51 protein-coding genes and 3 tRNA genes (2 of these 54 cut by a window edge) are annotated in these 57,671 nt (G+C 67.4%); 47 read left to right on the top strand and 7 right to left on the bottom strand.

Annotation, left to right across the window (positions count from 1 at the left end; all coding sequences use genetic code 11):
* The 3 genes from ppnP to WKW79_RS22380 all read right to left on the bottom strand — a co-directional run.
* Positions 1-112 carry the beginning of a pyrimidine/purine nucleoside phosphorylase gene (ppnP, locus tag WKW79_RS22390; protein ID WP_340337410.1) on the bottom strand. It extends 206 nt beyond the left edge of the window, so the window shows 112 of its 318 coding nt (coding positions 1-112); its start codon is at positions 110-112; the stop codon falls past the left edge of the window.
* A 27-nt stretch (positions 113-139) separates the two neighbouring features.
* Complete coding sequence (locus WKW79_RS22385; protein ID WP_340337409.1) at positions 140-688, bottom strand: hypothetical protein; 549 nt, start codon at positions 686-688, stop codon at positions 140-142.
* Between the two features lie 116 nt (positions 689-804).
* Entirely contained in the window at positions 805-1,170 is a 366-nt protein-coding gene (locus tag WKW79_RS22380) for an ArsC family reductase (RefSeq protein ID WP_340337408.1), read from the bottom strand.
* A 46-nt stretch (positions 1,171-1,216) separates the two neighbouring features.
* Here WKW79_RS22380 and folC point away from each other — a divergent pair, with 46 nt between their 5' ends.
* The 17 genes from folC to WKW79_RS22295 all read left to right on the top strand — a co-directional run bounded on the left by folC (position 1,217) and on the right by WKW79_RS22295 (position 21,715).
* Positions 1,217-2,512, top strand: a complete 1,296-nt coding sequence (gene folC, locus WKW79_RS22375; protein WP_340337407.1) for a bifunctional tetrahydrofolate synthase/dihydrofolate synthase — start codon at positions 1,217-1,219, stop codon at positions 2,510-2,512.
* A gap of 83 nt (positions 2,513-2,595) precedes the next feature.
* On the top strand, positions 2,596-3,519 hold the full coding sequence (locus tag WKW79_RS22370; protein ID WP_340337406.1) for an SPOR domain-containing protein: 924 nt from the start codon (positions 2,596-2,598) through the stop codon (positions 3,517-3,519).
* Positions 3,520-3,531: 12 nt separating this feature from the next.
* Positions 3,532-4,017: a CvpA family protein gene (locus WKW79_RS22365; RefSeq protein ID WP_340337405.1), complete on the top strand. Its 486-nt coding sequence runs from the start codon at positions 3,532-3,534 to the stop codon at positions 4,015-4,017.
* A 12-nt stretch (positions 4,018-4,029) separates the two neighbouring features.
* Entirely contained in the window at positions 4,030-5,547 is a 1,518-nt protein-coding gene (gene purF, locus WKW79_RS22360; RefSeq protein WP_340337404.1) for an amidophosphoribosyltransferase, read from the top strand.
* Positions 5,548-5,555: 8 nt separating this feature from the next.
* Positions 5,556-6,773: an O-succinylhomoserine sulfhydrylase gene (locus tag WKW79_RS22355; protein WP_340337403.1), complete on the top strand. Its 1,218-nt coding sequence runs from the start codon at positions 5,556-5,558 to the stop codon at positions 6,771-6,773.
* Between the two features lie 5 nt (positions 6,774-6,778).
* Positions 6,779-8,170, top strand: a complete 1,392-nt coding sequence (gltX, locus tag WKW79_RS22350; RefSeq protein ID WP_340337402.1) for a glutamate--tRNA ligase — start codon at positions 6,779-6,781, stop codon at positions 8,168-8,170.
* 77 nt (positions 8,171-8,247) lie between these two features.
* A tRNA-Ala gene (locus tag WKW79_RS22345) sits at positions 8,248-8,323 on the top strand.
* 37 nt (positions 8,324-8,360) lie between these two features.
* Positions 8,361-8,436 (top strand) — tRNA-Glu (locus tag WKW79_RS22340).
* A 70-nt stretch (positions 8,437-8,506) separates the two neighbouring features.
* Positions 8,507-8,583: transfer RNA gene (locus WKW79_RS22335), tRNA-Asp, on the top strand.
* Between the two features lie 425 nt (positions 8,584-9,008).
* Complete coding sequence (pgaA, locus tag WKW79_RS22330; RefSeq protein WP_340337401.1) at positions 9,009-11,117, top strand: poly-beta-1,6 N-acetyl-D-glucosamine export porin PgaA; 2,109 nt, start codon at positions 9,009-9,011, stop codon at positions 11,115-11,117.
* A 2-nt stretch (positions 11,118-11,119) separates the two neighbouring features.
* Complete coding sequence (pgaB, locus tag WKW79_RS22325) at positions 11,120-12,910, top strand: poly-beta-1,6-N-acetyl-D-glucosamine N-deacetylase PgaB (protein WP_340337400.1); 1,791 nt, start codon at positions 11,120-11,122, stop codon at positions 12,908-12,910.
* Between the two features lie 22 nt (positions 12,911-12,932).
* Positions 12,933-14,186 carry a poly-beta-1,6-N-acetyl-D-glucosamine synthase gene (pgaC, locus tag WKW79_RS22320; protein WP_340337399.1) on the top strand — a complete coding sequence of 418 codons (1,254 nt, stop codon included), beginning with the start codon at positions 12,933-12,935 and terminating at the stop codon, positions 14,184-14,186.
* Between the two features lie 17 nt (positions 14,187-14,203).
* The gene (gene pgaD, locus WKW79_RS22315) at positions 14,204-14,731 is read left to right on the top strand and encodes a poly-beta-1,6-N-acetyl-D-glucosamine biosynthesis protein PgaD (RefSeq protein WP_340337398.1); all 528 of its coding nucleotides are present in this window, start codon (positions 14,204-14,206) and stop codon (positions 14,729-14,731) included.
* A 202-nt stretch (positions 14,732-14,933) separates the two neighbouring features.
* Positions 14,934-16,631, top strand: a complete 1,698-nt coding sequence (locus WKW79_RS22310; protein ID WP_340337397.1) for a DUF1302 domain-containing protein — start codon at positions 14,934-14,936, stop codon at positions 16,629-16,631.
* A gap of 10 nt (positions 16,632-16,641) precedes the next feature.
* A complete protein-coding gene (locus tag WKW79_RS22305) occupies positions 16,642-17,991 on the top strand; it encodes a DUF1329 domain-containing protein (RefSeq protein WP_340337396.1) in 1,350 nt (449 codons plus the stop codon).
* Between the two features lie 157 nt (positions 17,992-18,148).
* Complete coding sequence (locus tag WKW79_RS22300; protein ID WP_340337395.1) at positions 18,149-19,231, top strand: WD40/YVTN/BNR-like repeat-containing protein; 1,083 nt, start codon at positions 18,149-18,151, stop codon at positions 19,229-19,231.
* Between the two features lie 21 nt (positions 19,232-19,252).
* The gene (locus WKW79_RS22295) at positions 19,253-21,715 is read left to right on the top strand and encodes an efflux RND transporter permease subunit (RefSeq protein WP_340337394.1); all 2,463 of its coding nucleotides are present in this window, start codon (positions 19,253-19,255) and stop codon (positions 21,713-21,715) included.
* A gap of 176 nt (positions 21,716-21,891) precedes the next feature.
* Here the strand turns inward: WKW79_RS22295 and WKW79_RS22290 are convergent, their stop codons facing one another.
* A complete protein-coding gene (locus WKW79_RS22290) occupies positions 21,892-22,752 on the bottom strand; it encodes a PDDEXK nuclease domain-containing protein (protein WP_340337502.1) in 861 nt (286 codons plus the stop codon).
* Positions 22,753-22,764: 12 nt separating this feature from the next.
* Complete coding sequence (locus WKW79_RS22285) at positions 22,765-22,947, bottom strand: DUF1016 N-terminal domain-containing protein (RefSeq protein ID WP_340337393.1); 183 nt, start codon at positions 22,945-22,947, stop codon at positions 22,765-22,767.
* 493 nt (positions 22,948-23,440) lie between these two features.
* Here WKW79_RS22285 and WKW79_RS22280 point away from each other — a divergent pair, with 493 nt between their 5' ends.
* The 15 genes from WKW79_RS22280 to WKW79_RS22210 all read left to right on the top strand — a co-directional run bounded on the left by WKW79_RS22280 (position 23,441) and on the right by WKW79_RS22210 (position 39,447).
* Complete coding sequence (locus WKW79_RS22280) at positions 23,441-24,157, top strand: lipid-binding SYLF domain-containing protein (protein WP_340337392.1); 717 nt, start codon at positions 23,441-23,443, stop codon at positions 24,155-24,157.
* Positions 24,158-24,176: 19 nt separating this feature from the next.
* Positions 24,177-25,916: a SulP family inorganic anion transporter gene (locus WKW79_RS22275; RefSeq protein WP_422823943.1), complete on the top strand. Its 1,740-nt coding sequence runs from the start codon at positions 24,177-24,179 to the stop codon at positions 25,914-25,916.
* A gap of 42 nt (positions 25,917-25,958) precedes the next feature.
* The gene (locus WKW79_RS22270) at positions 25,959-28,649 is read left to right on the top strand and encodes a winged helix-turn-helix domain-containing protein (protein ID WP_340337391.1); all 2,691 of its coding nucleotides are present in this window, start codon (positions 25,959-25,961) and stop codon (positions 28,647-28,649) included.
* Positions 28,650-28,930: 281 nt separating this feature from the next.
* Positions 28,931-29,779 (top strand): TauD/TfdA dioxygenase family protein, encoded by an 849-nt coding sequence (locus WKW79_RS22265; protein WP_340337500.1) that lies wholly within the window; start codon positions 28,931-28,933, stop codon positions 29,777-29,779.
* A 43-nt stretch (positions 29,780-29,822) separates the two neighbouring features.
* Positions 29,823-30,881 carry a beta-keto acid cleavage family enzyme gene (locus tag WKW79_RS22260; RefSeq protein ID WP_340337390.1) on the top strand — a complete coding sequence of 353 codons (1,059 nt, stop codon included), beginning with the start codon at positions 29,823-29,825 and terminating at the stop codon, positions 30,879-30,881.
* Between the two features lie 2 nt (positions 30,882-30,883).
* Entirely contained in the window at positions 30,884-31,528 is a 645-nt protein-coding gene (locus WKW79_RS22255; RefSeq protein WP_340337389.1) for an RBBP9/YdeN family alpha/beta hydrolase, read from the top strand.
* Positions 31,529-31,552: 24 nt separating this feature from the next.
* Positions 31,553-32,524 carry a quinone oxidoreductase family protein gene (locus WKW79_RS22250; RefSeq protein WP_340337388.1) on the top strand — a complete coding sequence of 324 codons (972 nt, stop codon included), beginning with the start codon at positions 31,553-31,555 and terminating at the stop codon, positions 32,522-32,524.
* Between the two features lie 15 nt (positions 32,525-32,539).
* A complete protein-coding gene (locus WKW79_RS22245; RefSeq protein ID WP_340337387.1) occupies positions 32,540-33,901 on the top strand; it encodes an MFS transporter in 1,362 nt (453 codons plus the stop codon).
* 50 nt (positions 33,902-33,951) lie between these two features.
* Positions 33,952-35,574, top strand: coding sequence for a 3-(methylthio)propionyl-CoA ligase (locus WKW79_RS22240; RefSeq protein ID WP_340337386.1), 1,623 nt, complete (start codon positions 33,952-33,954; stop codon positions 35,572-35,574).
* 26 nt (positions 35,575-35,600) lie between these two features.
* Positions 35,601-36,593, top strand: a complete 993-nt coding sequence (locus WKW79_RS22235; RefSeq protein ID WP_340337385.1) for a Bug family tripartite tricarboxylate transporter substrate binding protein — start codon at positions 35,601-35,603, stop codon at positions 36,591-36,593.
* 128 nt (positions 36,594-36,721) lie between these two features.
* Entirely contained in the window at positions 36,722-37,162 is a 441-nt protein-coding gene (locus WKW79_RS22230; protein WP_340337384.1) for a hypothetical protein, read from the top strand.
* A 189-nt stretch (positions 37,163-37,351) separates the two neighbouring features.
* Positions 37,352-38,086 (top strand): Crp/Fnr family transcriptional regulator, encoded by a 735-nt coding sequence (locus WKW79_RS22225; protein WP_340337383.1) that lies wholly within the window; start codon positions 37,352-37,354, stop codon positions 38,084-38,086.
* A 94-nt stretch (positions 38,087-38,180) separates the two neighbouring features.
* Positions 38,181-38,786 (top strand): hypothetical protein, encoded by a 606-nt coding sequence (locus tag WKW79_RS22220; RefSeq protein ID WP_340337382.1) that lies wholly within the window; start codon positions 38,181-38,183, stop codon positions 38,784-38,786.
* 41 nt (positions 38,787-38,827) lie between these two features.
* The gene (locus WKW79_RS22215; RefSeq protein WP_340337381.1) at positions 38,828-39,211 is read left to right on the top strand and encodes a hypothetical protein; all 384 of its coding nucleotides are present in this window, start codon (positions 38,828-38,830) and stop codon (positions 39,209-39,211) included.
* A gap of 11 nt (positions 39,212-39,222) precedes the next feature.
* Positions 39,223-39,447, top strand: a complete 225-nt coding sequence (locus WKW79_RS22210; protein WP_340337380.1) for a YMGG-like glycine zipper-containing protein — start codon at positions 39,223-39,225, stop codon at positions 39,445-39,447.
* A 16-nt stretch (positions 39,448-39,463) separates the two neighbouring features.
* Here WKW79_RS22210 and WKW79_RS22205 read toward each other — a convergent pair whose 3' ends face one another.
* On the bottom strand, positions 39,464-40,105 hold the full coding sequence (locus tag WKW79_RS22205; RefSeq protein WP_340337379.1) for a VIT1/CCC1 transporter family protein: 642 nt from the start codon (positions 40,103-40,105) through the stop codon (positions 39,464-39,466).
* Positions 40,106-40,270: 165 nt separating this feature from the next.
* Here WKW79_RS22205 and WKW79_RS22200 point away from each other — a divergent pair, with 165 nt between their 5' ends.
* The 15 genes from WKW79_RS22200 to WKW79_RS22130 all read left to right on the top strand — a co-directional run bounded on the left by WKW79_RS22200 (position 40,271) and on the right by WKW79_RS22130 (position 57,418).
* Entirely contained in the window at positions 40,271-42,622 is a 2,352-nt protein-coding gene (locus WKW79_RS22200; RefSeq protein WP_340337378.1) for a DUF3141 domain-containing protein, read from the top strand.
* Positions 42,619-43,557, top strand: a complete 939-nt coding sequence (locus WKW79_RS22195) for a phosphate acetyltransferase (RefSeq protein WP_340337377.1) — start codon at positions 42,619-42,621, stop codon at positions 43,555-43,557. The genes WKW79_RS22200 and WKW79_RS22195 overlap by 4 nt, the downstream gene beginning before the upstream one ends.
* Before the next feature lie 3 nt (positions 43,558-43,560).
* Positions 43,561-44,343, top strand: coding sequence for an enoyl-ACP reductase FabI (gene fabI, locus WKW79_RS22190; protein ID WP_340337376.1), 783 nt, complete (start codon positions 43,561-43,563; stop codon positions 44,341-44,343).
* A gap of 21 nt (positions 44,344-44,364) precedes the next feature.
* Entirely contained in the window at positions 44,365-44,619 is a 255-nt protein-coding gene (locus tag WKW79_RS22185; RefSeq protein WP_340337375.1) for an RNA-binding protein, read from the top strand.
* A 4-nt stretch (positions 44,620-44,623) separates the two neighbouring features.
* Complete coding sequence (locus WKW79_RS22180; protein ID WP_340337374.1) at positions 44,624-45,646, top strand: hypothetical protein; 1,023 nt, start codon at positions 44,624-44,626, stop codon at positions 45,644-45,646.
* 33 nt (positions 45,647-45,679) lie between these two features.
* A complete protein-coding gene (ppk2, locus tag WKW79_RS22175) occupies positions 45,680-46,564 on the top strand; it encodes a polyphosphate kinase 2 (RefSeq protein ID WP_340337373.1) in 885 nt (294 codons plus the stop codon).
* 3 nt (positions 46,565-46,567) lie between these two features.
* Positions 46,568-47,113: a GNAT family N-acetyltransferase gene (locus WKW79_RS22170; protein WP_340337372.1), complete on the top strand. Its 546-nt coding sequence runs from the start codon at positions 46,568-46,570 to the stop codon at positions 47,111-47,113.
* Positions 47,094-48,833: a SulP family inorganic anion transporter gene (locus WKW79_RS22165; RefSeq protein ID WP_340337371.1), complete on the top strand. Its 1,740-nt coding sequence runs from the start codon at positions 47,094-47,096 to the stop codon at positions 48,831-48,833. The genes WKW79_RS22170 and WKW79_RS22165 overlap by 20 nt, the downstream gene beginning before the upstream one ends.
* Positions 48,817-49,812, top strand: a complete 996-nt coding sequence (locus tag WKW79_RS22160; protein WP_340337370.1) for an SLAC1 anion channel family protein — start codon at positions 48,817-48,819, stop codon at positions 49,810-49,812. The genes WKW79_RS22165 and WKW79_RS22160 overlap by 17 nt, the downstream gene beginning before the upstream one ends.
* A 12-nt stretch (positions 49,813-49,824) precedes the next feature.
* On the top strand, positions 49,825-50,778 hold the full coding sequence (locus WKW79_RS22155; RefSeq protein ID WP_340337369.1) for an electron transfer flavoprotein subunit alpha/FixB family protein: 954 nt from the start codon (positions 49,825-49,827) through the stop codon (positions 50,776-50,778).
* Positions 50,779-50,927: 149 nt separating this feature from the next.
* A complete protein-coding gene (locus WKW79_RS22150) occupies positions 50,928-52,043 on the top strand; it encodes a porin (RefSeq protein ID WP_340337368.1) in 1,116 nt (371 codons plus the stop codon).
* A 28-nt stretch (positions 52,044-52,071) separates the two neighbouring features.
* Positions 52,072-52,443, top strand: coding sequence for a hypothetical protein (locus WKW79_RS22145; protein ID WP_340337367.1), 372 nt, complete (start codon positions 52,072-52,074; stop codon positions 52,441-52,443).
* Positions 52,444-52,670: 227 nt separating this feature from the next.
* Entirely contained in the window at positions 52,671-54,932 is a 2,262-nt protein-coding gene (pflB, locus tag WKW79_RS22140) for a formate C-acetyltransferase (RefSeq protein WP_422823942.1), read from the top strand.
* A 10-nt stretch (positions 54,933-54,942) separates the two neighbouring features.
* Positions 54,943-55,800 carry a pyruvate formate-lyase-activating protein gene (gene pflA, locus WKW79_RS22135; RefSeq protein WP_340337365.1) on the top strand — a complete coding sequence of 286 codons (858 nt, stop codon included), beginning with the start codon at positions 54,943-54,945 and terminating at the stop codon, positions 55,798-55,800.
* Between the two features lie 25 nt (positions 55,801-55,825).
* A complete protein-coding gene (locus tag WKW79_RS22130; RefSeq protein ID WP_340337364.1) occupies positions 55,826-57,418 on the top strand; it encodes an aspartate:alanine exchanger family transporter in 1,593 nt (530 codons plus the stop codon).
* A 24-nt stretch (positions 57,419-57,442) separates the two neighbouring features.
* Here WKW79_RS22130 and WKW79_RS22125 read toward each other — a convergent pair whose 3' ends face one another.
* A protein-coding gene (locus WKW79_RS22125; RefSeq protein ID WP_340337363.1) for a response regulator crosses the window boundary here: on the bottom strand, positions 57,443-57,671 show its end. 1,208 nt of this gene lie beyond the right edge of the window; the window shows 229 of its 1,437 coding nt (coding positions 1,209-1,437); the start codon falls outside the window, past its right edge — the gene reads right to left on this strand; the stop codon is at positions 57,443-57,445.

The following is a 57,671-nucleotide window of genomic DNA, read 5'->3' as shown; positions in this document are numbered from 1 at the left end:
CCACGGACTTGCGGGTGCCGTCGGCAAGGGTGAGGGAGTGGCTCACGCACTTGCCGTCGAAGTACACATTGGCCTTGGTGGCCACGGCCACGCTTTGGATGGTTTCAGTCATGGGCCGAGTTTACGAGCCCGGGTTGGCTCAATGCCAGCCGCGATGCCAGCCACCGCCCCAACCGCGCGCGTAGCCGAAGTTGAGCGACAGGCCGATCGGGGCGGCGATCCAGGGCGACGCATAGCCGTAGCCGTAGGCCGGCGCCACATAAACCGGCGGCGCATAGCCCGGGGCGTAGACGGGGGCGCCGTAGACCGGCGCTGCGCCATAGGCCGGCGGCGGCGCCGCGCCGGCTCCGACCACCACGCCCGGCTCCACCGCCACGTTGTCCCAGTTCTGCGGGTTCGGGTCGTTGTACGCGGCCTGCGGCGGCTGGTTGGGTACGGGCGAGGTGGCCACGCCCATCGGGCTCAATTGCAGCGCGATGGTCTGCCCGGGCGGGCTGTCGGTGCGCGTGGTGTAGCGCTGGCCGGCGTATTCGTAGACCACGCTGTAGCCCGTCTGGCCGTTCGCGTCACGGATCGGGGTGCTGGAAATGACGTGGGCGGAAACTTGCTGCGCCTGGGCCAGCGAGGCGGCGCCGCCGAGTGCGCTGGCGAGGGCAAGGCCGATGATGATTCGGGTAGGGGTGCGCATGAAATTTCTCCTCAAGAACGCAGCGCTTTCGCTTGTGCAGGTGGGTTGGACGCCGTTGGCTGCGCCGGGTTCACCGCTTCACATTTTTTTGCCTGGCTTTGCCGGCAGCTTTACCGTCAGGCCTTCCCGGCGGCATGGGTCGTCCAGGCGGCCGGGTCGAAGCCGACCGTCACAACGCGCGCGGGTTGCCATTCGACGACAGGGCGCTTAATCAGCGTCGGATGGGCGGCCAGCACCGCGCGCGCCGAAGCCGCGTCGACCACCGAGGCGCGCGTCGCCTCGTCCAGTTGCCGCCAGGTGGTGCCGCGCCGGTTGAGCAGCGCCTCCCAGCCGGGCGCCTGCAACCAGCGGTCCAGCGCCGCATCGGGCAGGCCGTTCTTGCGGAAATCGTGGAAGGTGTAGGGCACGCCTTGCGTGTCCATCCAGGTGCGCGCACGCTTGACTGTGTCGCAGTTGGGAATGCCGAAAAGGGTTGTTGTCATCCCGGGATGATGCCGCGTCGGCGGGTCGGCGACAATTCCGCCCGCCATGGAAACCCTCGCCGACTGGCTCGCCCACTGCGAGCAACTGCATGCCAAGAACATCGACCTCGGGCTGGACCGCGTGCGCGCGGTGGCCGACCGGCTCGGCCTGCGCTTCGACTGCCCCGTCATCACGGTGGCGGGCACCAACGGCAAGGGCTCGACCTGCGCCATGCTGGAGTCGATCCTGCGGCATGCCGGCTACCGCACCGGCGTCTACGGCTCGCCCCACCTGGTGCATTTCGAGGAGCGGCTGCGGCTGCGTGGCGAATCGGTGGAAGCCGCCGCGCTGCTGCCGCATTTCGCCGCCGTTGAAGTGGCGCGCGGATCGACCTCGCTGACGTATTTCGAATTCACCACGCTGGCGCTGCTGCACTGCATGGCGGCCAGCGGCGTCGAGGTCGCCATCCTCGAAGTCGGCCTGGGTGGCCGGCTGGACGCCGTCAACATCGTCGATGCCGACTGTGCCGTCATCACCAGCATCGACCTGGACCACATGGATTTCCTCGGGCCGGACCGCGAGAGTATCGGCTTCGAGAAGGCCGGGATCCTGCGCGCCGGTCGTCCGGCGATCGTGAGCGACCCGATGCCGCCGGACAGCGTCATCGCGCATGCGAACGCCATCGGCGCCGATCTCTGGCGTTTCGGCCACGATTTCAACGTGGCCGGCGACAAGCAGCAGTGGGGCTGGAGCGGTCGTGGCCGGCGTTACAGCGGACTGGCCTATCCGGCGCTGCGCGGCGCCAACCAGTTGATCAATGCAGCCGGCGTGCTGGCGGCGCTGGAAGCGCTGCGGCCGGTGCTGCCGATCACCGCCCAGGCCGTGCGCACCGGGCTGGCGATGGTCGAGCTGCCGGGCCGCTTCCAGATCGTGCCGGGCGAGCCTGCTTTGGTGCTCGACGTGGCCCACAACGGCCATGCCGTCGCGGCGCTGGCCGAGAACCTCGACGCGATGGGCTTCTACCCGACCACGCATGCCGTCTTCGGCGTGATGGCCGACAAGGACCTGGCGCCGATCTTCGCGCGCATCGGGCCGCTGATCGACCGCTGGTACTTCACCGACCTGCCCACGCCGCGCGCCGCGCCGGCCGCCGAGCTGCTGGCGCGCTGGCAGTCGCAGAACAGCCGCAAGGATGCGTCGGGCACGCTGTGCGCCAGCCCGATGGAGGCGCTCCAGGCGGCCATCGATCAGGCGGACCCCGCTGATAGAATCGTGGTCTTCGGATCGTTCTTTACCGTCGGCGGCGTGCTCCTCAATGGAACGCCCCGCCTGCAAGCCAAACACCTGTTGCGGGACGCTTGAAATGGGGCCTGAAGGGCCTGACAAGGCCTGATTTCCGCCGCATCATCACACCCACGCTGCTCTCCCACAGGAATCGAACTTTCATGGCGTTTTTCAAGTTCCGCGGACGCGGTTCGCAAGGCAACGAAGCCCGCAACGTGGCCGGTGCGGTGCCCGCGGAAAGCGTCGAGACCATGCGCCGTCGCGCCCGCCATCGCCTGCTCGGCGCGGCCGTGCTGGTGCTGCTGGGCGTGGTCGGATTCCCGCTGCTGTTCGACACGCAGCCGCGCCCCGTGGCGGTGGACATCCCGATCGAGATTCCGGACCGCAACAAGGTCAAGCCATTGCCCCTGCCGGCCGTTCCCGCGCCCACGACTTCCGCCACGCCGGGCAAGGACGCTTCGACCCGCGTCGCAGCGGTTGCGCCGGGCGGCGGCATGATCACCGAGGCCGCTGACGGCACGGAAATCGCGCCGTCGAAGCCGGTGGCCGATGCTGCACCCAAGCCAGAAGCGAAGCCGGAAGCCAAGGCCAAGCCGGAACCGAAGCCGGAGGCCAAGCCCGAAGCCAAGCCGGAGGTCAAGAAGGCCGAGGTGAAGCCGGAAGCCAAGCCCGAGGTCAAGAAGCCTGAGGCCAAGCCCGAAGCCAAGCCAAAGACCGAGACGAAAGAAGCCAAGGCGGACGCCAAGCCCGAGCCCAAGAAGCCGGCCGGCGATGACGAGGCACGCGCACGTGCCTTGCTCGACGGCCGCTCCGCCGACACCTCCGCCGCCAAGCCCGCTTCCGCAGCCGACGAGGCCGGCCGCTTCGTCGTGCAGGTCGGCGCCTTCGCCGATGCCGACAAGGCCCGCGAAGTCCGCCAGAAGCTGGAACGCGCCGGCCTGAAGACCTACACGCACGTCGCGAAGACGGCCGAAGGCGATCGCACCCGTGTGCGCGTCGGCCCCTTCGCCACGCGTGCCGATGCCGACAAGGCGGCTGCCCGCGTCAAGGGCCTGGCCTTGTCCGCCTCCGTGCTCACGCTGTAAGCAGCGCATTCCGTGGCGTTGCTGGATTGGGTTGTCGTCGCGCTGCTGTTGTTGTCGGTCCTGGTCGGCATGGTGCGCGGCCTGGTGTTCGAGTTGATGTCGCTGGCGGGTTGGGTCGTGGCCTTCATCTGCGCGCAGTTTTTTGCCGACCCTGTCGCGGCCTGGTTGCCGGTCGGTGCGCCTGATGCGGTGTGGCGATATGCGGTCGCTTTCGTGCTGGTGTTCGTGGCGGTGGCCTTCACGGCTGGATTGATCACGGCGCTGGTGCGCAAGATGATTGTGGCGGCCGGGCTAAGGCCGGTCGACCGTACCTTGGGTGCGGGTTTTGGTTTCGTGCGTGGGGCCGTCGCGTTGCTCGCGATGGCGGTAGGGATCCACCTTTTTTCGCTGAATGACAGCGCGTGGTGGCGCGAATCGCGCAGTGCCACTGTTCTGGATACGGCATTGCAGACCGTCAAGCCTGCGCTGCCCGAGAAATTGGCAAGCTACTTGCCCTGAGAGGATCGCTTCATGTGTGGAATCGTCGGCGTTGTCAGCAACGCCCCTGTCAATCAATTGATCTATGACGCCTTGCTGCTGCTGCAGCATCGCGGCCAGGATGCCGCCGGCATCGTGACCCTGCTCGACCGCAAGTTCTTCATGCACAAGGCCAAGGGCATGGTGAAGGACGTGTTCCGCACCCGCAACATGCGCGCGCTGCCCGGCAGCGTGGGCCTGGGCCAGGTGCGCTACCCGACGGCCGGCAACGCCTACAGCGAGGAAGAGGCGCAGCCCTTCTACGTGAACGCGCCCTTCGGCATCGTGCTGGTGCACAACGGCAACCTCACCAACGCGCACGCGCTGCGCGCCGAGCTGTTCTCCACCGACCACCGCCACACCAACACGGAGAGCGACTCCGAAGTGCTGCTCAACGTGCTCGCCAATGAGCTGGAGCGCGCCACGCGCGGCGTTCAGTTGCACACCGACCAACTCTTTGCTGCGGTGAAGAGCATGCACAAGCGCCTGCGCGGCTCCTACGCCGTGGTGTCGCTGATCTCGGGGCAGGGCCTGCTCGCTTTCCGCGACCCGTACGGCATCCGCCCCTTGTGCCTGGGCCGCAATGCGGAAGGCACCGCGATGGTGGCCAGCGAGTCGGTCGCGCTGGAAGGCCTGGGCTTCAAGTTCGAGCGCGACATTGCGCCAGGTGAAGCGGTCTTCATCGACATGCAGGGCCAGGTCCACGCGCACCAGTGCGCCGAGGCGCCCACGCTCAACCCCTGCATCTTCGAGTACGTCTACCTCGCGCGCCCGGACTCGACGATGGACGGCATCTCGGTCTACCAGGCGCGCCTGAATCTCGGCGAAACGCTGGCCAAGCGCGTCGTCTCCACGGTGCCGCCGAGCGACATCGACGTGATCATCCCGATCCCCGAGTCGAGCCGGCCCAGCGCAACCCAGCTCGCGCATCTGCTCGGCATTCCCTACCGCGAAGGCTTCGTCAAGAACCGCTACGTCGGCCGCACCTTCATCATGCCGGGGCAGGGCGAGCGCAAGAAGTCGGTGCGCCAGAAGCTCAACGCGATCGCCAGCGAATTCAAGGGCCGCAACGTGCTGCTGGTCGACGACTCGATCGTGCGCGGCACCACCAGCCGCGAGATCGTGCAGATGGCGCGCGACGCCGGCGCCCGCAAGGTCTACCTGGCCAGCGCCGCGCCGCCGGTGCGCTACCCCAACGTCTACGGCATCGACATGCCGACCAAGGGCGAACTGGTGGCGCATGACCGCACCATCGAGGAGATCCGTGCCCTCATCGGCTGCGATGCGCTGATCTACCAGGACGTCGACGCGATGAAGCGCGCGGTGATGAAGGCCGCACCCGCGACCGCCGGCGCATCGAAGTTCGCGGGCCTCGAGGCCTCCTGCTTCGACGGCTACTACGTGACCGGCGACATCGACACCGATGCGATCAACCGCATGAACAACAACCGCCCGCGTGTCGAAGAGACCGAGGAAGACGCCTCCCGCCTGGCGCTGCCCAACCTGAACTGAAAGCCGTCGTGACCGATCGATCCCTGCCCGCGGGCCTGCACCGCGACACGCTGGCGGTGCGCACGGCCCTGGAGCCGAGCCAGTACGGCGAGAACTCCGAGGCGCTGTTCCTCACGAGCAGCTTCGTGCAGCCCGATGCCGAGACCTCGGCGCGACGCTTCGCGGGCACGGAGGAGGGCTTTACCTACACCCGCACCTCCAACCCGACGGTGACCAGCTTCGAGCGCCGCCTGGCTGCACTGGAAGGCACCGAGGCGGCGATCGGCGCATCGAGCGGCATGGGCGCGATCCTCATGATGTGCATGGGCCTGCTGAAGGCCGGCGACCATGTGGTGAGCTCGCGTTCGCTGTTCGGCTCGACCTTCAACCTGCTGGGCCGCGAGTTCGCGAAGTTCGGCGTCGAGACCACCTTCGTCTCGCAGTCCGATGTGGCCGAATGGCGCGCCGCCGTGCGGCCCAACACGAAGCTGTTGTTCGCCGAGACGCCGACCAATCCGCTGACCGAAGTCTGCGACATCCGCGCGCTGGCCGACATCGCACACGGCGTGGGCGCATTGCTGGCCGTGGACAACTGCTTCTGCTCACCGGCGTTGCAGCGCCCGACAGAGTTCGGCGCCGACCTCGTGCTGCATTCCGGCACCAAGTACCTCGACGGCCAGGGCCGCGTCCTGGCCGGCGCCATCTGCACCAGCGCGAAGCTCGTCAACGAAGTCTTCGGCCCCGTGGTGCGCACCGCCGGCATGGCGCTGTCGCCCTTCAATGCCTGGGTCGTGCTCAAGGGCCTCGAGACATTGAGCCTGCGCATGAAGGCGCATTGCGACAACGCGCTCGCGTTGGCCCGATGGCTGGAGACGCAGCCCGCGGTCAAGCGCGTCTACTACCCCGGGCTCGCATCGCACCCGCAGCATGCGCTCGTGATGCAGCAGCAGTCGGGGCAGGGCGGCGCCGTGGTGTCCTTCGACGTGCTCGGCGACACGCCAGAAGATGCGCGCGCGAATGCCTTCCACGTGATAGACAGCACCCGTGTGCTGAGCATCACTGCCAACCTCGGCGACACGAAGACCACCATCACCCATCCGGCCACCACATCGCATGGCCGCCTCTCCGAGCCGCAGCGGCAAGCCGCCGGCATCAGCCAGGGCCTGATCCGCATCGCGGCCGGCCTCGACCACATCGACGACATCCAGGCCGACCTGCTGCGCGGCCTCGGCACGCTCGCCATTTGAATCCCATGACCCGAAAAATCAGAACCCGCATCGCCCCGTCGCCCACCGGCTTCCTGCACCTGGGCACCGCCCGCACCGCCCTCTACTCGTGGGCCTATGCGCGCCATCACGGCGGCGAATTCGTGCTGCGCATCGAGGACACCGACGTGGCCCGCTCGACGCAGGAATCGACCGACCAGATCCTCGCCTCCATGCACTGGCTCGGCCTCGAATACGACGAAGGCCCGATCTACCAGATGCAGCGACTTGCGCGCTACCAGGAAGTCATCGCGCAGATGATTGCCGAAGGCAAGGCCTACCACTGCTACTGCACGCCGGAAGACCTCGAAGCCATGCGCGAAGCGCAACGCGCGCGCGGCGAGAAGACGCTCTACGACCGCCGCTGGCGCCCCGAGCCAGGCAAGGTGTTGCCGCCGGTGCCGCAAGGCGTGCCGCCCGTGGTGCGCTTCTGCAACCCGGTCGAAGGCGACGTGACCTGGGACGACCTGGTCAAGGGCCCGATCACCATCAACAACCGCGAGATCGACGACCTGATCATCCAGCGGCCCGACGGTGTGCCCACCTACAACTTCGCCGTGGTGGTGGACGACTGGGACATGGCGATCAGCCACGTCTTCCGTGGCGACGAGCACATCAACAACACGCCGTGGCAGATCAACATCTTCAATGCGCTTGGCGCACCGCTGCCGCAGTTCGGCCATGTGCCGGTGATCCTGGGCGATGACGGCCAGAAGCTCTCCAAGCGCCGCGGCGCCGTGAGCGTGACCGCCTACGAAGAGAACGGCTACCTTCCCGAAGCGATGCTGAACTACCTCGCGCGCCTGGGCTGGAGCCATGGCGACGACGAACTGTTCTCGCGCGAGCAACTGGTGCAATGGTTCGACGGCACGCACCTGTCGAAGAGCCCGGCGCAATGGGACGCGGCCAAGCTGAGCTGGGTCAACGCGCACTACATCAAGCAGATGGACAACGCCGCGCTGGCTCAACTGGTGAGCGCGCAACTGAAGAAGCGCGGCATCGAGAGCGATGCGCGCCTGCCGGACATCTGCGCCTTGTTCAAGGACCGTTGCGATACGACGGTCGCACTCGCCAATTGGGCGGCCGGCTTCTATGCCGACGTGGCGGCGAGCGACGCCGATCGTGCGCAGCATCTGACCGAAAGTATTCGTCCTGCGGTGGCTGCGCTGGCCGACAAGCTTTCCGCCGTTGCAAATTGGGACAAAGTGTCCATCGCAGCGGCCATCAAGGAAGTTTTGGCTTCGCAGGGCCTTAAAATGCCGGCTCTCGCCATGCCGGTGCGCGTGTTGGTCCTCGGAACACCACAGACACCTTCGCTCGATGCGGTGCTCGCACTCTTTTCTCGCGAAACTATTTTGGCAAGGTTGAGTAAGAGCTGATTTTCGGTATATAATTTGAGGCTCGACACGCAGTGAGCAGGGGCTCAGCGAAAAGACGAAAGTCTTGTTGGAAACTTGGGGGTATAGCTCAGCTGGGAGAGCGCTTGCATGGCATGCAAGAGGTCATCGGTTCGATCCCGTTTACCTCCACCAAAGTTTCTTGTCGAGTCGGAAGATGTTCCAAGGTTTTGACCCTATCGTCTAGAGGCCTAGGACACCACCCTTTCACGGTGGCTACCGGGGTTCGAATCCCCGTAGGGTCGCCAAATTGACTTAGGTCAGCGAGGCACAAGTGGCAACACTTGGCTCTGTTTTCAGAGCGAACGTTGTCTACCAGGAGTGGTAGTTCAGTTGGTTAGAATACCGGCCTGTCACGCCGGGGGTCGCGGGTTCGAGTCCCGTCCACTCCGCCACTATTGCGGCTTTGCCGCAGAAACGCCCACTATCAAGTGGGCGTTTCTTTTTCCGGATCGCCTTTGCGCATCCAAGCTCGAAGCCAGGCGCCCAGCTTCGGCCGGAACAGCTCCTCTCCTCAGCATTCACTGTTCGCGTGAGCGGACTGCCGCTCGCGAATTTGCGCCAGAACAAGCCAGCCCGTGCCAATTGCCGGCATGCTCGGCCCCGGCGCCATCCAGGATGGCGCTCCACACCAGATCGCGATGCAGCCCATCGACCATCGGACCATGCCCTCGGCCGTCTCTGCAGGCTCCGTGCAGGGATGGCGGTCGGCTGCTGCTTCGGCGGTGCGTCACGACGACGTGCTTGATGCGTTCCCATGACGCGGCACCCCCTCCCGTCGGGTCCGCGGTCGATTCGGGTGTGCATTGGCATCGGCGGCATGCTCGTCTGGGGTCTTGCCGGAGCACAGGCGACGATGGCGCCGGATGCTTCGACGGTCCGCGCGACACGCGCCAGTGAACCGGTGCAGCACGCGCAGGCCGTGTCCGGCAAGCGCCCGGACGCGCCGGCGGACGTGAGCGATCTGGTCGAGCGAGGGCGCTTGGCATGGCGTGCCGGCGATCGCTATGCGGCGCTCGCAGCCTTCGGCCAGGCCCGCCGCCTTCAACCCGACAACCCCGAGATTGCACAGGCACTGGCCGATGTGCTGGTGGAACTGGGTGCGCCGAGCGGCGCTGCGTATTCCATCGGCCCACGCGCCGACCCCGGGCTGCGCAGTCGTCTGGCCGCGCAGCGCCTGCGGTGGGCGATGGACCTGCACCCGCTCTCACCCGATCCGCGGCGTCGCTTCGACGACATCGATCCCGCGCTGGCTGGCCTGGACGCATTGCTGGCGGAAGCACGCGCCGCGACGCCGCCCGATGCGGGCCTGGTCACCCGCCTGCAGCGCGACCGGGCAGTGGCCCTGCGCCAACGCGAGCGTTGGCAGGACGCGCTCGACCAGGTGGCGTCCTTGCGAGCCGCCGGGGATGCTGTCCCCGCCTATGTGCTGCAGGCCGAGGCGGATGCGCTGCTGGCGTTGCGGCGTCCGGCCGATGCACGACGCGTCTACAACGAAGCGCTGCAAGGCCTGACGCCGGCCCAGAAAGCGGACGACGAAGGCCCGTGGCGCTCGCTCATGACCAGCCGCGCTTATGCGGAGGAAGAAAGCGAAGACTTCGATGCCGCCTTTGCCACGGTCGCCGCGCTGGTCGCCGAGGCCGGCCCGCCGTGGCGCGGCGCGAGCGCATCGCAGACGCCGCGCGAGAACGACGCCTGGCTTTCCGCGCAGGCCTTCGACGCCGCCATGTACAGCTATGCCGGGATGCCGGCCGCCTCGTGGGAACGCATCGCGCCACTCGAAAGCGGCGCGCCGGCACTGGCGTGGTTGCGCGCGCAGGCCGCCGGCGTGGCGGCGCAGCAGGGCTGGCCGCGCCAGGCGGAAGATGGCATCGACACGGCCGCGTCCCTCGCGCCCGAGGACTTCGGCATCCGCCTGCAGCAGGTCGAATCGGACACGCGACGGCACCGCCTGCCAAGGGCCGATGAGCGACTGGCGCCGCTGCTGGAACAGGGGGGCGACCTGCCGCAGGTGCAGAACGTCCGGCGCGAACTGGACGCGGAGTCAGGGCCGAGCGTTCGCATGGAACTGGGTGGCAGGGACACTTCGAGCCAGGCCTTGCGCGGGCCCGGCAATGGCTGGAACGCCAATCTCCAGGTCGAGTCCTCGACCATCGGCGGCACATGGCGCCTCGTCGGCTTGGCCGACGGCCTCGCCGAATCGCTGCAGGAGGGCCGTGCCGAACGCCAGCGCCTGGGCGGCGGCGTGCAGGGACGCTGGCCCGACTGGAAGCTCGCCCTGCTGGCATGGTCCCAGACCGGCTCGTTGAACACCACCGGCGGCTCGGTGGCCGCGCAATGGGAGCCCACCGACCACTGGACCTTCCTGGCCGACGCCGCCAAGCATTCGCCCGACACGCCGCTGCGCGCGGACTTCCATGGCATCAGCGCCGATTCCGTGGGCGCCGGGGTTCGCTACGCGTGGACTGCCGCAAACGAGATGGGCGTGCGCGTGCAGTACATGGACTTCACGGACGGCAACCGGCGCGAGCAGGTCACGCTCGACGGCAGCTTCAACGTCTACGCCCGCCCGCACCTGAACATCACGCTGCGACCCCGCCTCGAATGGCAGCGCAACAGCCTGGCGGCCACGCCGTACTTCAATCCGATCGAGGGATGGCTCCCGTCGATCGAGGCCGAGGTGGAACACATCCTGTGGCGCGCCTACGAGCGCGCCTTCGTGCATCGGCTGCGGCTGAACGTGGGCGCCTACGACCAGCGCAGCTTCGGCACCCACGGGGTGGGCAGTGCCGCCTACGAGCAGGGCTGGCGCCACGACCCCTGGACGGAGCTCACCTGGGGCGTCGAATGGGCGAGCAGGGTGTACGACGGCCAGCGCGAGCGTACCCTGCGCGCCTATCTGGTCCTTCAGCACAAGTTCGGAAGATGAGCATGAAGCCTTCGACCTGGATCACGGCGACCCGTGTCATGGTGCGCGTGCTGGGCCTCGTGTGGCTGTGCATCGCCGCTAACCCTTCGCTCGCGCAGCCATCGGCACCGGCCCCGACCTTCGTCAGCATCGCTTTCCACGACGTGGTCGATGCCCGAAACGAACTGGACGACAACTCACTCAGCACTGATCGCCTGCTGAGCTTCTTCGACTGGCTGCGCGGCAACGGCTGGACCGCGGTGTCGCTCGATGACATCGCGCGTGCGCGTCGCGGCGAGAAGGCCCTGCCGGCCAAGGCGGTGCTGCTGACCTTCGACGATGGCTACCGCAGCCTCTACACCCGTGTCTATCCGCTGGCCCTGGCCTACGGCTATCCGGTCGTCGCGGCGCTGGTGACCGAATGGATGGACGCGCCCGCGGGTTCGATGGTTCGGTATGACGATGAGTCGATGCCGCGCGAGCGCTTCATCACCTGGGACCAGGCGCGGGAGATGCAGCGCTCGGGCCTGGTCGAGTTCGCGCTGCACACCCAGTCTCTGCACGATGAAGTCGTCGGCAATCCGCAGGGCAACACGATGCCTTCGGCGGTGACGCGCAGGTTCACGCCCGGTGCCGGTTACCAGAGTGAGGCGGAGTTTGCGGCGGGCCTTCGGGCCGACTTTGCAGGCGGTCGTGCCACCTTGCAGCGTGAACTGGGCAAGGCGCCGCGTGCGCTGGTGTGGCCCTACGGCCGCTACAGCGCCATCGGCATTAGCGTGGCGCAGGAGTTCGGCTTCGAGTTCACGCTGAGTCTCGACGGCGGACCAGCCAAGGTGCGCGAGCACTTGAACATCGCGCGCTTCCTGCCGTCGTACAACACGCCGCTGCCGGACCTGGTGCGCAACCTGCGGCCCGATCCGAACGACTGGAGCGTGGACCGTCTTGCCTGCCTCGACCCTGCCTCGTTGTGGACCGGCGTCGCGGACAGCAGCAATGAGCGACTGGGCCGCGCGATCGAGCGCGTGCGGGTGCTGGGCGTGTCGGGGCTGGTGGTCGATGCGGTACGCCGCGACACGCAGGGACGGATCACCGGCGCCTGGTTCCCGACGCGGGAGTTGCCGCTTGCGGGCGACTGGCTGTCACGCGTGTCGTGGCAGATGCGCACGCGTGCCAGCGTCAAGGTGTATGTGCGTCTGCCGCATCGCGACGCGCTCGCGGCACTGGGGGATGAAGCACGCGTGCAGCGCCTGTACGAAGACCTGGGCGCGATGGTGCCCATCGACGGATGGCTGTTCGAGGATGCGGTGGCGCCGGCCCGGCCGATGCGCTTTGACGACCCGCCGCCGCTGTACGCGCATCGCGCCGGGTTGCCTGTGCGCTGGTCCGCATGGGTGTTGCGCGAGCGTCGGGAGTCGATGCGCGAGACCCTGCTTCGTGCCGACAACGCGGATGCGTTGGGATGGCGCGCATTCGCCACACTCGATGCCGCGCGACCGGCCCTCGAGTTGCTGTGGCTGATGCCGGCAGGCGCTCCGGCTGCGCCGCATCCGCTGGCCGACATCACGCTGGTGCCCACGGCCCTGGGCGCACCGGCGGCGAGCGACCGCCTCGCGTCGGTCGATCCGGCCGTCGTGCCCTGGTTCACGGGCGCCATGCCGCCGGATGCCCGCTTGCTGGCCCGCAGCGCGGTCGACTTCCAGCGCCACGGCGGCGTCTCGCTGGGCTGGTGCCCCGACGATCCGGTGGCCGACCAACCGGCGGCCGCCATCGCAGCGCCGGCGGTGTCCGGGTCGCTTTTCCCGAAACGACGATGAGCGCCACAGAGGAACTCACACCATGAGCTTTCAGGACCTCGTCGTCACCCTCTGCTGCGGCTATCCCTTCATCATGGCCATCTACTGGATCTGCGGCGGCCTGCTGTACGTCTTCCTGCGCGGGCGCCATGAGCCGCGGCCGGAGGACCCGCCAACGCTGCCGGACTACCCGGGCGTGTCGGTTCTGGTGCCCTGCCACAACGAGGCGCGCCAACTGGCAGAGACCTTCGGGGCACTGTCGCGCATCAAGTACCCGAACTTCGAGGTCATTGCGATCAACGATGGCTCCACCGACCAGACGGGCGCCTGGCTCGAAGCGCTGATCCCGCAGATGTCCAACCTGCGCGTGGTGCAACTGCAAAGCAACCAGGGCAAGTCCACCGCGCTGAACACCGGGGCCTTGGCGGCGCGCCACGAGTTGCTGGTCTGCATCGATGGCGACGCGTTGCTGGAACCGCACGCGCTGACCTGGCTGGTGCGCCGCTTCCAGACCGATGCGCGCATCGGCGGTCTCACCGGCAACCCGCGCATTCGCAACCATGCGACGCTGCTGGGTCGGCTGCAGGTCGGCGAGTTCTCGTCCATCGTGGGGCTGATCAAGCGCGCGCAGACCGTGTATGGCTCGCTCTTCACCGTGTCCGGCGTCATCTGCGCCTTTCGCAAGCGCGCGCTGCAGGACGCGGGCTGGTGGTCGCGCGAGGCCTTGACGGACGATGTCGACGTGAGCTGGCGCATGCAGCTCGCCGGCTGGCGCCTCGCCTTCGAGCCCAAGGCCATTTGCTGGATCCTGATGCCGGAAACCTTGCGCGGCCTGTGGCGCCAGCGCGTGCGATGGGCCGAGGGTGGGGCGGCCGTCATGCTCAAGGTGCTGCCCTTGCTGCCGCGCCAGCCGCGCATGCTGCCGGCCTGGATCAACTTCGTGATCTCCACGCTGTGGGCCTATGCGATGTTGATCGGCTTCCTGCTCTGGGTGGTGATTCCATCGCTCATGCATTTCGGGCTCAGCCTGGAGGCATTGCCGCCCGGCTTCATTACCTATCCGCGGGACTGGGGGCAGATCCTTGCGTTCACCTACCTCGCCCAGGCGCTGACCAGTGCATGGATCGACGAACGCTTCGAGCACGGCATCTTCCGCTCGCTGTTCTGGCTGGTCTGGTATCCGATCGCGTTCTGGGCCGCGCAGGCGCTCACCTCGATCGTCGGCGTGCCGCGGGCGCTGTGGCACATGGGCAGCATGCGCGGCACCTGGGTGAGCCCGGACCGGGGCATCCGCTGAACCGGGGGAGCAAGCACATGCAGCAAGAGACCCAGCCTGCCGATCGCGGCGAGACGCAGCCACCGATCCTGCTGGCGGCGCCAGCGCTGTGGCCGCCGCGCATTCCACGGACGCAGGCCCGGTGGTGGATGCGCCTGCGCGACATGGTGCTGACCTTGCTCGCGTGGATGGCCTACTTGTGGATCCTGCGCCGGTTCCTCGTCGCCGGCATCGCGTGGCTGAGCCCGGCGGCCGGGGAGTATCTCCGGGGTGTCATCGACGTCTCGTACGTCGTGCACCTGCAGCCGTATCTGTGGGTCGCGGCGGGCCTCGTGATCTGGCTGGCCCTCGCCGGGCTGGGCCATCGGCGGCATCTGCGCAGCCAGGGCGGCACCGGCCAGGAAGTGCCGCCCTTGTCGCCCGAGGCGCACTTCGCCGCGCGGGGTGTGCAAGCATCGGCGTCGACCGCCTGGCGCGAGGCGCGCTGCCTGCAGGTGGCCTTCGACGCCGAAGGCCGCATCACCGGCGTGGCGCCATGCAGCGCGCCCGCGAGCCCTCGAAGCTGATCCCCGGACGCTCGTCTGCAGCGCCCTGAAGGCGTCCGACAAGGCGCCGCGCCGGGGGCATTCCCCGCCCCGCCCCCCCTCCGCGAAGGAGGGGGTTGCACGGAGGGGCGCCGCCCAGAATTCCTGCGCCCCCAAACCACCCGGCCACCCTCGCAGCGCCGGGCATTCAAACCAGAACGTGTATCCAGAAATGAGGAGAAAAGTGCAACATCGCCCCTTCCCGGTCCGGCCCGCTGCGAGCCAGCCGACCTTCCCACTCGCCGCCACGGCGCTCGCCGTCGCCCTCCTGTCGATCTCATCCGGGGCGCAGGCATTCGAGCTGGACACCGGCAACCCCGACCTGACCCTGCGCTGGGACAACACGCTGCGCTACAACTACGCGAGCCGCGTGGAGGAGCGCGACTCGAAGATCGGCAACTCGGCCGTGTCGGACGAGGGGACGTACAGCTTCAACAAGGGCCAGGCCGTCGCGAACCGCGTCGACCTGCTCAGCGAGATCGACCTGACCTGGAAGAAGCGCTACGGCGCGCGCGTGAGCGGCGCCGGCTGGTATGACGATGCCTACAGCTCGGTGAGCCATACCAACCCGAACCCGCCGCTGACCAACATCCCCAGCTACATCGGCAAGCGCTACAGCGACTACACCCAGCGCTACTACCACGGGCCTTCGGGCGAACTGCTCGATGCCTTCGTGTTCGGCGGCGTGGACCTCGGCGAGGTGCCGGTCAATGTGAAGCTCGGCCGCCACTCGCTCTACTGGGGCGAGTCGCTGTTCCTGGCCGGCAACCTCAACAGCGTGGCCTATGCGCAGAACCCGCTGGACTTGCAGAAGGGCTTTGCCACGCCCGGCGTGGAAGCCAAGGAACTGTTCCGTCCGCTGAACCAGTTGTCCTTCCAGTCCCAGGTGACCGACACCCTGTCGATCGCCGGCCAGTACATGCTGGAGTGGGATTCCTTCCGCTATCCCGAAGGCGGCACCTACCTCGGCCCGGTGGACTTCGCCTTCAACGGCCCGGACCGCCAGTTCATCTCGCAGGCGCTCGGCTTCGCGCGCCGGGGCGATCCGTCCGAGCCCAAGCAACGTGGCGAAGGCGGCCTTTCGGCGCGCTGGAGCCCGGCATGGCTCGACGGCACCATGGGCTTCTACTGGCGCAATTTCGCCGACAAGCTGCCGCAGACCTTCCTCACGCAGGTCGGCCCCGGCACCAGCCGCTACAACCTGATCTACGCCGACAACATCAACCTGTACGGCATCAGCCTGGCCAAGAACATCGGCGGCATCAGCTTCGGCAGCGAACTCTCGTACCGCCAGAACACGCCGCTCAACAGCACGGTGCTGGGCATCTCCCCCGGTCTGCCGACGCCGGGCGACACCAAGGGCCCGCGCGGCGACACGTACCACGGGCTCATCAACGCCGTCGGCGTGATCAACAAGACCCCCCTGTTCGACACCGCCACCTGGGCGGCCGAACTGGTGTGGTCGCAATGGGCCAAGGTGCGCAGCGGCGGCAACCTGTTCTTTGCCGAGGGCTTCGCGCCTTGCGTCGGCAAGGACAAGTGGGACGGCTGCACGACGAAGAACTACCTCGGTGCCGGCTTGGCGTTCACGCCCACCTGGTTCCAGGTGTTCCCCGGCGTCGATCTTTCGATGCCAATGACCTACGCGGTGGGCCTCAGCGGCAACGCGGCCACGATCTTCGGCGGCAACCAGGGCAACGGCAACTACAGCGTCGGCCTGGGTGTGGACGTCCAGCAGAAGTACCGCTTCGACCTCAAGTACATCGATTACCTCGGCAAGTACCGCAGCACCAACGGTACCGCCGTCACCAGCCAGAACGGCTTCACGACGCTGCTCAAGGATCGCGGCTTCGTGAGCCTCACCTTCAAGACCACTTTCTAAAGACACCACCATGAAATACGCACTCAAGCTCCTCGCCGGGCTCATCGCGGCGCAGTCCGCCTTCGTCGCGCAGGCGGCCATCAGCGCCGACGAGGCCAAGGCCCTCGGCAGCACGCTCACGCCCGTCGGCGCTGAAAAGGCCGGCAACAAGGACGGCACCATTCCCGCCTGGACCGGCGGCCTCACCAAGGCCCCGGCCGATTTCAAGGCCGGCGACGGCGTGCGCCCCAACCCCTTCGCGGGCGAGAAGCCGCGCCTCGTGATCGATGCCAAGAACATGGCCGAATATGCGGACAAGCTGACCGACGGCGCCAAGACCCTGTTGCAGAAGAACCCGGGCTTCCGCATCGATGTCTACCCGACGCACCGCACCGTCGCCTTCCCCAAGTACGTGACCGACAACACGGCGAAGAGCGCCATCACGGCCAAGACCACCAATGACGGCCGCTCGATCGAGGGCGTGCACGCAGGCTTCCCCTTCCCGATCCCGAAGACCGGCTACGAGGCGATGTGGAACCACCTGGTGCGCTTCAACGGCCAGAGCTACGAAGCCAAGTACCGCAACCTCAACGTCGATGCCAGTGGCCGCCCGGCCCTGGCCACCGAAGGCGTGAGCGTGCAGGACTTCCCCTTCTGGGACCCGAGCAAGACGGACGCCGACACCTACTGGCGCATCAAGCTGACCTACTCCGGCCCCGCACGCCGCGCCGGCGAAGCGCTGATGATCATCGACCCGCTGGACACCGGCAGCAAGGACCGTCGCGCCTGGAGCTACCTGCCCGGCCAGCGCCGCGTGAAGGTCGCACCGGACCTGTCCTTCGACACGCCCAACCCCGGCACCGCCGGCGCCACGGTGTTCGACGACACCTTCATCTTCAACGGCTCGATGGACCGCTTCGACTTCAAGCTGGTCGGCAAGAAGGAAATGATCGTTCCTTACAACGCCTACGGTGCGGTCTACCAGGCGAAGCAGGACGACCTGGTCAAGCCGAACAACCTGAACCCGGACCTGGTGCGCTGGGAACTGCACCGCGTGTGGGTGGTGGAAGCGACGCTGCGTGAAGGCAAGCGCCACGCCTATGCCAAGCGCACCTTCTACCTCGACGAGGATTCGTGGGCGGCCCTGGCTTCCGACAACTACGACGCACGCGGGCAGCTCTACCGCGCCGGCTTTGCCTACATGGCGCCGAGCTACGACCTGCCGGCACCGTACACCGACATGTTCGGCCACTACGACTTCGTGTCGCGCGTCTACTCGCTGACCGGCTTCATCGCCGAGACCGGCGGCCTGCGCCACACCAAGGCGCTGCCTGACCGCGAGTGGACTGCCGACTCGCTGGCCGGTTCCGGCGTGCGCTGAACTGGACCCACCCCCGAATGCGCCTTCGGCGCTCCCCCTCAAGGGGGCGCACCCAGCGGCCCGGCGAAGCCGGTTCTGCGGGTGCCCACGAATGGGCCGCGCCTTGCTCCCCTGGGTTGAAGCATGGCGGAACGCGCCACCGTCAAGGAAGACTGAAATGAAATCGAAACGAGCCGCGACGGCCGTGGCGCTCGTCGCCTGCACGATGGTGTGGGCGGCACAGGGCGCGGACGACAAGGGCTGGCGCGACGTGCTGGACACACCTGCGATCAAGAGCGCCTATGCGGCGCGTACGCTGCTCAATGGGATGGCCAATGCCGGCGCGCGCACTGTCGCCGTCGGCCAGCGCGGCCAGATCGTCACCACCGACGACGCGGGCAAGAGCTGGCGCCAGGCCGAGGTGCCGGTCAGCTCGGACCTCGTGGCCGTGAGCTTCCCCACGCCTACCACCGGCTGGGCCGTGGGCCACGATGGCGTGGTGCTGCGAAGCACCGACGCGGGCCTCACCTGGACCCTGCAACTCGATGGCCGGCGCCTGGGCGCGGTGATGGTCGACTACTACACCCGCGAAGCCAATGCCTCGCTGGCGAGCGATCCGAAGCGTGCTGCGGCCTTGCTCGAAGAAGCCAAGCGCTTCGAGGCACAAGGCGCGGAGAACCCCTTCCTCGACGTCTGGTTCCGCGACGCTTCCAACGGCTATGTCGTCGGCGCCTTCGGCCTGGCGCTGCGCACCAGCGATGGCGGCGCGCACTGGGAGCCGATGCTGCATGCGATCGACAACCCCAAGGGCCAACATCTCTATGCCGTGCGCGGCATCGGCCCCGACGTCTACATGACCGGCGAGCAGGGCCTGCTGCTCAAGCAGGCGCAGGGCGACGAGCGCTTCCGCGCGCTCGAGATTCCCTACAAGGGCACCTTGTTCGGCCTGGCCGGCAATCCCCGGTCGCTGGTCGCCTACGGCCTGCGCGGCACGGTGCTGCGCAGCACCGACGGTGGCCGCAACTGGGAGCCGATCAAGACGGGCTTGCAGGCCGGCCTCACCGCCAGCACGCAGGACGCCGACGGTCGTCTCCTCATCGTGAGCCAGGTCGGCCACGTGCTCATGAGCCGCGATGACGGCGCGAGCTTCACACCCATTCCCTTCGAACGGTCCGCGCCCGCCGCGGCAGTGGCGATGCCTGCGAAGGGCACGCTCCTGATCGCCGGGCCGCGCGGCGCACAGGCGCTACCGCTGCCCTGAACACGCAGCCGGAGACACGACATGCACACCCCCACGACACCCGTCGAGGGAGCCGCCCCCGGCTCGCTCGAACAGTTCGACACCCGCTCAGGCTCCCGCCTGGAGCGGCTGGTCTTCAACAACCGCCTCGCGGTCATCATCATCTGCGCGCTCGTCACGCTGGTGCTGGGCTTCATCGCGACGACGAAGCTGAGCCTCAACGCCAGCTTCGAGAAGATGATGCCGCGCAGCCACCCGTACATCCAGAACTACCTGGACAACCGCACCGAACTGCGCGGCTTGGGCAACTCGCTGCGCATCGTGGTCGAGAGCACCGACGGTGACATCTACGGCCCGAAGTACCTCGAGGCGCTCAAGCGCATCCAGGACGAGATCTTCCTGACGCCCGGCGTGGACCGTGCCTGGATGAAGTCGCTGTGGGCGCCCGGCGTGCGCTGGACCGAGATCACGGAAGAAGGCTTCCGCGGCGGCCCGGTGATGCCGGACAACTACGACGGCTCGGCACGCACCATCGAGCAGCTGCGCGGCAACATCGCGCGCGCCGGCCTCGTCGGCAGCCTGGTCGGCAACGACTTCAAGTCGAGCATGATCGTCGTGCCGCTGATGGACCAGGACCCCACCACCGGCCAACGCATCGACTACCGCGCGCTGTCGCATGCGCTGGACCATTTGCGCGAACGTCATGAAGTGACAGCTTCCGGCCAACCTTCAGGCATCCGCGTGCATTCGGTCGGCTTTGCCAAGCTGGTCGGTGACCTGATCGACGGGCTCTACCAGGTGGCGCTGTACTTCGGCCTCGCGGCGCTGGTCGCGACGATCATCATTTACCTCTACACGCGCTGCACGCGCAGCACGGGGCTGGTGGTGGCCTGCTCGCTGGTGGCCGTGGTGTGGCAACTGGGCCTGGTGGCCGGGCTCGGTTTCGAGCTTGACCCCTATTCGATCCTGGTGCCCTTCCTCGTGTTCGCGATCGGCGTCTCGCATGGCGCGCAGAAGATGAACGGGATCATGCAGGACATCGGCCGCGGCGCGCACCGGCTGGTCGCGGCCCGCTTCACCTTCCGCCGCCTGTTCCTCGCGGGGCTGACGGCGCTGGTGGCCGACGTGGTGGGCTTTGCCGTGCTGATGGTGATCGACATCCCCGTCATCCAGGACCTGGCGCTCACCGCGAGCATCGGCGTCGGCGTGCTGATCTTCACCAACCTGATCCTGCTGCCAGTGCTGCTGTCGTACCTGGGCGTGAGCCCGGCCGCGGCCCAGCGCAGCCTGCGCGCGGACAACGCGTCCGGCGGACAGGCCCGCGTCTACGCCTGGCTCGGGCGCTTCACCGAGCGGCGCTGGGCGCTGGGCGCGGTGGTCTCGGCAGCGGTCCTGCTGGTGGGCGGCTTTGTGGTGAGCACGCACCTGAAGATCGGCGACCTCGACCCCGGCGCGCCGGAGCTTCGCCCCCAGTCCCGCTACAACCGCGACAACGCCTACGTGACGGCCAACTACTCGCTGTCCAGCGACACCTTCGCGGTGATCGTCAAGACCGCGAAGGAAGGCTGCCTCAAGTACGCGACACTGGTGGAGGCCGACCGTCTCGCCTGGGCGTTGCAACAGGTGCCGGGCGTGCAGACCACCGTGTCGCTCACCAATGCCGTGCGCCAGATCACCGCGGGCAGCAACGAAGGCAGTCCCAAGTGGCTGACCATCGCGCGCAACCAGGACGTGCTGAACTACGGCGCGCAACAGGCCAGCGTGAACAACCCGGAACTGTTCAACACCGACTGCTCGGTGATGCCGGTGATCGCCTACCTGTCCGACCACCGAGCCGAGACGCTGGACCGCGTCGTCGCGGCCGCCGCAGGCTTCGCGCAGGCGCACAGCAACGATGAACGCCAGTTCCTGCTCGCCGCCGGCGGCGCCGGCATCGAGGCCGCGACCAACATCGTGGTGCACAAGGCCTGGACGCAGATGCTGGTGCTGGTCTACCTGGCCGTGACGGTGCTGTGCTTCGTCACCTTCCGCAGCTGGCGCGCGGTGATCGTGGCCCTGGTGCCGCTGGTCATCACCTCGGTGATGTGCGAGGCGCTGATGGTCTGGCTCGGCATCGGCGTGAAGGTGGCGACGCTGCCGGTGATCGCGCTGGGCGTGGGCATCGGCGTGGACTATGCGCTGTACCTGCTGAGCGTGCAGCTGGCGGAGCAACGGACCGGCAAGTCGCTCGCCGAAGCCTATGGCTCGGCCCTGCGCTTCACTGGCAAGGTGGTCGCGCTGGTGGGCGTCACGCTGGCCGCGGGCGTGCTGACCTGGGCGCTGTCGCCGATCAAGTTCCAGGCGGACATGGGCATCCTGCTGGCTTTCATGTTCATCTGGAACATGGTGGGGGCGGTGCTGCTGATCCCGGCGCTGTCGCACTTCCTGCTGCGGCCCAAGGCGGCGGCGCAGCAGGCGATTGCTGAAGCGCCGGCGCTCGTGTCGACTGCCGCGTCGCAAGCGTGATGCCGAAGGTTTTTTGCTGCTATCGGGTCTCGTTGGGTGGGCTGCCACGGTGGGGTGCGTGGCTCCCGGTGGCTGGGGTTCTTGAACTGCGCTGATGATCAGCAATGCGTGCCAGCAGGACGGTGGCCGGTGCATCGGCGGGGGGCCTGGGACACGTCGCCCAACTTGAGGCCCGGTCACTCATCGCCTCGCCCCTCCAACAAGACGCCTCGCCGCGCCAACCGTTCCCGCGCTTCCAACAGCGCCGCATGCAGTTGTCGCTCCAACTCCGCCTTGGGCGGCAACTCCGTCCAGTACTCGGCCACGGTGATTCCGTCCTTGTGCATCTGCAACAGTTCCACCTGCTCGCGGCTCGATTCCGCGCACAGGATCAGGCCGATGGGCGCTTCTTCACCCACCTGGCGTTCGTATTTGTCCAGCCACTTGAGGTACAGCTCCATCTGGCCCTTGTGAGCGGCCTTGAAGCGACCGAGCTTGAGTTCGATGGCCACCAGCCGGCGCAGCCGACGGTGGAAGAACAACAGGTCAAGGTAGAAGTCCTCGCCGTCGATCACCAGGCGCTTTTGCCGTTCGACGAAAGCGAAGCCGCGCCCCAGTTCCAGGATGAACGCCTCCAACTGGCGCAGGATGGCCGCCTCCAGATCGGCCTCGTCATGGCCTTGGCGCAAGCCCAGGAAGTCCAGAAAGTACGGGTCCTTGAAGACCTGCGCGGGCGTCGCATCGGCGGATGACGGCAACCCGGTTGCCTGGGCATTGGCAATCTCGCTGCGTTCGTAGGCCTTCCGTTCGATCTGGCGGTGCAACTCGCGTACGCTCCAGCGTGCTTCCACGCACTGCTGCGCGTAAAACCAGCGTGCAGCTTCGGCTTTGACCGGGATGAGCTGCAGGAAGTGCGTCCAGCTCAATTGACGCATCAGTGATGCGACTTTCTCCGCGTCGGGGAAGGCTTGGGTGAACTGCACCATGCGGCGAAGGTTCTTGGCCTCGAAACCACGTCCGAATTCTTCGGCCAAACGCTGTCCGAGCCTGGCCATGATCTGGCCGCCATATTACGCACGCTCGCCACCGAGCACCTCGGAGGCCAAACGCTGACCAACGGTCCAGTACAGGCGGGTCAGCTCGGCATTCACCGCGCCGGCCAAGCGCTGGCGGCTGGCCGCGATCAACGCTCTCAGCTCAGCATGAAGGTTATCCGGCGGAGTGCCCGCCTCGGACGTCGTCAACTCATTCATGCCTGGGTCTCGGCAAAGTACCGCTCGGCGAGCATCCCGAGGCGCACGGGCTGCTGATCGTGCGCCTTGAGATGTTCGAAGTTCGATGCGTTGGCGCCAAGCATTTGTGGTTGGTTCGAAGCTGGCGTCACTCGCGAGCAGATCGCAAATCTACCTCACTTCACCACGCGTGTTGACCACGATGACGCGAGTCAATGCGATGCGCCAGATCGCTGCGGGCAGCAACGAAGGCAGCCCCGAGCGACTGGTCATCGCGCGCAACCAGCATGTGCTGAACTTCGGCTCGCCGCGCCGGCATCGAGGCCGCGACCAACATCGTGGTGCACAAGGCCTGAACGCAGATGCTGGTGCTGGTCTATCTCGCCATGACGGTGCTGTACTTCGTCACATTTCTCAGCTGGCGCGCGGTCATCGCCCTTTGATGCAAATCAATGCACGATGCGCCTGGCCCGCGCACAATGCTTCGCAGCGCCTTTGGCGTGGAGGAGCGTCCATGGACAAGTCACGCAGGAACTTCATGCTGGCCACCGGGGCCGCCGGACTTGCCACGGTGAGCGGGCCTTCGCGGGCGGCCGTGCCGGAGGATGCGCAGGCTTTGGTCGCCCAGGCCCAGGCCACAGTCGACGCCTTCGCCCGTCGGCAGGACATCGACGGCTTCATCGCTGCCGTGGCCCAGAGCCGGGGCATCCTGGTCTTTCCGCGGATCATCAAGGCGGGCTTCGTGCTTGCCGGCGCCGGCGGCACCGGCGTGCTGCTGGTGCGCGACCAGAAGACCAACAACGAGTGGCGCGGGCCGGCGTTCTACACGCTCTCCACCGCGAGCCTGGGGCTTCAGCTCGGCGCGACATGGGGCGACCTGGTCGTGCTGATCAACACGCAAAACGCACTCAACGCGCTCTACAACAACCCGGCGGCGCTCAAGTTCGGCGGCGAGGCATCCTTCGCCTTCTGGAACCAGGGCATGAACGTCGGCGCGAACGGGACCACGGACTACCTCGCGTATTCCACGGACAAGGGCGCGTTCTTCGGGCTCGCCATCGATGGCTCCGTGCTCGCCGCGCGCCAGTCGCTCAACGACGCCTACTACGGCAAGCCGGCCACGCCATTGGCGATCCTGTTCGATCCCCAGGTCAGCAGTCCTGCCGCGCAGGGCTTGCAGGCCAGCGTGAAGCGGCTGCGCGCCAACGGCCTCAGCGAATGGGCGAGATGAAGTCCTGAACCCCATCGGCTTGACCTGGCTTCGATGGCTTCCCGGTCTGCGCACGCTGCGCGACTACGACCCTGCCTGGCTGCGCCATGACATCGTCGCGGGCCTGGTGCTCACCACGATGCTGGTGCCGGTGGGCATCGCCTATGCCGAGGCATCGGGCGTGGGCGGCATCTACGGGCTCTACGCGACCATCGTGCCGCTCTTGGTCTATGCGCTGTTCGGCCCGAGCCGCATCCTGGTGCTGGGGCCCGATTCCGCGCTCGCCGCGGTGATCCTGTCGGTGGTGCTGCCGCTTTCGGCGGGCGATCCGGCGCGTGCCATTGCACTGGCGAGCGCAATGGCCGTCGTCTCCGGACTCGTCTGCATTGCGGCTGGCCTTGCACGGCTCGGCTTCGTGACCGAACTGCTGTCCAAGCCGATCCGCTACGGCTACATGAACGGCATCGCGCTCACGGTACTGCTGAGCCAGTTGCCAAAGTTGTTCGGCTTCAAGGTGGAGGGCGAAGGTCCGCTGCGGCAGGCCTGGGCCTTGGGGGAGGGCGTGCTGGCCGGCAAGACCCACGGCCCGAGCCTGGCGATCGGCGGCGTGACGCTGGTGCTCATCCTGTTGCTGCAAAAGTTGCCGCGCGTGCCGGCCGTGCTGGTGGGTGTGGTGGCGGCGACGCTGGTGGTCGGCTTCTTCGGGCTGGAGCGCTTCGGCGTTGCGGTGCTCGGCCCGCTGCCGCAGGGCTTGCCGGCGCCTTCGTTGCCGCTCATCGGCATCAGCGACCTGGAGCCGGTGCTGCTCGGTGGCTTGGCGGTGGCGCTGGTGTCCTTCGCCGACACCAGCGTGCTCTCGCGCGTCTACGCGGCGCGGCTGAACACGCGCGTGGATCCCAACCAGGAGATGGTGGGCCTGGGCGCGGCAAACTTCGCGGCCGGCTTCTTCCAGGGCTTTCCGATCAGCAGCAGTTCCTCGCGCACCCCGGTGGCCGAGGCGGCCGGTTCACGGACGCAACTCACCGGCGTCGTCGGCGCCGTCGCCATCGCGGTGCTGCTGGTGGCGGCGCCGAACCTGCTGCGCCACCTGCCGAGCGCAGCGCTGGCGGCAGTGGTGATTGCGTCGGCGCTCGGGCTCATCGTGATCGCCGACCTGCGCCGCATCCATCGCATCCAGCCGTGGGAGTTCTGGCTCTCGCTGGTGTGCTTCGCTGGCGTGGCACTGTTCGGCGCGATTCCCGGCATCGGCATTGCCGTGGGCCTGGCGGTGATCGAGTTCCTGTGGGACGGCTGGCGCCCGCATTCGGCGGTGCTGGGGCGCGTGGATGGCCTCAAGGGCTACCACGATATCGGGCGGTATCCGCAGGCGCATCGCGTGCCGGGGCTGGTGCTGTTCCGCTGGGATGCGCCCCTCTTCTTCGCCAACGCGGAACTGTTCCGCGACCGGGTGCTGGCGGCGGTGGAGGATTCGCCCACGGCCGCGCAATGGGTGGTGGTCGCGGCAGAGCCCGTGACCAGCGTGGACGTGACGGCCGCCGACATCGTGGCGGAACTGGACGACAGCTTGCAGGCGCGCGGCATTGAGCTGTGCTTTGCCGAGATGAAGGACCCGGTCAAGGACAAGCTCAAGCGCTTCGGCCTGTTCGCCCGCTTCGGCGCCGAGACCTTCCACCCGACCGTGGGCGAGGCCGTGAAGGCCTACCTGCGCAGCCACCCGGTCGCATGGCGGGACTGGGACGAGGAGCCGGTGCGTACGCCTGTCGGCACGGTGCCGCAGTAGACTGCCTGCCCCGCCTCCCCGACGCCAACACCGCATACCCCCGTGACACGCGAAGCCGGCAGTGCCAACGACGACCTGCTGCTGAAGGTGTCGCCCCCGCGCGTGCAGCGGCAGCTGATCTCGCGCCCGCGCCTGCTGGCCAGCGATGCCGCCTTCCACGGTTTTCCGGCCATCCTGATCCAGGCGCCGGCCGGCTTCGGCAAGACCTCCTTGCTGGCGCAGTGGCGGCTGGAGCACCTGTCGCATGGCGTCGTCGTCGCCTGGCTGACCGCCCAGGCACGGGACAACCCCGGACGGCTGGCCCAGGCCCTGGCGCTGGCGGTGCGGCAGGGGGCAGGGCGGCCGAGCTTCGGCCATCTGCTGCTCGACGCGGTGGCGCCGGAGGGCCTGGAGGGCATCACCATCTGGCTGGCCGAACTGGCCCAGACCGCGCTCGACGTGGTGCTGTTCATCGACGAGGCCAACCGCCTGCCGCCGGCCTCGCGCGAGGCGCTGGCCTACCTGCTGCGCAACGCGCCGCCCAACCTGCGCACGGTGATCGCCGCGCGGCCGGATTGCCACCTGGACATCGACGACCTCATCGCCTACGGCCAGTGCGTGGTGGTGGATCCGGCGATGCTGCGCTTGCGCCTCAACGAGACGCTGGAGCTGGTGCACGGGCGCTTCGGCGCGCGGGTGGACAACGACACCGCCGCCCGCCTGCACGACATGACCGAGGGCTGGCCGCTGGGTGTGCAGCTGGCGATGACGGTGATCGCACGCGGCGTCGATGCGCGGGCCGACGTGGACGGCATGGCCGCGCTCGGCGGCGCGCTGCGCGACCACATCCCGGCCTTGCTGCTGGCCAAGCTGGAGCCCGACGACCGCGATTTCGTGACACGCATCGCGATCCTCGACAACCTCCATCCCGAACTGTGCCGCGCCGTCGCGCAAGCCGACGATGCCGCCGAGCGGCTCGCCAGGCTCGGTCGCGACACGCCCATCTTCGTGGCCTCCGAGCGGGGCGAGTGGCTGCGCATGCACATGCTGGTGCGCGACGTCCTGCGCCAGGCCTTCGCCGGACTGGCGGCGCCGCAGCAGGCCGAGGCACATGCGCGGGCCGCCGCCTGGCTGGCCGAGCGCGGGCAGCTCGAACAGGCCGCGCGCCATGCGCTCATCGCGGGCCAGAACGAAAAGGCCTACGAGCTGACCGAGCGCAGCCTCTACGAATCCATCATGGCGCACGGGCACCAGGGCGTGGTGCTCGAATGGCTGAACCAGTTGCCGGCGGCCGAGCTCGACCGCCGGCCGCGCGTGCTGCTGGCCGTCGCGTGGACGCTCGCGGCCAGCGAGCGGCACGAGGATGCCGGCCGCTACGTCGAGCGCATCCTGGCGCAGCCCGGCGTGAACGATGCCCTGCGCTGCGAATGCGCGCTCATCCTCAGCGGCGCCGCCGTGTTCGCCGACGACCCGGATCTTTTCGCGGCGCTGCACGACCCCTGGGCCGAGTCGCCGCCGCTGCGCGATCCGCTGCTGCTGCAGGTGCATGCCAACCGAAGGGCCTACCGCAGCCTGCTGGAAGGCGACCCGGCTCTGGCCCGTCTGCGGCAGCAGCAGTCGCCGCGTGGCGACTTCGGCAGCGGCAGGGGTTATGTGGGGCGCTGGGGGGAACTCATCATCGGCCTCAGCTACCTCTGGGAAGGGCAGGTGCAACTGGCCGAGAGCCTGTTGCAGCCCGCGCTGGCCAGCGCCGAGGCCGACCTGGGCCGGCGCAGCAAGCTGGGTTGCATGCTGGCGGCCCTGTTGGCGTCGGCGGTCTGGGAGCGTGGCCGGCCGGCCGATGCCGCTGCGCTGCTGGCCGACCGGCTCGACGTGCTAGAGCACGGCGGACTGCCCGAAGCGCTGCTGCTCGCCTACCGCACCATGGCGCGCATGGCGATGGCCGAAGGCGCCGAGCACCGTGCCATGGAGTTGCTGGCCGGGCTGGACGCCGTCGGCACGGCCCGCGCGCTGCCGCGCCTGCGTGTCGCGAGCCTGGTGGAGCAGGTGCGCATGCACGCGCGCCGCTACCGCGCTCAGACCTGCCGCACGCTGTGCGAGCACATCGACGCGATGATGGACGGCGACGAGCTGCCGTCCGGCCGGTTGTGGCGGCGCAGCGTGGCCGCCCTGCGCGGACTGGCGCAGGGCTACACGGCCATTGCCGCACAGGACTGGCGCGGCGCGCTCGAGCCGCTCGCGCGGGCCGAAGCGATCGCCCGCGAGATCCGCCAGGAGCGGCTTCACATCGAACTGCTCGCGCTGCGGGCCTATGCGTTGGACCGCTGCGGCGAGACCGAGGCCGCGGCGCTGATGCGGGAAGCCCTGGACCTGGCCGCCGGCTACGGCCTGGTGCGCGTGTTCGACGATGCCCATCCGGACGTGGGGCAATGGGCGCGTGCGGTCGCCGGTCGGACGGGCGTGCCCGGCCTGGGAATGCCCTTGCCGGCGCCGGCCGTGGCCGTCGCGCCCCGGCCCGAACGCGAGGCCTCGCGGCACGACGCGGCGCGCGGCGCGGTGCTCACGCCCAAGGAGCGCGAGGTGCTGGACATGCTGGCGCGCAATCTCTCCAACAAGGAAATCGGGCGTGCCATGCAGGTGGGTGAGACCACGATCAAATGGCACGTGAAGAACCTGCTGGGCAAGCTGGATGCGGGCACGCGCAAGGAGGTGGTCGTGCGTGCCAGGATTCTGGGCCTGATCCAGCCGACCTGAGTTCCACACCCTGGCGCCGGGCCAGGGAGGGCCCTCCGGCCCCTCCGTCCCCTCCGAAAACGACGCTTTCCCCCTCCGCCAAGGAGGGGGGGCGAAGCCGTCCCGAATCCTATTCTTCAGCCTGCAAGGTCGCGAAGGCGGCCACCCTATCAACGAAGGGGCCGGCGGAAGAGGCCGGCCTCCCAGAACGGAGACAAGACATGAACACAACCTTCGCGCAAAGCGCCCCCGCCGCCCCCGCCGCTCCCGCCGTCGTTTCGGCCGCCGCCCTGAAGACCTCGATCAAGGTCGAACAACTCACCTGCACCATCGGCGCCGAACTGTCCAACGTCGACCTCGGCGCCGCCTCGCGCGACCCCGAGACGGTGGCCGAGATCCGCGGCCTGCTGCTCAAGCACCGCGTGCTCTTCTTCCGCGACCAGGACATCACGCGCGCCGAGCACGTCACCTTCGCCCGCCACTTCGGCGACCTGGAAGACCACCCCGTCGCCGGCAGCGACCCGGACCACCCGGGCCTGGTGCGCATCTACAAGTCGCCCGAGACACCCAACGACCGCTACGAGAACGCCTTCCACACCGACGCCACCTGGCGCGAGAAGCCGCCCTTCGGCTGCGTGCTGCGCTGCGTGGAATGCCCGCCGGTCGGCGGCGACACCATCTGGGTCAACATGGTCGAGGCCTACAACCGCCTGCCGGAAGACGTCAAGCAGAAGATCGCCAGCCTGCGCGCCCGCCACAGCATCGAGGCCAGCTTCGGCGCCGCCATGCCGATCGAGAAGCGCCTGGCACTGCATGCCCAGTTCCCCGATGCCGAGCACCCCGTGGTGCGCACCCATCCGGAAACCCACGAGAAGGTTCTTTTCGTCAACGCCTTCACCACGCACTTCACCAACTTCCACACGCCGGAGCACGTGCGCTTCGGCCAGGACTACACCTCGGCCGGCCGCGACCTGCTGGGCTACCTGATCGAGCAGGCCGCCGTTCCCGAGTACCAGGTCCGCTTCCGCTGGAAGAAGAACAGCATGGCCTTCTGGGACAACCGCAGCACCCAGCACTACGCGGTCATGGACTACCCGCCCTGCCACCGAAAGATGGAACGCGCCGGCATCGTCGGCGAAGCAACGTTCTGATCCGGCCCCTTCCACCTAGCAACTATTTCCAAGAGGCATTCAAATGAACTTTCTCGACGGCTCGCTCTATCCCGAAAACCAGCAACCCCTGATCATCACGGCCGCCCCTTATGCGCCGTCGTGGGTGCCCTCCGATTTCCCCGAGGACATTCCCGTCACGATCGAGCAGCAGATCCAGAAGGCGGTCGACTGCTACAACGCCGGCGCCACCGTGCTGCACCTGCATGTGCGCGAACTCGACGGCAAGGGCAGCAAGCGCCTGTCGAAGTTCAATGAACTGATCGCCGGCGTGCGCAACGCCGTGCCGGAAATGATCATCCAGGTCGGCGGCTCCATCAGCTTCGCACCCGAGTCCGAAGGCGCCGCCGCCAAGTGGCTGTCCGACGACACGCGCCACATGCTGGCCGAGCTGGACCCCAAGCCCGACCAGGTCACCGTGACCATCAACACCTCGCAGATGAACGTGGTGGAGCACTGGGAATACGAGGACTACAAGGGCACGTCGATGGAAGACCCGGCGGTCTTCAATGCCTACAAGGAAATGACCGTGCCGGCGCAGCCGGGCTGGGCCGAGGAGCACATCCGCCGCCTCAACGACGCGGGCATCCAGAGCGCCTTCCAGTGCTACAACATCAACAGCTTCGAGTCGGTCGAGCGCCTGATGCGCCGTGGCGTCTACAAGGGCCCGCTGGTCATGAACTGGGTCGCCATCAGCGGCGGAATGGACCAGCCGAACATCTACAACCTCGCGAACTTCGTGCGTGCCACGCCGGACGGTGCGGTGCTCACCGTTGAAAGCTCGATGCGCAACGTGCTGCCGGTCAACATGATGGGCATCGCGATGGGCCTGCACGTGCGCTGCGGCATCGAGGACAACCTGTGGAACCAGGCCCGCACGCAGAAGATGAGCACGGTCGAGCAGGTCGAGCAGCTGGTGCGCATCTCGCGCGAGTTCGGCCGCCCGGTGGCCACCGCGCAGCAGGCGCGCGAGATCAGCAAGATCGGCGTGTTCTACGACACCGTGGAGGAGTCACTGCTGGCCAATGGCTTCGCGCCCAACCGCAACGGCGCCCATCAGGGCTTCCTGCGCAAGGCTGCTTGAAGATGACTGACGCAGCAATCCTGCCGACGGTCCTCATCGTCCCCGGCCTGCGCGATCATGTAGACGCGCACTGGCAGACGCTGCTGGCCGCCGATCTCGAGGCGCGCGGACGCAAGGTCCGTACCGTGCCGCCGATGGGCCGCGCCGACCTCGACTGCGCGACGAAAGTCGCCGCCATCGAGCGCGAGGCACAGGCCATCGATGGTCCGCTGATCATCGTCGCGCACAGCGGCGGTTGCGTGATGGTCGCCCACTGGGCGCGCCAGACCACGCGCGCCGTGCACGGTGCCCTGATGGCCTGCCCGCCGGACTTTGAGCAAGAAATGCCGGAGGGCTACCCCTCGCTGCAAGCCTTGCGCGAAGGCGGCTGGCTGTCGGTGCCGCGCGAGCGCCTGCCCTTCCCGAACATCGTCACCGCCAGCCAGAACGACCCGCTCGCGAAGTTCGAGCGCGTGGCCGACCTGGCCAAGGATTGGGGCAGCCGCCTGTACGACCTGGGCGCTGTCGGCCATCTGAACCCGGCCTCCGGCTACGGCGCATGGCCGCTGGCCGAGGCCTTCATCGCCGCGCTGTCGCGCGGAACGTGCGACGACAGCACGAGCGCCGACCCGGCGCTGACGGCCTGCACCCAGCCCGCCGACATCTGAAACACACAACAAGGAGACACACCAATGTCCAAAGCCATTCGCATCTATGAAACCGGCGGTCCGGAAGTCCTGAAGCTGGAAGACGTCGACGTCGGCGAGCCGGGACCCGGCCAGGCGCGCGTCCGCCACACGTCCATCGCCGTCAACTTCATCGACATCTACTTCCGCACCGGCCTCTATCCGCTGCCGCGCCCGAACGGGCTGGGCTCCGATGCCGTGGGCGTGGTCGAGGCCGTCGGCCCCGGCGTGACCGACATCCGCGTGGGCGACCGCGTGGGCTACCTCATCGGCCCGCAGGGTTCCTATTCGCAAGTGCGCGTAATGCCGGCCGAGGTGCTGATCCCGCTGCCCGATGGCGTGTCGGATCGCACCGCCTCGACGCTCATGATGAAGGGCATGACGGCGCAATACCTGTTCCGCCAGGTCTATCCGCTCAAGGGCGGCGAGACCATCCTGTACCACGCGGCCGCCGGCGGCGTGGGCCTCATCGCCTGCCAGTGGGCGCGTGCCCTGGGCGTGACGATGATCGGCACGGTCAGCTCCGACGAGAAGGCCGAGATCGCCAAGGCCAACGGCTGCACGCACACCATCGTCACCACCCGCGAGAACATCGCCGAGCGCGTGCGCGAACTCACCGATGGCAAGGGCGTGCCCGTGGTCTACGACTCGGTGGGCAAGGACACGCTGATGGCCTCGCTCGACAGCCTGTCGCCGCGTGGCACGCTGGTGAGCAACGGCACCAGTTCCGGCCCCGTGGTGATCGACTCGATGCTGCTGGCCGCCAAGGGATCGCTGTGGATGACGCGCCCCGCGATGATGCATTACATCCAGCCGCGCGCGCACATGCTGAGCATGGCCGAAGAGCTGTTCGGCCACGTGCTGGCCGGCAATATCGTGAGCGAGCCGCGCCAGAGCTTTGCGCTGGCCGATGCGGCAGACGCGCACCGCGCGCTCGAATCGCGCAAGACCACCGGCGCGACCGTGCTGGTTCCCTGAAGAAGCGGAGCCACCATGGACATGCACGCACTCACGGCGAAGAAGGCCGACGCCGACAGCTACCTGTTCGGCCCGCGCCAGGCCTGGTTCGCCTTCGCGATGACCATCGCACTGATGATGGTCGACTACATCGACCGGCAGGTCATCGTCTCGCTCTTCCCGCACCTCAAGGAGGCGTGGGGACTGTCGGACAAGCAACTCGGCGCCCTGGTGTCGGTGGTGTCGGTGACGGTGGCGCTCGCCGCCTTGCCGATCGCGCTCTTTGCCGACCGCGGCAGCCGGGTCAAGAGCATCGTCGTGATGGCGACGACCTGGAGCCTGGCCACCATCTCCTGCATGTTCACGCGCAACTACAGCCAACTGCTGGCAGCGCGTGCCGTGGTCGGGTTGGGCGAGGCGGGTTACGGCGCCGTTGGCTCGGCGCTGATCGCGAGCCACTTCCCGGCGCGCATGCGTGGGGCGCTGCTGGCGGGCTTCTTTGCCGCGGCCTCGGTGGGCTCGGTGATGGGCGTCATGCTGGGCGGCCTCATCGCCGCACGCTGGGGCTGGCAAGCCGCCTTCGGCGTGGTGGGCATCCCGGGTCTGGTGCTGGCACTGGTCTACTCGAAGGTGCGTGACTACCGCACCGTGGACCTCACGCCGCGCCTCGACCGGGCCACCCGTTCCACCGGCAGCGTCGTGCGCGCCATCGTGCAGGCACTGACGCGCTCGCGCACCATGCTGTGGGTGTGCATCGGCGGCTCGGCACAACTGATCGTGGTCTCGGCCGTCTGGGCCTGGCTGCCCAGCTACCTCAACCGCGTGCATGGCATGGCGCCGGACCGCGCGGCCATCAGCGCCGCCATGGTGGTGCTGAGCGGGGCCGTCGGCAGCGTGGTGTGGGGCGCCTTGATCGACCGCGCCGGCCGTCGCCGTCCGCGTGCCAAGCTCCTGGCCATGGCCTTCCTCTGCATCGCCTCGCTGGCCGTGCTGGTGACCGCCTTCGGTGCGCCGCGCTTCGGCATCGCGATGACGGCGCAAGCCCAGTTCCTGCTCGTCATCCTCGGCGGCTTCCTGATGACCTGCACGGTCGGCCCGGTCTCGGCCGTGGTGATCGACGTGATCCACCCCGGCATCCGCGCCACCGGCGCCTCGGTGCTGGCGCTGTTCCAGAACCTGTTCGGCCTGGCGGCCGGGCCCTTCATCGCCGGCATCCTCTCGGACGCATGGACGCTGGAGCAGGCGCTGACCGCCATGCCGCTCTTCGCCGTCGTGGCCGGCTGGGCCTTCCTGCGCGCCTCGCGCAGCTATGAACCGGACCTGGAGCGTGTCGGCCAGACGCTGAAGGAAGAACAGGCCGCCCTCGAACCCCCTGCTGCAAACAGCGCGCTCGCGTGAGCGCATTGCCCGACATCCCCTGAACTATTTTTTGAATCGGAAGAACTGAAATGAACGGATTGATGATGGATCAGCCCCTGCTGATCTCGACCTTGCTCACCCACGCCGAACGCCACCACGGCAACCAGGAAATCGTCTCGCGCCGCGTCGAAGGCGACGTGCATCGCACGACCTATCGCGAACTCGCCCAGCGTGCCCGCCGCATGGCCAACGCGCTGGCAGCCCGCGGCATCGAAAAGGGCGACCGCGTCGCCACGCTGGCCTGGAACGGCTATCGCCACATGGAGCTGTACTACGCGGCTTCGGGTTCGGGCGCCGTGCTGCACACGCTCAACCCGCGCCTGCATCCGGACCAGGTGGTGTGGATCGCCGACCATGCGGAAGACGAAATCCTGTTCTTCGACCTGACCTTCCTGCCGCTGATCGAAGCCATCGCTTCGCGCGTCAAGACCATCAAGGCTTTCGTCGCGATGACCGACCGCGCGCACATGCCGGCCAACTCGAAGGTGCCGAACCTGCTGTGCTACGAGGAACTGATGGCCGACCACTCGTCCGACTTCCGCTGGCCGGTGTTCGACGAAAAGGCCGCCTCGTCGCTTTGCTACACCTCGGGCACCACGGGCAACCCCAAGGGCGCGCTCTACAGCCACCGCTCGACCATGTTGCACACCTATGCAGCAGCCCTGCCTGATGGGCTGAACTGCTCGGCCAGCGACGTCATCCTGCCGGTCGTGCCGATGTTCCACGTCAACGCCTGGGGCCTGCCGTACGTCGCGTGCATGGTCGGTGCCAAGCTGGTGTTCCCGGGCCCGTGGCTGGACGGCAAGTCGCTGCACGACCTGTTCGAAGCCGAAGGCGTGACCGTCTCGGCCGGCGTGCCCACGGTGTGGCAAGGGCTGCTCACCCACGTGGAGAGCAACGGCCTCGAATTCAGCACCATGCGCCGCACCATCATCGGCGGCTCGGCCTGCCCGCCGGCCATGATGCGCACCTTCCAGGACCGCTACGACGTCAACGTGCTGCACGCCTGGGGCATGACCGAGATGAGCCCGCTGGGCACGGCCTGCAAGCTCAAGCCCTCGCACCTGAAGCTGGGCGCGGACGAGCGCATCGCCATCCAGTCCAAACAGGGGCGCGCCGTGTTCGGCGTCGACATGAAGATCGTGGACGAGAACGGCGCCGAGCTGCCGCACGACGGCAAGGCGGCCGGCGAGCTGATGGTGCGTGGCCCGTGGATCATCTCCGAGTACTTCAAGGGCGGCAGCCCGCTGGTGAACGGCTGGTTCCCGACGGGCGACGTCTCGACCATCGACCCTGAAGGCTTCATGCAGATCACCGACCGCAGCAAGGACGTGATCAAGTCCGGCGGCGAGTGGATCGGTTCCATCGACCTGGAGAACATCGCCATGGCCCATCCGGGCGTGGCCATGGCGGCCTGCATTGCCGCGCGCCACGCCAAGTGGGACGAGCGCCCGCTGCTGGTGGTGGTGAAGAAGCAGGGCACGGAACTCACCCGCGACGAACTGCTGGCCTTCTACGACGGAAAGATCGCCAAGTGGTGGACGCCGGACGACGTGGTGTTCGTCGACAGCATTCCGCTGGGCGCCACGGGCAAGGTGCAGAAGAATATCCTGCGCGATGCCCATCAAGACCACCTGCTCGTTGCAGCCTGAACGCACGCATGACGGTACTCAGAAACATGAAAACCAACCTGACAAGGCGGCGCATCGCGCAGGCCTCATTGCTTTCGCTCCTCGGCGTCGCGGGCCTGGCCCAGGCCGACGATGGCGCCAAGTGGCCCGACAAGACCGTGCGTGTCGTCGTGGCCGGCCCGGCGGGTGCGTCGGCCGACATCATTGCGCGACTGGTGGCCGACGGCCTGGCCAAGGACAGCGGCCAGCCCGTGGTGGTGGATGCCAAGCCGGGTGCCGGCGGCGTGATCGCGGTGAACGACCTGTCGCAGTCGCCGCATGACGGCTACACGGTGCTGGTGGGCGTGAACTCGCTGGTCAGCGAGATCCCGCACATCATCAAGATGCGCAACGACATGGCCAAGGAGATCAAGCCGCTGGCCGAGTTGGGCCGCGGCGGCCTGGTGATGGTGGGCGGGCCTTCGGTGCCGGCGAAGAACTTCGGCGAGGCGATGAGCTGGATCAAGGCCAACCCCGGCAAGGTCAGCTATGCCTCCTACACGCCCGGCACGGTCTCGCACGTGATCGGCCTGCAACTGAACAAGGCGGCCGGCGTCGACATGACGCACGTGGGCTACAAGGGCTCCACGCCCGCGCTGACCGACGTCATGGGCGGCCACATCCCGCTGATGTTCGACGGCATGGCCACCTCGTTGCCGATGATCAAGTCCGGCAAGATCAAGGCCTTCGCCGTGAGCACGCCCAAGCGCTCGCCGCTGCTGCCCGACGTGCCCACCTTCGCCGAACTCGGCTACCCGCAGCTTGAAACAGTGGCGTGGATGGGCCTGTGGGTCAAGCCGGACGTGCCGGCGCCGGTGCAGGCGCGCATTCGCGAGGCCGTCATGAAGGTGATGGCGCAACCGGCGGTGCGCGCGCGGCTGTCGGACCTGGGCCTGGAGCCTGTGGTTTCGCGCACGCCGGAGGAGCTGTCGAAGTCCCTCACCGCCGACTACGAACGCGTGGGCGCGGTGCTCAAGTCGATCGACTTCAAGCCCGAGTGAAGTCCGTGGGCATCGGCCTGTGAAGGTCGATGTCCTGCCCGCCTTGCTGCTGCCACCCGGGTGTTCGTTGGGTGCGCGCTCCAATTGCCGCCGCCGGCCGGAGCGTGCAGTATGGACGGCATGGCGCAGTGCAAATCGAGCGATCGGAGGATGGCCGCATCCGCGATGGCGCGTGGTGGTCCTTCATCGACCTGAGGTGGCCCATGGCAGCGAGGGCCTTCGTGCTGGAGCCTGATCCCCTGGAGCGATCCTGGATCCAGTCGGCGCTCGGGTCGGTGGTGAAGGAGATCGTCTTCCTCGGCAGCCCCGCGGCGCTGCTCGGCATGCAAGCCTTCGCGGAAGACTGTCTGGTCGCGTGCACCGAACCCGATGCCGGGGCGGTGCTCGAACTGGTTCGCGAACTCAGGCGCCGGGGGTCGCGGCTGCCGTCGATCGTGTACGGCCCCCACACGGCCTTCCGGACCGCCGTGGAGATTGCGCGCATGGAGGCCACCGACTTCCTGGAACGCCCCTTCAGCGCGCGGCAGCTTCGCATTGCCGTCGCTCGGGCCTGCGCGCCTCGCGCTTGAACCCGGTCGATGGGCGGGCCTACCCATGCCGTAGGTGCGCGCACCCATGCGCGTGCGTGGTCGCCACCATAGGCCCAAGGCGGGGCAATGCCTACGCTCTCGACATCGCGCGGCATCGCTTTGCGGCATTCCCGCCACGGTGTTCGTTCCAGGGAGTTACAGCCATCGGCCAGCAACCAGGAGCAATCCATGCATGAAACGACGCGGAGCCCGCAAGGTCATCCGTTCGGACCCCTTCACATTGCAGAAGTGCTGCAACTGGTCCAGGCCAGCGTGCCGATCCAGCGGCGGCTGGTCCGGGCGGACGACGTCGTCATCCACGCCGGCCAGCCCTTCGCGAACCTCTATATCGTGAACACCGGCTTCTACAAGTTGGTGAGCCTTTCGGGCGAAGGGCGTGAGCAGGTGGTCGGCCTGCATTTCAAGGGCGACTGGATGGGCCTGGACGGCATTGCCGGCGGCCACTACGGCAGCGAGGCCGTGGCGCTCGACACCGGCGAGATCTGGGCCGTCAGCTACGAGGCGCTGCTGCAAGCGGCCATGTCGACGCCCGCCTTGCTCGTCGCCATGCATTCGGCGATGAGCCGGGAACTGGTGCGCGATCACGAGGCCCTGCTGTCCCTGTGCACCCTGCCGGCGGATGCGCGCGTCGCGGGCTTCCTGCGCTACTGGGCCGCAGCGCTGGAGCAGCGCGGCCTGCGCACGGACCACGTCACCTTGCGCATGTCGCGGGCCGAGATCGGCAACTACCTGGGCATGACGCTGGAGACGGTGAGCCGCGCCCTGTCCCGCATGGCGCGCGGCGAGGTGATCCACTTCGCTGAAAAGGGCCGGCGCGAGATCCACATTCCCCAGGTGCAGGCGCTCACGAGCTTCATCCAGGACGTCTGCGCCACCCCCGTGGGCGCGGCAACACTCCGCTAGTGAAAGCCCACCCCCGAAGCGCCTGCGGCGCCCAGATTGGATGCGTCGCGGGTCACGCGATCGCGTGATGGAAAACCGATATGAAAGGACAGTCATGAAGATTGCATCGTTGATCATCGCTTCGGCCGCGCTGAGCGCCGCCTCCCTCGCGCTCGCCGCGAAAGACAAGCCCCCGGCCGATGGGGCGGTCGTGGCCGCGACGGAGCCTGGCAAGGGCGTGATCGCAGGCGTCGTGGACGTCACGGCCACCGTCGAGTCGGTCGACAAGCAGAGCCGGCACCTGACCATCAAGGGGCCCAAGGGCAAGGTGTCCTCCCTGGCCGTCGGCCCCGACGTGCGCAACTTCGACCAGATCCAGGTGGGCGACCGCATCCGGGTCCGCTACGCGCAGGCGCTGACGCTGACGCTGATGAAGGACGGCAAGCAGATGCGCAGCAAGACCGAGACCGTGGATGGCGGCGCGGCGCCCGCGGGCGAGCGTCCGAGCGGCGTGGTGGGCCAGAAGGTCGAGGTCACGGCCGACGTGATCGGCGTCAACCGCAAGTCCGGGATGGTCACGCTGAAGGGGCCGGAGCACGAGGTCGACATGCGCGTGCGCGACCCCGAGCAGTTGAAGCTGATCAAGGTGGGCGACCAGGTCCATGCGGTCTACACCGAGGCCGTTGCGATGCTGGTGGAGCCGGCGCCAAAGAAGAAGTAGGGGTGCAACGCCTGCGGCGGCAAGCTTTCAAGGAGAACGCGATGAAGACAAATCGGACGTGGCGATGGGCAGCGATTCCGGTGCTCGTTGCAAGCATGGTGGCATGGAGCAACGCCAGTGCGGACGAGGTTCCACTGGTGACCGGGGAGCATTGGGCCCGCTCCAGCGAGCAGGTCAAGAAGGCCTATCTGGTGGGAATGGCCAACGTGATGCTGGTCGAGCGTGCGTACCAGGCGGTCAATGCGCCGCCCGATGCGCAGAGCATCATCCCGCGAGCGGTACGGGGGCTGAAGGGCCAGAGCCTGGACAGCGTTCGCGAAACGCTCGACCGCTGGTATGCCGCGCATCCTGATCGCTTGCAGCGGCCCGTCATCGAAACCCTGTGGTTCGAGATGATCGTGCCCGGTATCCAGCGCAATCCTTGAGGAGACAAGACATGAAGCACACCGGATGGATCATGTCGATCGTCGTGGCGGCGACGTTGTCGGCTTGCACGAACATGAACCCGCAGCAGCAAGGCACCGTGAGCGGCGCGGCCATCGGCGCCGCGGCAGGCGCAGGGATTGCCGCCATTTCCGGCGGCAGCGGCTGGACGGGCGCAGCCGTGGGCGCCGTTGCCGGCGGCGTGGCCGGCAACATCAAGGGCGGCAGGGCGCAGTGAGGGTGGCGGACTTGGGCTAACCCCCCAGCGCGATGACGATCGCCTCGACGGTTACGCCCAGCAACACCATCACCAGCGCCGCGCGCCAGGGCTTCATGCCGGCGTAGCGGCCCCATTCGTGGCCGCACACGAACATCATCGCGATGGCGATCGCACCGGAGACCCGCATGGCGGTGCGCAGGTCGGTGAAGAGCAGGAAGGGCAGCACCGGCGGAAAGGTCGACAGGAAGACCAGCAGGAACACGCCGACCCCGCCGCGCAGGTCGCGTCGCGTCAGTTCCGGGCCGGGCGTACCTTGCGCCGAGCGCGCGACCAGCCACTGCCGCGCGCGCTCGAACTCCGGTGCGCCGAGCGCACCGGACAGTTCGCCCATTTCCCTGGCAATCAGTCCGTGCGCCGTCTCCGGCTTGTCAGCCGCCAGCACGGCGCGCCGCAGCCTAGCCTGGCGGCCACGGCCGACGAGGTTGCGCAACACGTACATGACACCATCGACCACGCCCCATGCCGTGTTGCAGCCCAGCGCCGCCAGCAGCACCGCGCGGACATCCTCACGGCCGGCCGTCGCGACGCTCAGCGTGCCGGTGAAGGTGAGGACCATGAAGAGGCCGAAGAGGATCTCCGAATTCCGGTCGATGGGGTCGAGCACTCTGGCGGTCATGTGGCTCCAGTCGCGGAAGCGGTTCGGCAGTCATTCTGGCCATGTCGACCTCGCCTGAATTTGCGCTGGATCAAGGCAAGGCGAGCGCTTCCCGTCGTTAATCGGGAGTGTGGGTGATCGCGCACGGCGATCCCTTTGCCATTGCCGAATTCGAGGGGGCTCGCCATGGAAACAGCAGCATCGCGTCTCGCGCGAAGCCAGCAGATCGGGAGCAAGGTCAACACGGTCCTTCAGAAGCGCGTGCAGGTTGCGCAGGAGCAACTGACGCGGCGCGTCCGCGAGGCAGCGGAGCAAGGTCCCCGTCCGGGGCCCGGCCTGGACCCGCAAGGCTGGTTCGACTACGCCGTCGATGCGACGCAGCGTTCGATCCTTTTCTGGGACACGCTGTGGCAGCGTGGGAACGCCTTCGTGGAGGATGCGAAGGCGGGCCTCAAGCCTGTGCTGCATTTCGACTCCGAAGTCGTGCTCGACGGCCGCACGCTGGCGCGCCCGGTGAACTATGCCTTGCTGCGCATCAAGCCGCCGCCAGGCGTGACCGTCGATCCGAAGCGGCGTCCCTACATGATCATCGACCCGCGCGCCGGCCACGGCCCGGGCATCGGCGGCTTCAAGGACGATTCGCAGGTCGGTGTCGCCTTGCGTGGCGGGCATCCGGTCTACTTCGTCATCTTCTATCGCGACCCGGAGCCGGGCCAGACGCTGCTGGACGTGTGCAAGGCGGAACAGCAGTTCGTGAAGAAGGTGCGGGCCCTGCATCCGCGCAGTGCCAAACCGGCCCTCATCGGCAACTGCCAGGGCGGCTGGGCCGCGATGATGCTGGCGGCCTCGGACCCGGAGGACACCGGCCCCATCGTGATCAACGGCGCGCCGATGTCCTACTGGAGCGGCGCCCTGACCGAGGGCGAGGGCGACAACCCGATGCGCTACGCGGGTGGCCTGCTCGGCGGCACCTGGCTGGCCTCGATGACGGCCGACCTGGGCAACGGCAAGTTCGATGGCGCCCACCTGGTGCAGAACTTCGAGAACCTCAACCCGGCCAACAGCCTCTGGGACAAGTACTACCACCTGTTCGACAAGGCCGACACCGAGCCCGAGCGCTTCCTCGAATTCGCCAAGTGGTGGGGTGGCTACTACCTGATGAACCGCGAGGAGATCGAATGGATCACCCGCAACCTCTTCGTCGGCAACAAGCTGTGGAAGGGCGAGGTGAAGTCCGGTGACGACAAGTCCTTCGACCTGCGCGACATCAAGGCGCCGATCGTCCTGTTCGCATCGATGGGCGACAACATCACGCCGCCGCAGCAGGCCTTCAACTGGGTGGCGGACGTGTACGACAGCACCGCGGAGATCAAGGCGCGCGGCCAGGTCATCGTCGGGCTCGTGCACCAGAACGTCGGCCACCTGGGGATCTTCGTCTCCGGTGCGGTGGCGAAGAAGGAGCATGCACAGATCGTCTCGGTTCTCAAGACCATCGAGATGCTGCCGCCCGGGCTCTATGGCATGGCCATCACCGAGCATGGCGGGAAGAAAGGCGATCCGCACTACGAGGTCGAGTTCCAGGAGCATCGCCTCGAGGACATCGTGGCGCGCATCAACCGCCTCAAGCGTGTCGACGAGAAGCCTTTCGAGGCCGTGGCCGCGCTGTCGGATTTCAACCAGCGCGCCTACGAGCTGTTCGCACGGCCCTTCGTGCAGGCGATGGCGAACGAGCCCATGGCGGAGTTCCTGCGCAACTTCCATCCGCTGCGCTTGCAGAACTGGGCGATCTCCAGCCTCAACCCGTGGCTGTCGTGGCTGCCATCGGCGGCAGCGGCAGTCAAGACGCATCGCAAGGCCCTGGCCGAGGACCATCCGATGCGCCGCAGCGAAAAGGTGGGCTCGGAACTGATCAGCGCATCGCTGGACTACTACCGTGCCATGCGCGACGCGTCGACCGAGGCGGAGTTCTTCAGCGTCTACGCCAACATGGTCTCGATGTACATGCCGCGCGATCAGAAGATCGAGGCACTGGCACCGGTCGCCACGGAGGATCTGCCGGAGGTGAAGGATGCGCTGGCCACCATCGAAAGCGGCGGCTATCTGGAAGCGCTTGCACGCGTGGCCTTCCTGGTCGGACGCAAGGGCGAGGCGCTGCCACTCTCGCGGCTGGAACTGCGCCAGGAACTCGCCGAGACCTATGCCGACTACCTGCCCGACGTCACGCCCCACCAGTGGCGCAAGGTGCGCGGCTCGCAGGAAATCATTGCGCGCAGCGAACCCGAGCGCGCCATCGCCGCCTTGCCTGTCTTGCTGAGCGACAAGGCGGATCGCACACGCCTGCTCGAACTGCTCGACAAGGTGACGGCCGATCGCCGCGTGCTCAGCAGTGCGCCGAATGCCGCGCAGAAGGCCATGGTGGGCCGCATCCGCGCCGAACTGGGCGAAGCGGTCGCGAAGAAGAGCACACGCAAGGTGACGACACGTACTCCGGTGCGGCGCCTCGCCCAACCGCCAGCACACAAGAAAGCCGCCCGATGAGCCAAGCGCACGAGAAATACGACCGCCTGATTGCCCAATGCCAGGCGCTGCCGCCGACGCCGACGGCCGTCGTGCATCCCTGCGACCAGAGTTCGCTGGCCGGTGCCTGCGAGGCGGCGCAACTCGGCCTGATCGCGCCGATCCTGGTCGGGCCGCGCGCGCGCATCGAGAGCGTGGCCAAGGAAAACGGCCTCGACATCTCCGGCTATCCGCTGGTCGACGCGCCGCACAGCACGGCGGCGGCACAGGCGGGCGTCCAGTTGGTCCACGAGGGCAAAGCCGAGGCGCTGATGAAGGGCAGCCTGCATACCGACGAACTGATGGGAGCAGTGGTGCGGCGCGAAGGCGGACTGCGCACCGCACGCCGCGTCAGCCACTGTTTCGTCATGGATGTGCCCGGCCACCCGGACGCATTGATCATCACCGACGCGGCCATCTCCATTGCACCGACGCTGGAGGAGAAGGCCGACATCCTGCAGAACGCCATCGACCTGGCGCATGCGCTGGGGCTCGACGACGTGCGGGTGGCCATCCTGTCGGCGATGGAAACGATCAATCCGAAGGTCCCCTCCACCGTGGAAGCCGCCGCCCTGTGCAAGATGGTGGACCGCCAGCAGATCACCGGCGCGACGGTGGACGGGCCGCTCGCGCTCGACAACGCCATCAACCTGGAAGCGGCACAGATCAAGCGCATCGACTCGCCGGTCGCGGGACGCGCGAACGTGCTGATGGTGCCCAACCTCGAGTCCGGCAACATGCTGGCCAAGAGCCTGTCCTTCCTGGCAGGGGCGGATGCCGCGGGCATCGTGCTCGGTGCAAGGGTGCCGATCATCCTCACGAGCCGCGCCGATTCGGTGACCTCGCGCCTGGCCTCCTGCGCGGTGGCCGCGATGGTGGCGAAGGCACGCCGCGAGAGCCTCAAGGTGGCGGGGTGAGACATGGCATTTGAGATACCGACTCCCCCGCTGCTCGGCAAGAAGGTGCTGGTCTGCGGCATTGCCAACGAACACTCGATTGCCTACGGTTGCGCGGCGGCGTTTCGCGAACTCGGCGCGGACCTGGCCATCACCTATGTGGGCGACAAGGGCAGGACCTATGTGGAGCCACTGGCGCAGAAGCTCGAGGCGCCCATCTTCATGCCGTTGGATGTCGCGAATCCCGGCGACATGGAGGCGGTGTTCGCGCGCATCGAATCGGAATGGGGCCGGCTCGACGTCGTGGTGCATTCGATCGCATGGGCGCCGAAGGGCGACCTCCAAGGCGGGCTGTTGGATTGCTCGGCGGAAGGCTTCGCGAAGGCCATGGACATCTCCTGCCATTCCTTCGTGCGGATGGCGCGCCTGGCCGCGCCGCTGATGAAGGAGGGCGGCACGCTGCTCACCATGTCCTACTACGGGGCGAACAAGGTGGTCGCCAACTACAACGTCATGGGGCCGGTGAAGGCAGCGCTGGAAGCATCGGCGCGCTATCTCGCCTATGAATTGGGGCCACGCGGCATCCGCGTGCACGCGATCTCGCCGGGTCCGCTGAAGACGCGCGCCGCCTCCGGCCTCAAGGACTTCGACCTGCTGCTGACCGAGGCCGCGCAACGCGCGCCGCTCGGCGAACTCGTCGACATCATGGATGTCGGCTTCACCTGCGCGTTCCTTGCGACGCCCTACGCACGACGGCTGTCCGGCGAGACGCTCTATGTCGACGGCGGCGTCAACATCATGGCCTGAAGGCCGCACAAGGAGATTCAAATGGCACGTCTCTGGTTGGGCAATATCGAAAGCGGAACATCGGACGAGGACATCCGCGAGTTCCTGATGAAGTACGGGTTCCCGACCCCCGGAGAGATCCAGCATGTGGCCGACGATGGACCCCGCCCCGCCGTCGTCCTCAATTTTCCGAACGTGAACGCCGAGGCGCTGCGCCACCCCAAGGATCGCATTCACGACCTGTACTGGCGCAAGGGCAGGATCGTCGCGCAAATTCTCCGAGACGACATGGCCTGACATCGTGCAGATCCTGGACCGCCTGTTCGGACGCAAGAAGCCGGAGCCCACGCCGGCCGACGACGAACTCGACCGCATGGTCGCGCGCGTCCATGGCATGTACCCGCGCCTGCGTCATGCGCATGACCACGACGAGCGCCTGCGCTCGGCGATGGCCCGCTCCCTCGCGCACCTGCGCAAGCTGGTCGCCGACTTTCCCTCGGTGCGCGCCGTAACGGTGCAGGACTGGGGCACGGACCCTTACGTTCGCGCCTTCTTCGCCGCGGCCAACGACATCCCCGACGCCATCGGCCGCTCCCGGGACCTGCGAGCCTTCTTCACCCAGACTCCCGATGTGTTCGAAGCCCATGCCGTGCTCGGCATGGATCTGGTCGAACGCCAGGTGCTGGGCGCCTCGCACGAGGGCGGCGTGACGCGCATGGACGTGCCGCAGACGACGGTCAGCTTCACCGATCACCAGTTCCGCATCTGCGGCGGCTCGGTCATTGCGCTCAGGGACGAGATCGTGGCGCGACTGGTCGACCAACTGGGCATCGAGGCGCTGGCCACGATCTCGGCGGAAGGCGAGCGCCGCGATGAGCTCCAGCGCGAGCGCGCGCTGCTCACCACGCGGCTTCGCATCCTGGAACGGCAGGGCGCGGGCATGCGATCGATGGCGGGCGGCGGCAGCCGGGCCGACCCCGGCGAGCTGGCGCGGCTGCAGACGGAGATGGACGAGAACAGCCAGGAGCTGAGGAGCCTCGGCTCGTTGTCCGAGATCGTCGATCGCCACCTCGAGATCTTCTGCCAGGTCTTCTCCGACCCGGAGAACCGCATCCACGTCCAGGCCAGGCAGATCCGGCTCAACCGCATGAATGTGATGGTGACCGACGGGAACCCGGAAGACACCCATGTGCTGGACCTCCAGATCGCGCGCGTACCGGGCGACCCGCCGCGCGAGCGTGCCTTCGCGATCGTGCGTGTCGCGCGGACCGACATGCCTGCGGCCAGCCATTTGCTGGACCAGGCGGCGGGCCTGTTGGGTTGATGAAAGAACGCATATACAAACGAGGAGTCAGCGATGAAGCAGAGCAAGAAGGCGCACGTTCACAACCATCCCGATGAAGCGCTGCGGGAAAAGTCCGATGCGGTTGAAGCCGGCGGCAGCGAGAGCGAGGCGGCGGACGACGACAAGCCCCTGTCGAACAAGAAGTACCTGGCGGAACTCAAGAAGCTCCACGTCGAACTGGTCCGCCTGCAGCAATGGGTGCTGCATGCAGGCCTCAAGGTCTGCATCATCTTCGAGGGCCGCGACGGCGCGGGCAAGGGCGGCACCATCAAGGCCATCACCGAGCGCGTCAGCCCGCGGGTGTTCCGCGTGGTGGCGCTGACGGCGCCGACGGAACGGCAGAAGTCGCAGATGTACGTCCAGCGCTACATCCCGCATCTGCCGGCCGCGGGCGAGGTCGTGATCTTCGACCGCAGCTGGTACAACCGCGCCGGCGTGGAACGCGTCATGGGCTTCTGCACCGAGAAACAGGCGAGGGGCTTTCTCCAGGCCACGCCGCTGGTGGAGCAGGCCATCATCCAGTCGGGCGTGATCCTGCTGAAGTACTGGTTGGAGGTGAGCCCCGAGGAGCAGACCCGCCGGCTGGAGGCCCGCATCGACGACGGGCGCAAGGTGTGGAAGCTGTCGCCGATGGACGTCAAGTCGTACACGAAGTGGGACGAGTATTCGCGCGCCCGCGACGAGATGTTCCAGGCCACCGACCTGCCGTCCGCGCCCTGGTTCGTCGTGCCTTCCAACGACAAGCGGCGTGCGCGCCTGAACATGATCAAGCACCTGCTCAGCCAGATCCCGTACGAGAAAGTGCCGCAGGAGAAGGTCAAGCTGCCCAAGCGCAAGGCGCCGGGCGACTACGTCGGGCCGAAGCTGCCGCTCAAGGTCGTGCCGCAGGTCTTCTAGGCGATGGGCCCCGTCCTCCCCGCGAGGCTCAAGTTGCGCGATGGCCGCGAAGTGTGGGTGCGGGAAATCCAGCCCGACGACAAGGACGGACTTCAGGCTGCTGTCGGCCATATGTCGGTGCAATCGCGCTACATGCGCTTCATGGCCACGGTGCGAGCCATTTCCGAGCCGATGCTGGAGAAGGCGACGCATCCGGTGGCCGACAGGGAGTTCGCCCTGGTCGCGGTCGGCGACGAAGGTGGCGTGGAGAGCATCGTCGCCGGCGCGCGCTATGCCTCGGATGCGGGCAGCGACACCTGCGAGTTCGCCATCATGATCGTCGACGACTGGCAAGGACAGGGCCTGGCGCCGCGCCTCATGCAGATCCTGATGGAAGCGGCCGAGGCACACGGCTTCCGCTACATGGAAGGCTCGGTGCTGACGCAGAACACGGCCATGCGGGGGCTGGCCAGGCGGCTCGGCTTCGACGACAAGGCGGACCCGCGCGACGCCACCGTGCGCGTGGTGAAACGCGCGCTGGGGAACGTCGGTGCCGCAGCAGGAACTTGACCCTCCGGCCAGGGGCTTCGGCCTGCCGATAGCGGACTGGCTCCGCGGCTACCAGGCGGGCTGGCTGCGGGCCGACGTGCTCGCGGGGCTGATCGCGGCGGCGGTCGTCATTCCCAAGGCCTTTGCCTATGCCACGATCGCTGGCCTGCCGGTGCAGGTCGGGATCTACACGGCGCTGGTCCCGATGGTCGTCTATGCGCTGCTGGGCAGCTCACGCCCGCTCAGCGTGAGCACGACCACGACCCTGGCCATCCTCACGGGCGCCGCGCTGGCGGAAGTCTCCGCGGGCGAGGGCACGGCCAATCTCGCGGCGGCCTGCGCGACCCTGACGCTGCTCACCGGCGTGCTGCTGGTGCTCGGCGGCCTGTTTCGGCTGGGCTTTGTCGCCGACTTCATCTCGGAACCGGTGCTGGTCGGATTCAAGGCGGGCATCGGCATCGTCATCGTGCTGGACCAGGTGCCCAAGCTGATGGGCATTCATTTCGACAAGGGCTCGTTTCTCCACAACCTGCTCGCCATCGTGCAGAACATTCCGGAGGTGTCGATGCCGACCCTGGCCGTGGGTGCGATCACGGTCGTCGGGCTTATCGCGCTGGAACACTTCATCCCGCGCGCGCCGGCCCCGCTGATCGCCGTGGCCGGTGGCATCGCCGCGATGAAGTTCCTCGGGCTGGATCGCCATGGCGTGTCGATGGTCGGCGCCGTCCCGACCGGATTGCCGGGGATCTCGTTGCCGGACCTGAGGATGGTGGAGACGCTGTGGCCCGCGGCGCTGGGCATCGCGCTGATGAGCTTCACCGAGACGATCGCCGCGGGACGCGCCTTCGCCCGCAGCGGAGACCCGCCGCCGCAACCCAACCGCGAACTCGTCGCCACCGGCCTCGCGAACGCTGCCGGCGCGCTGCTGAGCGCCATGCCGGCGGGTGGCGGCACCACGCAGACGGCGGTGAACAGCCTCGCCGGTGCACGCACCCAGTTGTCGGCATTGGTGACGGCGGCGGGTTCGCTGCTCACGGCCCTGCTGCTGGCGCCCCTGATCGGGCTGATGCCGCATGCCACGCTGGCCGCGGTGGTGATCGTGTACTCGGTCGGGCTGATCAAGCCGGTCGAGTTCAGGGACATCGCCCGCGTGCGGCGCACCGAGTTCGTCTGGGCCCTGGTGGCGGCCGCGGGCGTGGTGCTGCTCGGCACGCTGCAAGGCATCGTGGTGGCGATCATCGTGTCGCTCGTGGCGCTGGCCTGGCAGATGTCGGACCCGCCGGTGCAGGTGCTCGGCCGCAAGCCCGGTACCAACGTGATGCGGCCGCGCAGCGACGAGCATCCCGGGGACGAAACCTTTCCGGGGCTGCTGGTCGTCCGGCCGGAAGGGCGCATCTTCTTCGCCAATGCGCACCAGGTCGGGCGCAAGGTGCAGGCCCTGATCGATGCCGCGAAGCCCAAGGTCGTGGTACTCGACATGGGCGGCGTGTTCGACATCGAATACACCGCGCTGAAGATGCTGATAGACGCCGAACAGCGACTGCGCGACAAGGGTGTCGAACTGTGGCTCTCGCGCCTGAATCCTGCCGTGCTGGACATGGTGCAGCGATCGCCGCTCGGTGCGACGCTGGGCCGCGAGCGAATGCTGCTCAATACCGAACAGGCCATCGCGCGTTACCAGGGCGCTTCGAGCCTTGTACGTGTCGACCGCAACGGGCTCGCCGATGAGCAAGGCGACTGACACCGCCAGCGTCGGCCACGCGGCGGGCCTGGCGCATCTGCCGGTGAGTCTTTTCGGCTCGGTCATGGGCTTGTGCGGCCTGGCGCTGGCCTGGCGGCTCGCGGCGGTCGAGTTCGGCCTGCCTTCGTGGGTGGGCGCGGTGCTGGGCCATGTGGCAGTGCTCGTCTTCGTCGCATTGGTCGTGGCCTATGCGCTCAAGTGCCTTCAATCGCCTGCCGCGGTGCGCGCCGAATTCGCGCATCCCGTCGCGGCCAACTTCTTCTCGACGCCGATCATCTCGTTGTTGCTGCTGCCGGCCGTCGTCGCGCCCTATGCGCCGGCGGTGGCCAGTGTGCTGTGGCTCGTCGGCACCCTGGCGATGCTCGGCTTCGCCTGGCTGATCGTGAGCCGCTGGATGAGCGTGCGGCAACAGATCGCGCATGCCACGCCCGCCTGGATCGTTCCGGTGGTCGGGACGATCAACATCTCGTATTCGGGTGTTCCGGTGGACGTGCCCGGCTCGCATCCCGTGTGCGTCTTCGCGCTGGCAGTGGGGTTGTTCTTCGCGGTGCCACTCTTCACGCTGATCATGTCCCGGCTGGTCTTCGAGGCGCCGATGCCGCAGGCGCTGCAGCCTTCGTTGATGATCCTGGTGGCGCCCTTTGCGGTGGGCTTCTCGGCCTATCTCAATGTGGCGGGGCGGCTCGACCTGTTCGGGGAGTCGCTGTTCTACCTGGCGGTCTTCATGTTCGCGATCCTGTGCCCCAAGCTGTTGCGCCTGCGCAGTTGCTCGCCATTCCACACCTCATGGTGGGCCGTGAGTTTTCCGCTGGCGGCCTTGACGCTGGCGGCGCTGAAGTTCTGCATCGAGCGCCCCTGGTGGCTCGCACAAGCTTTCGCGCTGGCATTGCTCGCATTCACGACCTTCGTGATCGTGTCGATGGGCTTGCGCACCACCGTCGGCATCGCGCAAGGCGGACTGCGCGAACTGACGCTTTGAACGGATGCTCGAATGACCGTACTCGTCATTGCTGAACATGAGGGCGCCACCGTGAAGGCCGCGACCCTGCACGTGGTCACCGCCGCGCTGGCGTGCGCAAGCGGCGAGGTGCATGCGCTCGTGGCCGGTGCGGGCGCTGGGGAGGCGGCCAGCAGCGCGGCGCGGATTGCGGGCGTGACCCGCGTCATCGTCGCGCAGAGCCCGTCGCTGGCCGACAACCTGGCCGAGAACCTGGGCGCGCAGATCCTGTCGATGGCGCCGGCGTACAGCCACATCGTGTTCGCGGCCAGCGCCCATGGCAAGAACGTCGCCCCGCGCGTCGCGGCACTGCTGGACGTGGCGCAGGTCAGCGAGATCACCAGGGTCGTTGCGCCGGACATCTTCGAGCGGCCGGTCTACGCGGGCAACGTCATCGCCACGGTGCAAAGCAGCGATTCCATCAAGGTGTTGACGGTGCGCACCAGCAGCTTCATTGCGGCAGCAGCCAGCGGAGGCAGCGCCGACGTGCAACATGTGGAAGGCGTGCCTGGCACCTGCAAGACCACCTTCATCGGCCGGGAGCACAGCAAGAGCGAACGTCCGGAACTGGGCGCCGCCCAGGTCATCGTTGCCGGTGGGCGCGGCCTGGGGAGCGCTGCGAACTTCATGGCGGTGCTGGCACCCTTGGCGGACAAGCTGAACGCGGGCCTCGGTGCCAGCCTGGCCGCCGTCGAGGACGGCTTCGCACCCAACGACTGGCAGGTGGGCCAATCGGGCCGGATCGTGGCGCCGGAGCTGTACATCGCCTGCGGCATCTCCGGCTCGGTCCAGCACCTGACCGGCATCCGCGACGCGAAGGTGATCGTCGCGATCAATTCGGACGAGGAAGCGCCGATCTTCGAACTGGCGGATTACGGGCTGGTCGCCGACCTTTTCGTCGCGGTGCCCGAGCTGATTGCGGCACTTGAAACAGCAGGAAAGAGATGAAGCACGGCCCATCCGACGAAGGTAGGATTTGCCACGGTTCTTTCGCTGAACTAGCATCGCCGCGCGACGTTCTCGCCAGGCAACATCCACGACTGCAAGAGCGCAGAGCAGACCCTGCTCACTGCGCCCCAAGGAACAAGGAGAAGACGATGCGAGTGAAGCTCATGCTGGCCGCCAACTTCGTGTGTGCGAGCGCGGCATTTGCGCAGTCCAGCACCGGACAGGCCCCCATCACCAGCAGCAGCGTGACGCTCTTCGGCATCGTGGACATGGCCGTCACGTATGGCACCGGAAGCGACGCGAGCAAGACACAGCTGTCCACCGGGGCCTACCAACCTTCGAGGTTCGGCTTTCGCGGCAACGAGGCGCTGGGTGGCGGACTGGGCGTCAACTTCTGGCTGGAAGCCGGCTTCAATGCCGACGACGGCAGCGGCGTCGCAGGCAATACCAACAACACGCCCGGCGGTGCCACGTCGGGCGACTTCATCTCCTTCAGCCGGCGTGCCACGGTCAGCCTGATCGACATCTGGGGCGAGGTGCGCCTGGGGCGGGACTTCACGGCCATCTACCGGAACCGCGAGCAGATCGATCCCTTCGGCACGAACGGCGTCGGCGCCTCGCAGCCGCATGTCGGCACGCTGGGCGGACCCACGGCCACGCGCGCGTCGAACATGGTCGGCTACTTCCTGCCGCCGGGCCTGGGCGGCTTCTTCGGGGAAGTCCAGTACTTCATGGGCGAGAACATCCAGTACAGCCCGGCCCCCATCACGAATCCGAACCTGAAGGACGGCAATGGCTATGCCGCGCGCATCGGCTGGGGCATCGGCGGGTTCGCGGTGGCGCTCAGTTCTTCGGAGACGAAGTTCGCGCGCAGCGACACGACCGGCAACATCAACTCGTGGAACGTCGGCACCTCCTACGACTTCGGATTCCTGAAGCTTTCGGGCGGCTACTACCGCGACAAGGTCGACAGCTTCGTGCCCCTCACCGGCACCGGGTATCTGGTCGGCGGCACCATTCCGGTCTTCGGTGTCGATCAAGTGCGCGTGTCCTACTCGGAATACGGCACCGACGCGTTTGGCGATCCGCGCACCCGCAAGTTCGCGATCGGCTATGTCTACGCCTTCTCCAAGCGCACATTGGCCTACGCCACCTACGCGCACCTGGACAACCGAGGCGGAGCGTCGGCCGCGCTCGCCGGATCCCTGACCGCACCTGACCGGAGTTCCAATGGCTACGACTTCGGCTTGCGGCACAGCTTCTGATGCCCCGGCGGCACCAAGGAGAAGACGAATGAGAGTCCCGACAGCAGTTCTCGTGATCGCGATGGTGCTTCCGGCAGCGGCGATCTCACAGCCTGCGGGCACCGATGCCGAATCGGCGAGGGCCGCGCGGATGAAGGCAGGCTACGAGGCCGCGCGTGGCCCGCAGATGGGCGAGGGCAATCCGATTCCCGATCCGCGGCGCCTTTATTCGGCCGAGGAGCGCGAGGCCGCGTACAAGGCGCGCCGAACGCCTGCCGCCCCCGCCGCAAAGCCTGCGGAACCCGCGCCGCTGCCAGGCTACTTCAGCCCCGAGCGCGATGCGGTGCGCGCGCCCTACAAGACCGAGGCCGCGCGCGCCAACAAGGCGGGCGAGATCCGCGCGGGCGAGTTGAGCTACTGAGTTGCACTGGGCGCCGTGGCGATCCAACCAAAGTAGGATTTTCGCGCCGCGCGCCGGGGAATAGCGTTAGGTCGTGGAGTCGCGGAGCACCTGCGAGCGCGAGATCGTCGCGCACGTCGCCAGGGGCTTCTCGACACCAGGATCGATTTCACCGGGGGCGGGTCAATGGCTCGCCTGGAATGCCGCCTGGCGGCGAATTCAGATGCGACGAGCAGAAGGAGACAGAGATGGACACCCCACTTGCGTTTGATCTCGTGAGCACGATGGCGGGGGGCGCATGGCGCGATTTCAAGCCCGGCATCTGGCAGAGCCGGGTCAACGTGCGCGACTTCATCCAGCGCAACTACACACCCTACGAAGGCGATGGCAGCTTCCTGCAGGGGGCCACGCCGCGCACCCTGGCGATGTGGGACAAGCTCAAGCCGCTGCTGGCGCAGGAACGCGAGAAGGGCATCCTCGGTGTCTCGCAGATCCCCTCGGGCATCCTGGCGCACGATGCCGGCTACATCGACAAGGAGCAGGAGATCATCGTGGGCTTGCAGACCGACGCGCCGCTGGTGCGCGCGATCATGCCCTACGGTGGTTGGCGCGTGGTGGAGGACAGCCTGCGCGCCTATGGCTACGAGCCGGACCCGGCGCTGGTCGACATCTTCACGAAGTATCGCAAGACGCACAACGCCGGTGTCTTCGATGCCTACACGCCCGACATCCGCCGGGCGCGCTCGGCCTCCGTCGTCACAGGCCTGCCGGATGCCTATGGGCGCGGACGCATCATCGGCGACTACCGCCGGGTCGCGCTGTACGGCGTCGACTTCCTGGTGAGCGACAAGGAACGCGAGAAGGCGGAACTCGACGAGCGGCATTCATCGGAAGAGGTCATCCGCCTGCGCGAGGAACTGTCCGAGCAGATCCGCTCGCTCAAGGAACTCAAGGAGATGGGCGCGCGCTACGGCTACGACATTTCCGGCCCCGCGTCGAATGCGCGCGAGGCGGTGCAATGGACCTACTTCGGCTACCTCGCCGCCATCAAGCAGCAGAACGGCGCGGCCATGTCGGCCGGTCGCCTCTCGACCTTCTGGGACATCTACTTCGAGCGCGACATCCGCGAGGGCAAGCTCAACGAACAGCAGGCGCAGGAGATCATCGACGACCTGGTGATCAAGTGGCGCATCGTCCGCTTCCTGCGCGCACCTGAATACAACGCGCTGTTCTCCGGCGACCCGGTGTGGGTCACCGAAGTGGTGGGCGGGCAGGGCGAGGATGGCCGCACGCTGGTGACGAAGAGCGCTTTCCGCATGCTGCACACGCTCAACAACCTCGGCCCGGCGCCCGAGCCCAACCTGACCGTGTTCTGGTCGACCAACCTGCCCGACGGCTTCAAGCGCTTCGCCATCAAGACCTCGATCGACACCAGTTCCATCCAGTACGAATCCGACGACCTGATGCGCCCGAAGTGGGGCGACGACTGCGCGATTGCCTGCTGCGTGTCGGCCATGCGCGTGGGCAAGCAGATGCAGTACTTCGGCGCGCGGGTGAACCTGCCGAAGACGCTGCTCTACGCACTGAACGGCGGGCGCGACGAGGTGAGCGGCGCGCAGGTCGGGCCGCAGCTCGCGCCGGTGACGGGCGATGTGCTCGATTACGACCAGGTGATGGAGCGGCTGGACCCGATGATGGACTGGCTCGCGAAGACCTACGTCAACGCGCTCAACATCATCCACTTCATGCACGACAAGTACGCCTATGAAGCGATCGAGATGGCGCTGCATGACCGCGACGTGCTGCGCACGCTGGCCTGCGGCATCGCCGGCCTCTCGCATACGGCGGACAGCCTGTCGGCGATCAAGTTCGCGAAGGTCAAGCCGATCCGCGACGAACGCGGGCTCATCACCTCCTTCGAGACCACGGGCGAATATCCCTGCTTCGGCAACAACGACGACCAGGTCGACGACATCGCGCGCGACCTGGTGTCGAAGATGATGAGCAAGATCCGCATGTACCCGAGCTATCGCAATGCGGTGCACACGCAGTCGGTGCTGACCATCACGTCGAACGTGGTCTACGGCAAGGGCACCGGCGACACGCCGGACGGACGCAAGAAGGGCGAGCCCTTCGCACCGGGCGCCAACCCGTCCAACGGGCGCGATACGCATGGCGCGCTGGCGGCGCTGATGTCGGTCGCGAAGATCCCTTACGACGACGCGGAGGACGGCATCTCGCTCACGCTGTCGGTGGTGCCCTCGGCGCTCGGCAACGAGGACGATCGCCTCGCCCGCGGCGTGGGTGCGCTCGACGCGTACTTCGGCAGCGGCGGCTTCCACGTCAACATCAACGTGCTGAACCGCGAGACCCTGCAGGACGCGATGGAACATCCCGAGAAGTACCCGCAACTCACCATCCGGGTCTCGGGCTATGCCGTCAACTTCATCAAGCTGAACCGGGAGCAGCAACTCGACGTGATCAACCGCACCTTCCACGGCGCGATGTAGGGAAGCCGCCATGGCCCAGTCACTCAGCGGCAGCCGGTATGAACTGCACGTCACGAGGCAGGGCGCAAAGGAGACGAAGTCGCAGGACTACTACACGATCCATGCGGGTGACCTGGAGGAGGCCGTCGATGCCGGGGATGAGATCGTCGGCCACGTGCATTCCTGGGAGGTGGGCAGCACGGTCGACGGCCCGGGCCTGCGCTTCGTGGCCTTCCTGACGGGCTGCTTCCTGCGCTGCCAGTACTGCCACAACCCGGACACCTGGCACAAGCACAACGGCCGGCCGGTGACGGTCGCGCGCGCCATGCAGGAGATCAAGAAGTACGCACAGGTGCTGAAGATCAGCAAGGGCGGCGTCACGATCTCCGGCGGCGAGCCGATGGTGCAGAAGCCTTTCATCATGCAGATCTTCAGGCGCTGCAAGGAGCTCGGGCTGCACACCTGCATCGACACCGCCGGGCGCCTGGGCGAGCGCATGACGGACGAGGACCTGTCGTACATCGACCTGCACCTGCTCGATATCAAGTCCGGCGACCCGGTCATCTACGAGCAGCTCACGCGCCAGCCGCTGCAACCGACGCTGGACTATGCGCGCCGGCTGTCCGACCTGGGGCGCCCGATGTGGGTGCGCTTCGTGCTCGTGCCGGGGCTGACCGATGGCTTCGACAACGTGGAGAAGGTGGCCGAGGTGTGCGCCGGTCTGAAGTCGCTGGAGCGCGTCGAGATCCTGCGCTTCCACCAGATGGGCAAGGACAAGTGGGAACAGCTCGGCCTCGACTACCCGCTGAAGGATGTGGAGCCGCCATCCCCGGAACTGACCGAGCGCGTGCGCGGCCAGTTCCGCAGCCGCGGCCTCACCGTGTATTGATCCAGACAACAAGAAGGAGAACGCTATGGAATGGTTGAGCAGCGCGCTCGGACCCCAGCCGATGATGGCGATGTTCCTGACCATCGCCCTCGGCTACCTGCTGGGCGAGGTCAACATCAAGGGCTTCTCGCTCGGTGTGGGGGCCGTGCTTTTCGTGGCCCTGTTCATGGGCTGGCTGGTGCCGAAGTCGGCGCCGGCGCCGATGGTCGGCACGCTGGGCCTGGCACTGTTCCTGTATGCCGTGGGCGTCCAGTACGGCAAGCAGTTCTTTTTGGGGCTCACGAGTTCGGCCGGACGAAAGGCAAACTTCATCGCGCTGACGGGCGTGTTGCTGTCGGGCGTGGTCAGCGTGTTGTTCCTCAAGATGACCAGCCTCGACCTGGGCCACACGCTCGGCCTGTTCGCCGGCGCCGGCACCAGCACGCCGACGCTGCAGGCGGCCATCGTGACATTGGGCAACGACGATCCGGCGGTCGGCTACTCGGTGGCGTATCCGCTGGGTGTGGCAGGGCCGATCCTCTTTCTCTACATCACGTTCATGGTGCTCAAGCCGAAGATCGAGGTGCCCGCCGGAGGGGGACTGGAGCTCCTCGAAATCGCGCCGAATGATGCGGTCATCAAGGGCAAGACCGTCGGCGAGGTGCTGGCCGGCTTGCCGGCCGGCATCGAGATCGCGGCGTTGCGGCGCGCGCATCACAACGTGCCCGCCACGCACGAGACGGCACTTCAGCCGAACGATGTGCTGCTGGTGACCGGGAAGAATCCCGAGACGCTGCAAGAGGCGGCCAGGCAACTCGGTGAAGTGCACGAGGGGCGCATGACGGGGGACCGCCGCGACCTGGACTACATCCGCGTCTTCGCGTCCCGGCCGGCCGCCGTCGGGCGCACGCTGGCGGACCTGAAGCTGCCGGATGGCAAGCCTCACGTGCTCGTGCATGTGCGGCGCGGCGACGCGGAGATCGTGCCCAACGCCAACCTGGTGCTCGAGTACGGCGACCGTGTCGGTCTGCTGGCGCACCGCGACGACTTCGCGGCGTTGCGCAAGTTCTTCGGCGATTCGATCAAGGGGACCGCCGAGTTCAGCTACATCTCGATCGGGCTCGGCATGGCGCTCGGCTTCCTGCTCGGCGCCATCAACTTTCCGTTGCCCGGCATCGGCAAGCTCGCGCTGGGGCTGTCGGGCGTGCTCATCGTGGCGCTCATCCTCGGCAACATGCGCCGCACCGGCGGCCTGAACTGGACCATGCCGCTGTCCGCCAACCTGGTGCTGCGCAACCTCGGCCTGACGCTGTTCCTGGCGCAGGTGGGCATGTCGTCGGGGCCGAAGTTCGTGAACACGGTTGCGCAGACGGGCTTCCTGATGATCGGGCTGGCCGCCATCGTCGTCGCGGCACTCGTGTTGCCGATCCTTCTCCTGGGACTGGGCGTGTTCAAGATGCCGTATGACGAAGTGGCCGGGATCGTGGCCGGCGCTTGCGGCAATCCCGCCATCCTCGCGTACTCGAACAAGCTGACGCCGACGGAGAAGCCCGACCTCGGCTACGCGATGATCTTTCCGGGCATGACGATCGTGAAGATCCTCTTCGTGGACATCGTGCCGGCGCTGCTCAGCGGGTGAGGAGACGGCGGCCAGGCGTCGGCGCTACTTCAGCGTCGGCGCCTGGAACAGCCCGATGGCCTCGCAAGCCCTCACGAGCTGGGCCACCGATCGCACTTCCATCTTGTCCATGACACGTCCGCGATGCTGCTTCACGGTCTGCTCCGTGATCAGCAGGTCGGCCGCGATCTGCTTGTTGAGACGGCCCTCGATGACGTGCTCCATGATCTGGCGCTCGCGTGTCGAGAGGGAGGAAATGCGCCGCATCAGCGTC

It is taken from the genome of Variovorax robiniae (genome assembly GCF_037889955.1).
In the GTDB taxonomy this organism is placed as follows: Bacteria; Pseudomonadota; Gammaproteobacteria; order Burkholderiales; family Burkholderiaceae_C; genus Variovorax; species Variovorax robiniae.
The sequence above is the reverse complement of the archived record's forward strand: the minus strand, read 5'-3'. Positions and strand labels throughout refer to the sequence as shown.

Bases quoted from the DNA above. Each gene is read 5' to 3' on its own strand.
- WKW79_RS22145 (WP_340337367.1), top strand. From the start codon at position 52,072: ATGAGAGTCCCGACAGCAGTTCTCGTGATCGCGATGGTGCTTCCGGCA.
- gltX (WP_340337402.1), top strand. From the start codon at position 6,779: ATGACCCGAAAAATCAGAACCCGCATCGCCCCGTCGCCCACCGGCTTC.
- WKW79_RS22255 (WP_340337389.1), top strand. From the start codon at position 30,884: ATGACTGACGCAGCAATCCTGCCGACGGTCCTCATCGTCCCCGGCCTG.
- WKW79_RS22170 (WP_340337372.1), top strand. From the start codon at position 46,568: ATGGGCCCCGTCCTCCCCGCGAGGCTCAAGTTGCGCGATGGCCGCGAA.
- WKW79_RS22155 (WP_340337369.1), top strand. From the start codon at position 49,825: ATGACCGTACTCGTCATTGCTGAACATGAGGGCGCCACCGTGAAGGCC.
- WKW79_RS22220 (WP_340337382.1), top strand. From the start codon at position 38,181: ATGAAGATTGCATCGTTGATCATCGCTTCGGCCGCGCTGAGCGCCGCC.
- WKW79_RS22300 (WP_340337395.1), top strand. From the start codon at position 18,149: ATGAAATCGAAACGAGCCGCGACGGCCGTGGCGCTCGTCGCCTGCACG.
- WKW79_RS22205 (WP_340337379.1), bottom strand. From the start codon at position 40,105: ATGACCGCCAGAGTGCTCGACCCCATCGACCGGAATTCGGAGATCCTC.
- WKW79_RS22280 (WP_340337392.1), top strand. From the start codon at position 23,441: ATGGACAAGTCACGCAGGAACTTCATGCTGGCCACCGGGGCCGCCGGA.
- WKW79_RS22225 (WP_340337383.1), top strand. From the start codon at position 37,352: ATGCATGAAACGACGCGGAGCCCGCAAGGTCATCCGTTCGGACCCCTT.
- WKW79_RS22210 (WP_340337380.1), top strand. From the start codon at position 39,223: ATGAAGCACACCGGATGGATCATGTCGATCGTCGTGGCGGCGACGTTG.
- pflB (WP_422823942.1), top strand. From the start codon at position 52,671: ATGGACACCCCACTTGCGTTTGATCTCGTGAGCACGATGGCGGGGGGC.
- WKW79_RS22295 (WP_340337394.1), top strand. From the start codon at position 19,253: ATGCACACCCCCACGACACCCGTCGAGGGAGCCGCCCCCGGCTCGCTC.
- ppk2 (WP_340337373.1), top strand. From the start codon at position 45,680: ATGAAGCAGAGCAAGAAGGCGCACGTTCACAACCATCCCGATGAAGCG.
- folC (WP_340337407.1), top strand. From the start codon at position 1,217: ATGGAAACCCTCGCCGACTGGCTCGCCCACTGCGAGCAACTGCATGCC.
- WKW79_RS22305 (WP_340337396.1), top strand. From the start codon at position 16,642: ATGAAATACGCACTCAAGCTCCTCGCCGGGCTCATCGCGGCGCAGTCC.
- WKW79_RS22200 (WP_340337378.1), top strand. From the start codon at position 40,271: ATGGAAACAGCAGCATCGCGTCTCGCGCGAAGCCAGCAGATCGGGAGC.
- WKW79_RS22370 (WP_340337406.1), top strand. From the start codon at position 2,596: ATGGCGTTTTTCAAGTTCCGCGGACGCGGTTCGCAAGGCAACGAAGCC.
- WKW79_RS22185 (WP_340337375.1), top strand. From the start codon at position 44,365: ATGGCACGTCTCTGGTTGGGCAATATCGAAAGCGGAACATCGGACGAG.
- WKW79_RS22215 (WP_340337381.1), top strand. From the start codon at position 38,828: ATGAAGACAAATCGGACGTGGCGATGGGCAGCGATTCCGGTGCTCGTT.
- pgaD (WP_340337398.1), top strand. From the start codon at position 14,204: ATGCAGCAAGAGACCCAGCCTGCCGATCGCGGCGAGACGCAGCCACCG.
- WKW79_RS22240 (WP_340337386.1), top strand. From the start codon at position 33,952: ATGAACGGATTGATGATGGATCAGCCCCTGCTGATCTCGACCTTGCTC.
- WKW79_RS22245 (WP_340337387.1), top strand. From the start codon at position 32,540: ATGGACATGCACGCACTCACGGCGAAGAAGGCCGACGCCGACAGCTAC.
- pflA (WP_340337365.1), top strand. From the start codon at position 54,943: ATGGCCCAGTCACTCAGCGGCAGCCGGTATGAACTGCACGTCACGAGG.
- WKW79_RS22150 (WP_340337368.1), top strand. From the start codon at position 50,928: ATGCGAGTGAAGCTCATGCTGGCCGCCAACTTCGTGTGTGCGAGCGCG.
- WKW79_RS22130 (WP_340337364.1), top strand. From the start codon at position 55,826: ATGGAATGGTTGAGCAGCGCGCTCGGACCCCAGCCGATGATGGCGATG.
- WKW79_RS22285 (WP_340337393.1), bottom strand. From the start codon at position 22,947: ATGAATGAGTTGACGACGTCCGAGGCGGGCACTCCGCCGGATAACCTT.
- WKW79_RS22235 (WP_340337385.1), top strand. From the start codon at position 35,601: ATGAAAACCAACCTGACAAGGCGGCGCATCGCGCAGGCCTCATTGCTT.
- WKW79_RS22195 (WP_340337377.1), top strand. From the start codon at position 42,619: ATGAGCCAAGCGCACGAGAAATACGACCGCCTGATTGCCCAATGCCAG.
- fabI (WP_340337376.1), top strand. From the start codon at position 43,561: ATGGCATTTGAGATACCGACTCCCCCGCTGCTCGGCAAGAAGGTGCTG.
- pgaC (WP_340337399.1), top strand. From the start codon at position 12,933: ATGAGCTTTCAGGACCTCGTCGTCACCCTCTGCTGCGGCTATCCCTTC.
- WKW79_RS22385 (WP_340337409.1), bottom strand. From the start codon at position 688: ATGCGCACCCCTACCCGAATCATCATCGGCCTTGCCCTCGCCAGCGCA.
- WKW79_RS22250 (WP_340337388.1), top strand. From the start codon at position 31,553: ATGTCCAAAGCCATTCGCATCTATGAAACCGGCGGTCCGGAAGTCCTG.
- pgaB (WP_340337400.1), top strand. From the start codon at position 11,120: ATGAAGCCTTCGACCTGGATCACGGCGACCCGTGTCATGGTGCGCGTG.
- pgaA (WP_340337401.1), top strand. From the start codon at position 9,009: ATGCTCGTCTGGGGTCTTGCCGGAGCACAGGCGACGATGGCGCCGGAT.
- WKW79_RS22260 (WP_340337390.1), top strand. From the start codon at position 29,823: ATGAACTTTCTCGACGGCTCGCTCTATCCCGAAAACCAGCAACCCCTG.
- purF (WP_340337404.1), top strand. From the start codon at position 4,030: ATGTGTGGAATCGTCGGCGTTGTCAGCAACGCCCCTGTCAATCAATTG.
- WKW79_RS22160 (WP_340337370.1), top strand. From the start codon at position 48,817: ATGAGCAAGGCGACTGACACCGCCAGCGTCGGCCACGCGGCGGGCCTG.
- WKW79_RS22380 (WP_340337408.1), bottom strand. From the start codon at position 1,170: ATGACAACAACCCTTTTCGGCATTCCCAACTGCGACACAGTCAAGCGT.